This window comes from Alteromonas sp. S015 (assembly GCF_036864485.1).
In the GTDB taxonomy this organism is placed as follows: domain Bacteria; phylum Pseudomonadota; class Gammaproteobacteria; order Enterobacterales; family Alteromonadaceae; genus Alteromonas.
Map to the genome: position 1 here is coordinate 173015 of NZ_JAZETO010000008.1, position 57671 is coordinate 230685.

Genomic DNA, 57671 nt, shown 5'->3' on the forward strand with positions numbered 1-57671 from the left:
TCTTTTGCCAATAAAGATGCAATCAGCCGAACACAAGCCGAGATGGTCGCTGCTCAAGTGGCGGAAAGATTGAGAGCCGCCGCACGTCCCGCATCGGTAGGAGACGGCATGGTAGTTAACAATGCGTACTTTTCTACTGATACTTATAACTTTGCAACGTTAAGTTGTTCTGGCTCCTCGCACCCCTATCACTGCTATTGCCTTTCAAGACCCGCAGGGGTCCCAAATTGTGAAGGCCAAGCCTGTAGTGAAACACAGATAGCGCAATACGATGGGTGGGCGCTATCGTGTTCAGCAGTACAAACGAATCCTCAGACTAAAGTGTCAGTGTCATGTAATGACAACAACCCAGCAGATATTTATCGCTGTAGCGCTGGCTCTCGTGTCGAGGTGTTGTTGACCTGGCCAGTTGCTTCATCGGGAAATCGAACCTACACACTTAATACGCGATGCAACGAATCGGAAGGGGATAGTAACGCGTGTGTATTTAAGGACATCACATTATGAGTGCCCATCGCCAACACTCGCAACTCGGCTTCTCTCTTGTCGAGTTAATGATTACGTTAACGTTGGGGTTAGTAATCTCAGGCGCTATCATCCAGGTGTTTGTCAGCAGCAGCGTGACAAATCAGCTCAACCAAGCGGTAGCTCAAGTACAAGAGTCTGGTCGTTTTATTATGGCTCGTCTATCTGCAGAGCTCTATGAAGTAGGACGTTATGACCAGATTGTCGCGGATGTCGATACATCCGTTGATATCGTTACCGAAGCGGCCTACGTGGAAAACCGTCCTATTGCTGTAGCGGGGGATTTCGCTACCAACGGGACGCTTGGCAGTGTACAGACTTCCAATGGTGGCAGCGATAAACTTGTCGTGAGCCTATTAAGTGACAAAGACTGTACTGGAAACCAACACGGCTATGGAGGGCGCGAGTTTCACGTTGTTAATCACTACTTTGTAAGTGGTAATACGCTTAAGTGTACAGGATATGATGGTCGCGTACTTCGCGGCTTAAAGGGGCAAACAGTGGATCCTGTTACCGTAATACTGCTCGATAATGTTGAGAGCTTTCAAGTGCAATTCGGCGTTTCAGACAGTATTACCAACTCTCTAGGGCAAGCTGTTACGTATGTGACTGCAGATGAAATTGAAGATTTAAGGGCGCTTAATCAACAAGTTGTGTCACTGCGTTGGGCTATCATGCTCAAAAGCTATCAAAATGAAGTTAGACAGACACGCGCTCAGAAATATGCGCTTTTAAATGAAGTATCTCAAACGATGGACACCGCCCATTATTATCAAGTGTTTTCGAAAACATTGGCCCTTCGAAACATGAAAAATTTTGTCAGGAGCTCGCGATGAAACAGCAAGGCTTAGTGATGGTTTTTGCATTATTGGTGCTGCTTTCAATAACTGTGTTAGGGGTAAGTGCGGTAACCAGCAGCTTGTCTCAGTCTAAAATGGCTGTGTCTATGCAGCAAAGTGGCTTGGCTTTTGATGCTGCAGAGGCGGCGATCGCAGGCGTGTTCTTCGAATCTGAAGATGAAACGTTACTGACCGACCCGAACAAAACAGACCCGTTGTCGGAAGCCCGCCAAGGCAATGTGTTTGACCCTGAGGCAGATTCAATGAGCTGCTTTGATGAGGGCGAATGGACTGACAGATTTATGACGGAAGGAGGGCTTGGAATTGGCAACAGACATGTAGTTGATGGCACGTATCAACGCGAAGCTTCGACAAAAAGTTGGTCGCGCACCGCTTTTATAAGGGAACAGGCCTGTAGAGGATCAAGTAATGTTATTGGCGGTAGTAACGTCAATTGTCATGTATTTATTATCAGAGGTTGTGGGAGAGTCGCGGGTAAATCTTCTGTTGTGGCAAACAGTTTGGCTGCCTCTGTATTTGGCCCTGCGTCTCAATAGGTATCAATATGAAGAAACTCTCTACTTACATCGCATCAATTACGTTATTTAGCTGTATTGGCTTCTCTGCTTTTGGTGATGACCTTGATATCTACCTAGGCAACGCAAACAACGCTGTTACCTATAACCCTAATGTATTGTTTATCATGGACTCTTCAGGAAGTATGGGGTCTTACGATAACACCAGTCAAAGCCGAATGCTACGCGTACAAAATGCACTAAAAGAAGCACTGAGTTCAGCGACCAACATCAACGCAGGTTTAATGCGTTTTTCGGATTACGGTGGCCCAATTCTTTACCCTATTCGCAACATCGACGAGGCGGTAAGGCCCGAAATTATTATTTCAACCAACAATGACGATCACGATGCACATGAAATAAACGGTAATGTTACTACTGACAGCAATGATCTGATTTTAAGCAGCGGCACCCAAACGGTTACGTCTGGCTTGCGCTTCACTGAGTTAAATATACCTCAAGGCGCCACCATTGTTAGTGCGAGCATTAGATTCACATCAGAAAAATTCAATGTGGCTGGCACGTCCCTCGTTATATCAGCTGAAGCATCAGCCTCCAGTACTGTCTTTACGTCATCTACGAACAATTTGAGCGAGCGAACAAAGACAGCGGCTAATGTAGAATGGGCAACCGACAATAGTTTTCCCGCTTCAGGGGAAGTGATAACAACACCCGATATAAGTGCTGTCATTCAGGAAGTTGTTGACTTAACGGCATGGTGTGGTGGCAAGAACCTCAATATTTTAATAGAGGGGTCTAGCGCAGATTCGGCAAGTTCTCGTGAAGTAAGGGCCAGTGATGTAGGTCAAAGTGGCGCGCCACAGTTGGTGGTAACGTATGATGATTCTACCGCAACGGGTTGTGTACAGGGCGAAGCGATTTATCAAGTAGCCAGCTCAAGAGATAACTTAGAAGAAAACGTAAATGGTTACCCCAATACCGGTAGCGAACTTACCTTCCACCCGTCTTACAATGATTACATAGGCGTTCGCTTTCGCAATGTGAACATACCTCAAGGTGCTGTAGTAACTGAAGCTTATTTGGAGTTTACTGCATACAGTACTGTGACCTATGGCAATCCGAGCATGCGTATTAGAGGCGTAGCTGATGATGACGCTTCAGACTTTCATCCCGACCGCCGCAATCGTTTACGAAGCTTACCTAAAACATCGGGTATCACCTGGTCTATGCCTCGCTTTTACAATAATTATGCCTATCGTACGCCTGATTTGAGCAGTATTGTTAAGCAAATAGTTGACCGTTCTGGGTGGCAAACAGGTAACGATATGGCGTTTGTACTTGATGATTTTGTGTCGTACCGTGGGGCTCATACCTACAACAACTCGCCATCCAAAGCACCGAAACTTATAATCAAATTTAATGGTTCAGCGACGCCTAATGCGACAGCTACGGTGCGTGAACACTTAATGAGTAAAATAGATGAGTTGAGCGCAAATGGGTATACGCCTATTGTGGATACGTTACTTGAGGCCGCCAATTATTATGGAGGGCGAGACGTTGACTACGGTCGCAAACGGGGGGAAAGTGATGTTGATTCCTCAGTTAGAAGGAGTACCCGTGTAAGCCATAGGGCGTCATATATAGGTTCCGATTCTATTTTGCCTTCAGGTTGTTCGGAAGACAACCTGTCAGACAGAGATTGTATTACAGAGCAGATCCCTACGCCTGCAAGCTACATTTCCCCGGTTTCCGACCTGCAATGCCAAACGAACAACCACATTGTCTTATTGTCTGACGGCGAAGCGAACAATAACCACAGTGTTTCTAAAATTCAGACCTTGCTCGGTAAAAGCTGTACCGGAAGTGGCGGTGAAAAGTGCGGCTTGGATCTAGTGAGAAATATTAGTGAAGCGTCAACGTCAGTGATAGGACCAAGGGTTATTACTCACACGATAGGTTTTGCAGCGAACAACAATGCTAACAACTTCCTAAATCAGCTTGCCTTGCAAAGTGGCGGTGGTTTCTATCAGGCGGATAACAGCACTGATTTGCTCGAGGCGTTTAATACTATTTTGCGTTCGGTCAAAGATATTAATGCAACGTTTGTCTCGCCAGGCGTGGCCGTAAACCAACTCAACCGATTAACACATAGAGATGAATTGTACTTTGCATTATTTAAGCCGAGTGAGGGAGCTATTTGGCCGGGGAACCTTAAACGCTACCGCTTGAGTGGTGATAAAATTCTCGATAAAAACAACCTCAATGCGGTTGATAGTGTCACGGGCTTCTTTAGTGAAAATGCGCACAGCTATTGGTCAACGCTTGCCGACGGTAGCGAAGTGAGTGAAGGGGGAGCTGCCAGTCGTTTAGGCGCGAATCGCAATATATATGTGTTTAGTGACACAGGTAACATTGTAGTGAGTGCCAATGAACTGCACGAAAACAATACGAATATAACAAATGAAGACCTAGCGATTCAGGGAGAAACTGATGCGGATGAGCTCAGAGATGCCATTTTGAAATGGACGCGGGGTGTGGACGTGAAAGACAGTAACGGTGATGGGAGCACAACGGATTATCGCTCTCAAATGGGCGATCCTATTCATTCCCAGCCAATAATTGTCAATTACGGTAGTAACGACTCGGCTATTTTTGTAGCTACCAATCAGGGAATGCTGCATTCATTCGATACCTCAACAGGGGATGAAAATTTTGCAATCATGCCGAAGTCACTCCTGCAGAACCTCCATCATTTTTATAAAGATACGTCATCGCTAGAGCATAAGTACGGCTTAGATGGTGACATGATCCTAAGAACCGTGGGAGACAATAAATATCTTTATGTCGGTATGCGCAGGGGCGGGCGTAATTATTACGTCTTTGATGTGACACAAAAAACTGCGCCCAAGCTGAAATTTACCATTGAAGGTGGCGTGGGCGAGCTGGTCAAACTCGGCCAAACGTGGTCCAGACCAACGATCACTAAAGTGAACATGGGCGGACAGGTCAAAAATGTCATGATTGTAGGGGGGGGATATGACGACGTTCAAGATGATCGTTCAATAAGAGCTAATGACGTTGTGGGCAATGCCGTTTACATGTTCGATGCCGATACTGGAAGTCTTCTTTGGCATGCCAGCAACGAAAATTCTGACCTTAACTTAACTAACATGACGTACAGCATTCCAGGGCGAATTTCAGTTATCGATAGGGATAATGATGGCGAAGCCGATCATATGTATGTAGCCGATATGGGCGGTCAGTTGTTTAGATTAGATATTTATAATGGCAAATCAGGAACGGATTTTATTAAAGGAGCGCGCATTGCGGATTTTGGTGGCGACACAGCCGAAACAAATCGCCATTTCTACTACGGTCCGGATGTAACAGAGATTGCCCTAGGCGATGAGTTATACTATGGCGTTGCCCTTGGAAGCGGTTGGCGCGCCTCTCCGCTAGATACTGTAGTAGAAGACAACTTCTACATGCTTAAAGACAGTGGTGTATTCAACCGTGATGTAAATGGAAACTATACATTTATGGAAACGGTTTATGAGAGCGAAATGTATAACGCCACGAGTCACGCTTTAAACAGTAGCGATGAAAGCGAGCGCGAAGTGGCCTCACAAGATTTTGCTAACAAGGCTGGATGGTACTTGAACTTAACGACTAACGGTGAAAAAGTACTGTCTTCTCCATTAATAATTGATTACAAAGTATTTTTCACTACCTATGTGCCGGCGTCCAGTAGCACAAGTGCATGTGCCCCACCTACGGGTAACAGTCGCGCTTATTTGGTTAGTATGTTTAACGGTAATGCTGTTACAGACGTGAATAATGATGGTGAAGTCAATGCCGCGGACCGTTCTGCGGAATTAAAGCAAACAGGTATAGCACCAGAGACTAAAATTCTTATTGAAGATATTGTAAGCCCAGTAGTTTGTTTGGGCACGGAATGCGTCTCAGCGGTAATTGAAGTTGATGAAGATGGCAACGATGAGGCATGCGTTGACGCATTTGAATGCTTGGCTGAAAATATTTATGGGCGATTTGAGCGAATAAAGCGTGGCAGCTGGCATTCAGAAACGGAGAGAGATTAGTTATGAATTATAAAAATGCGGAGAACGGATTTTCGTTAATTGAATTAATGATAGTGGTCGCTATAGTGGGCATTATCGCTGCCATAGCATATCCCTCTTATCAAGGTGTTATCGCTGATGGATACCGCGGCACAGGGCAGTCTGATTTGTTAGGGCTCGCCTCTGCAATGGAGCGCCATCACAGTGGCGCCTTCAGCTACGAAGGTGCGGCAAGTGGCGGTTCAAACACAGGGGCTCCGGCTGTTTTTGCTACTTACTCTCCCTCTTCTGAGCCCCAAGCAAATCGTCGTTATAACTTAACGATACAAGCGGCTAGTACAACCGCATATGAGTTGAGAGCAACGCCAGTCAGCAGTACAGGTCAGGCATCGGATGGAACGTTATATTATTTCAGTGATGGGAGGAAAGGCTGGGATAAAAATAATAATGGGAACCTAGAGTCTGATGAATTCTGTTGGTCTTGCTAACTTGCAAATTTAGTGAATATTCATGCTCAGGTAGAAGACTAAGGTTAATATCGTCTATTAAAAATACTATTGCTTGTGACTCTATTGGGAATCAGTTACCAGCAGTGAAAGTTCACCAAATATTGCTATGTCATCCCAATGCTGGTCAATGGGGTCACTTGTTAACGCAAGTCGGGCCGAATTTAACGAGTCGTTGTGCTCAGTACTTTTATTCAACGTCATGCGTAATAGAAGACTAGAATCAATGGCTGTGGCAAGTAAGTAAGTACTGGTGCTCGTAAAAATAAGCAGTGTCAGCAATACTTCAACTAAAATACTTCCCGTAGTTTTCAGCTCACGCATCTTTATATCTCCTCTAGCTTTTTTTGCGCATCAAACTTAGTAATCTCCAACTTAATCATTGCTATGCCAAGAACCAGGGACGGGAATGATCTTTGCCAGAGCAGTATGAGCCTGAAGGGTTTTCAGCACTGTGGTGGATGGCGTTAACGAACCGTACACGTTTGCATTCAAAGGGGTATTGGAGACATAAGTACCTTCAATAGAAGCGCTAGGTGCAACATGCAAGGTGTGCGAATGCGCTGTTGTAGAAAGCATAACTATCAGGCCATGGAAGTGAGTGTCGGCGTGAAGTGAAAGGTCGCCATCCACTATCAATAGCATTAACGGGAGGCTCTCGTTTGAGTGGGCAATATCCCCATTTTCCAATTGACAATCACCTTCTATCCAGAAAATAGTGGCAGGCGTAAGATCTACGCAATCCGTTTTTACAGCGCTTTGAGGAAAGTACGCCGCGCTTAGAGCATCTATCTTTCTATTAAATAGCCATTCGGTCAGTCTATTGTCCCATGAAAATTGCTGAATTGAGGTGGGAAGCCTTAATAGTGAAGGATAACGCATAAATTTAGCGGTATAAAACGTATCTTCTTCGTCTTGGGAAATACTTACCTCAAAATATTGCAAAGGCTGTTGTTGATCACCCATCAAATCGGTTTGTTTGATTAACGTGGTCTCATCCGGCGTGCTTACCATATTCAACGTTTGCGAAGCCGAATTAATACGTAAAAATTTGGCGATTTCTTTCACTTTCTGCATGGATGTTAAATGGTTCTGCTCAGCGTCCCACTTGGCCTTTTCAATGGAATAAAATTGTTGGACCTGTTGCGATGTGCTAATAGTGACGAAGGTTATTGCACTTAACAGTATAACCACAATGCCTAACACGGCCATGCCTTGTTGATGACGTACTACGAGAGAAGGGCATGTAGATATAATACTCACGCTATCTGCCTTACATGCACGATGTTTAATCCCTGTTGGAGACCATCGCATTTCCTTTCTATTTATAGGCATTAGTAACCTCAACAATGAATTTTCTGGCGCTTACTACGGTGGGGTCAAGGTTACTATGTAACTCTATCTCTATTTCATAAGCGCTTCCCCAGCTACTGTAGTGCTCTCGAACAACAGTAAATTTGGTCGCAACGGTAGTTTGTGTATCGGTTAAGTTGAACCATCCACCTTGTTTACAGGTGTTGCCTGCCACGCGATACTCAATGGCTTTGTTGTGCAAACGATAACCAAAAAATTCGCCCTGTGCCTGCGACACTACGCCATCCTTGTTCTTGTCATAAGAAAAGGTAACACAACTGTTTTCGGGTTCATTTGGATGGTTGTCAGTGGTTATCTCAAATACAGGCTCTTCGTTAGGCGCTAGGCCCACATGTGAGAGGGAATCAACGGAATAAATAAACCCTGCTTTACTTAAATGCCGTGCAATTGTGCTTTGCAGCGCTCGTATATCGTCTTCGACGCTAGCGGCATGTTGGATTGATGAATGTGTCATATGGGATTGCGCTGCATGAGTTGCCACAGCGGTTATGACCATACTAGCCAAGCCACAGGCCACGATCACTTCTGTGAGGCTGTACCCACTATTCGACCTAATAGCGTCGCATTGCATTACACGTTTTAGCATTGCGCTATTCCTGAAATAGACTGAAAGCTACATAACTTTATTCGCCCCAGAGTATTGATAACTATCTTTGCCCTGAAACGTTGGCTTGATAGCGTCAGCGTTGTGTTACTTGAAAAATTTAGCGTACCGTTTTTATTGAACGCAACGACCTTGTCAGTATTGTTGGTTGTGGTTAGTTTTGTATTCCAACGTGAAGGGAAGGATAAGAAACTCGACTCACTAATAGTACAGCTTTGGTGCGTGGCGCAAGAGCAAGTACTTTTCGCGCTTACGAGTACACAATTGTTGTGTTCAATTTCAGTAATCAGAAAAATGTCTTTTTTGTGTAATAACGCCTGTATTCGCGCTTTTTTAGCAAGTGCAGCTAGGCTGGTAGCAGCATGTTTAAATGCATTTCGCTCATTCCATTCATCAAACGATGGAACAGCTATTAACGAAAGTAGACTGATTATTGCCAATACAACGAGCATCTCCAGGAGCGTGAAACCATCTTGCCTCCATTTGGAAGTGTGTATCTTGTAGTTCGATGTAAAAAGGTGAAAAGCCATGCGTAAGTCCAGTTACCGAGCTTTATTCATGTTGATAACCTTAATGTACTGAAAATTGAATAGAGAGATAGCTGTACTGTGGAAGAGAATTTTAAAGCGTACACTCAGCATCCCTTGCCCAAAGGGGTTACGCTTAGCGAAATACTGATTGCAACAGCGATAGCGGGCATACTATGTGTCGCTACTATGCCAGCAATAATAACTTCTAAGCAATTAAGCCACCTCAACAAGGTTAAAGCTTACCTTCTTTCAGTCCAGGCAATTCAGTCGCGAAGCTGGCTACGTACAGGTAAATACCTCACGCATGATGCGCTACCACCCATTGAAATATCGAGCGTAAGCATTGCGCAAACAATCAGTAGTACAGGGAAGTACGAAATTGTTGCTACGCTGGCGACAAGAGCGTTAACTGACCGCTGCAGAATAATAAAGATAACCGAAGACACACTGACGCCCACGGAATGCTGGTGAAAAGGTTAGTGCGTGTTAAAGAGGCTTGCGTTTAGGGACAATGGTTAGCTGCAGCTTAACTCGTTGCCTTCAAGGTCTTCTTTTTTGCCGTTGTTATTACTATCGACGGCAACTGATATTCTGCCGTAAAGGGATATCAAGAGTGCTGAGGCATAGTTTGCATCGTTGTCACCAGGGCACAGGGTAATGGTCGCGGCTTGGTTTATTCCACCTTGCTCGTTGAAGATAAGAGTGCCTGTAATACCATAAATGGTATTAGCCTCGTTGAGTGGATCGCTGGCAACGATTAGGGCCTCGTCATTATCCCGGCTGTCATTTCCATTTGCGTCAATAAATACCATTTTTGCATTTCGCCAACTCGACGTGCAGGCTGCATAGTCCTCCGTAGGGCACAGCACTACGCTGGTTTGCTCGTCTACGGCAGCGAAGCGAGCGCGTTGAATTACCGCACTTACATTGTTTAAATCAGAGGTAATTCTATTTTTGATCAAAATGGTTTGAATGCCGGGCGCAACAGAAGTGAGAAGAATGGCTACAATAGCAACAGCAACGAGCATTTCCAAAAGGGTTAGCCCTTGTTGCTTTACCATGCTAGTTGGTCGTGCTGTTGATATAGTGTTTATCATAAATGGTATTCGCTTCCACGCGTTGCTATGAAGAGAAACAGTCACGTTTACCTTATCGTAGCCTTTCTCCAATGTAATGCTTGAGCGCCTTTTTTTACGCTACTTACTCTTGATTTAGGGTAAACTAAAATTATAGTGGCAAAGGTATGTTTTACCGTGCAACCGCATATTTGGTTATACGCCTTATGTTGATTCACATGCCGTATTGCTGTGTGATAACGTCAAGTCAATAATAACGAATTGTTCAGCTCGCGAGCTATAGAAAGGCTATGCTAGGCTAGTATTTCCAATTACATGCGTGAATACCACTAACATCTGCGATCATATTGTCGTAGAATCAAGTTCCAGGACGCCCCAACAATACGTGGATATTATGATGCAAAAACAAGCAGTTATTGATGAAATGAAAGTACTGCCTGAAATTGACGTAGAGTACGAAGTCGCACGTCGAGTCTCTTTTATTAAAAAGCAGTTACTTACTTCTGGTTTAAATTCGCTGGTACTGGGTATTAGTGGCGGAATTGATTCATGCACATTGGGTCGGTTAGCTCAGTTAGCTGTAAATGAACTAAACGATGAGCACCACGAAAACTACCAATTTATTGCGGTTCGTTTACCTTATAATACACAAGCCGATGAAGACGATGCGCAAAAATCGATCGACTTTATCCAGCCCTCTCATTCTCTTACTGTAAATGTACAACCTGGTGCAGATGCTATTCACGGGTCTACTTCACAAGCACTTGCTAGTGCTAACCTTCTTCCTAATAGTGACGCAAAACAAGACTTTGTAAAAGGAAACGTTAAGGCGCGTACTCGCATGGTTATTCAGTACGAAATTGCTGGTATGGTTGATGGGCTCGTTTTAGGTACCGATCACTCGGCTGAAAATATTACAGGGTTTTACACCAAGTATGGCGATGGTGCATGTGACCTCGCGCCGTTGTTTGGTTTAAGTAAGCGCCAAGTACGTGCAGTAGCAGCCCATTTAGGTGCACCACATAATGTTATCACCAAAGCGCCTACTGCTGATTTAGAAAGCCTGTCTCCGCAAAAAGCCGATGAGCAAGCATTGGGCATGTCTTACGACCAAATTGATGACTTTTTGGAAGGGAAGCCTGTTTCTGCGGAAGTGGAAGAGAAATTGCTCTATATTTATGAGCGTACACAACACAAACGTGTACCAATTCCAACAATTTACGATGAGTTGTAGTCATGAAAAAAATTGAAGCTATCATTAAACCGTTCAAAATGGACGATGTTAGGGAAGCGCTAGCTGAAGTCGGTATCGCAGGGATGACAGTGTCGGAAGTGAAGGGGTTTGGTCGCCAAAAAGGGCATACTGAACTTTATCGCGGCGCTGAGTACCAAGTTGACTTCCTACCCAAGATCAAAATTGAGCTTGTATTGGACGATGACCGCGTTGAGCAAGCGGTTGAAGCCATTCAAACATCTGCTAAAACAGGCAAAATTGGTGACGGAAAGATCTTCGTTTACAACGTTGAGACTGCCGTGCGAATTCGTACAGGTGAGCAAAACGAAGACGCAATTTAATTAGTTAGCGTTTATCTACTATGAAAAAGGGAGCCGTTGGCTCCCTTTTCAGTCTGCTCAATTCATTTTAGTGCTTGTCTTCTGAGCATTCGCCAGTGTGTGGGTCACAACAGCTGCTCTCTGCTTGATGCACATGACCGTGCTCAAGCTCTTCTTTCGTTGCTTCACGCACGTCAACAACGGTTACATCAAACGTTAACGGAATGCCAGCAAGCGGATGGTTGCCATCAACAACCACTTCTTCGTCAGTTGTTTCAATGATAATTACCGATTGCTCACCTTGGGGTGTAGTTGCGCGGAAAGACATACCCACTTCAACATCCATGCCTTCGAACATGGAGCGTGGTACAGTTTGTACGAGTTCGTCTGCACGTTCACCGTAAGCTTTTTCAGGGTTTACTGAAACGTTGAAGCTATCTTCCTTCGATTTACCAATAAGTGCATCTTCTAGTCCTTCAATTAAGAAGCGACGGCCTAGTAGTACTACTAGTGGCGATTTCCCTTCTGAAGAGTCTAGCGTTGTGCCGTCTTCGGTAGATACGGTGTAGTGTAGCGTTACAACGCTGTCAGAAGTAATTGTCATAACAAATCCTATCTTGGCCCTCTAATAAAGGGCAATAAATGTAATGCAGTAGAAACTGCTTATCGACGTTTTTTCACAATATTGCTAGCTTTCTGCTCAATACTGTACGGCAAAGTATTAGGGTAACAGGTAATGGCGTTATTATCAGCCAATCTGTGTAAATCTTCGCTGGTGGTATCGTTGTTCAACACTGCAATAAACCAGGTTTCATCATCGAGTATGGCAACATTGAGTATTTTTCCCGCTATACGCCAATTTTCGCCCAATTGCTTTTCTAGTACATCGCCAGGTTTAATATCTACGTTACCTTCAAGCCTAAAGCTGTAGGCGGCGCGTTTGTTTTTACCCAGAAAGCGGGTTCGCGCAACCACCTCTTGCCCCATATAGCAGCCTTTATCAAAGTCGATACCGTTGAGCGCCTGCACATTAATCATCTGGGGCACGTATTCCGCCACCGCTTCACCTTGCACTAAAGCATGCACGCTTTCAATTTGAATAGCGTCGAACACGGTTTGGGAATAGCAAGGAGGCGTTTGAGTCTCTATTAGCGAATTTATTTGTTTTACGCCGCTATCATCTAAAAGAATAATGATTCCTTTACAGCTAGTATTGGCAATATAGGCGACGCCGTGTTCGCTCTCGATCTTATTAAGTAAACCATTGTCAGCAGTATCGTTCTCAAGAAGGCGTTTCACTGCTTCGTCAGAGAAAAATTGGCTTAACGCTGCCTTTACTTCGTTAGTTTTCACCGCATCAAGCGAAATAAAGTAAGCGCTGTATGTTTGTGTGTCGTCGAGAATATCAACCTTAGAGAACACACCGTACTTATTAAGCTGTGCTAATGAGTGACTACCCGCATCTTCATTGGTGACTAACAATAATTTGTTTAAGTGACGAGTTACGTACCCGGTAGACCAGGTCTTGCCCTTGTTATCACAATGTGCAAAGTGCCTGGCAGTATTTTCGTCTAGCTTAGTAATATTGACCGTAATTTGCCCCTGTAGGTAACTGTCGGCCTGTTCTCCTTCCAAGGAAATTATCATGGCATTTGAAAGCTTAACCATAAATTCATTTGGAAGGCGCTGTAATGATGCGATAGATGTCATATTCACCACTGTTTAATTCGCTGTATGTACTCAAGGTATGGTAAAACCATCAATATTCAAGGGCAATACACGGGAATCTGTGCAGATTAAGTTCTATTTAGTTTGCCAATCTGAACAAAAGAGCAGTGATCCCCACAGGGTGGGCATGGTATTATTGTCAGCGAATAAAAAACGGTATGAAAGACATATGTTTGAACCAAAAAGATTAGCCCGATTAAAGTGGGCGTGCCGCCGAGGCATGCTAGAATTAGATGTACTTTTACTTCCTTTTGTGGAAGAAGCGTTTGATTCGTTAAGTTATAACGACCAAGAGACATTTGAACGTTTGCTCACCAGTGACGACCCAGATTTGTTTGCTTGGATCATGGGGCATCAGAAATGCGAAGACCCTGAACTAGCTGCCATGGTGGCGACTATCGTCAATCGTGTCAAAGTATAGAATTTGCGTTACGCAAAATAAGTTTAGAAGGTTGTTTGGAGAAGTATGCGTTGCCGTTTGCCTTTTTTCGGCGCTGTGCAGCCTGCCTCAATACTGGTGGTCTTGGCCGAGCTTCTCAACACTATTTGCGCTTATTGGTGTGGCGACAGCGTTATTGATTTTCTGGCGTCTTTATAAAGCTTTTAGCAACCAAGTTTCTGTCGCGCAATACGTTCTCTCTTTGACTAGCGATGGTATTATTCGCATTGTCGGCGACAGTGCGGTTTTATCAAATTCACCAGTCACGTCAACGGGTCATTTGATAGACGATGTACAGACCCATGGCACATCGATGAAAATTCATCACTCTTCTCAGCTTTTTACTTGGGGCTTATGTATTACTGTGATGCGCCAAAAACGCAAGTGGTTTGAAAAAGACTATAACCATTTTGTTTGGATCTTAAAAGGTGAGTGCAGCGAGGCAGATTATCGCCGGTTAGCTAGAGCCATCATCCTGGCCCGAAAAGCAACGCCTTACAGGAATTAAAAAGATGTTTCGCGAATATACTAAAGCGTTATTTAAACGTGTTGACGCCAAGCAGCTTATGCAGTTTAAGCCGCCTACGTTGCCACAACGAATCTATACCAAAACGCTCAATGTCGACAACGTGCACTACGCTGCTTTTTGTCAAGAAGTCGACTGGCCGGCAAATGAGCATGCTCATCCACTTTATTTGCAGATGCTTTCGTTACCTCTGCAAATGCAATGCTTGCTTGACAAACAGAGCCCTTTTCCATTGCTTGGGCTTATCCACGCTGCCAACAAAGTATCAGTGCTAGCGCATTGTGACTTGAGCGAGCCGTTTGAATGTCGCGTGCGCTTTCACGAGGTAAGACCTCACAATCGAGGTTGGGAAGTGGATGTGATGTTAGAAGCGCTGCAAGCGGGGAATTTGGTTTATAGGGCTATTAGCAGTTATTTAGTGAAGGTGAAAGCGGTACACGTGTCACCACTTGGGTCCAAAAATGATGTTCATAATGATTGTAGCCTAGAGGACAGAGCACGTATTGGCGAAATAAGCGCAGCAGCTAACACCGGTCGTCGCTATGCCAAGCTTTCGGGTGACTATAATCCTATACATTTGTCTGTAACATCTGCCAAAATGTTCGGGTTTAAAAAGCCTATAGCGCACGGTATGTGGACATTGTCATGCGCGGTGTCAGCCTTCGTGAGTCATCAAGAGCACAGTCAGACCACAACCGTTACAGAGGTAAAATGCCGCTTTAAAAAGCCTGTATTTTTGCCCAACGATACTCATGTTCAACAATACTGCAAAACGGATAGCAGCGTGCTTATAGATGTTACCGACAGTAACGATAGCCTTGTACACTTATCCGCTAGCTTAACGTTTGATCAGGCGTAGTAATAAACAAGGTTACTTACGGTAGGTGCCCAAAGGACAGTGCAAAGAGAGCATGTTATAACGCTCTCTTTTTGTTTAAATATGTACGCTACTCGGCATCAGCGAAGCTGTCTTGAGTAATTAGCGAACCTACGTCAGCCCCTGATAACTGTTTTCTGGGAATGAGTATGGAAGGAACAGGGTTGTCTAATTGTCCGGGATGATCCAAGTTGAAGTGTAAACCTCTACTTTCTTTTCGCTCCATTGCGCATCGCACAATGAGTTCCGCTACGGTAACAAGATTTCGAAGCTCTAACAGGTTGTTACTCACTCTGAAGTGTGAATAATACTCAGTAATCTCTTGCTCTAAAAGCTTAATACGGCGCATCGCTCGTTCAAGGCGCTTATCTGTGCGTACAATGCCTACGTAATCCCACATAAACAGCCTAAGTTCGTGCCAGTTATGTTGAATGATGACTTCTTCATCAGAATTTGATACTTGGCTTTCATCCCAAGGTGCAATTGTCTCTTCACAATCTGCACTAGGGAGGTTCTTGATAATATCTTCTGCCGCTGCGCTGGCGAATACCACACATTCAAGCAAAGAATTAGAAGCCATACGGTTAGCGCCATGCAGTCCTGTGTAGGCTACTTCACCAATAGCATAAACATTGTTTAGATCGGTTTTAGCATTGAAGTCGGTCATTACGCCGCCACAGCTATAATGCGCTGCGGGCACGACTGGAATAGGCTCGCGCGTGATATCGATACCAAGAGATCGGCACTTACGATAAATATTAGGGAAGTGTTTAACGATAAAGTCAGCAGGCTTATGACTAATATCTAAATACATACAGTCAGCGCCTAATCGCTTCATTTCATAGTCGATTGCGCGAGCAACTACGTCGCGCGGTGCAAGGTCGCCACGCTCATCAAACTTGTGCATAAAGCGCGTTCCATCTGCATGGCAAAGATTTGCACCTTCGCCGCGCAGCGCCTCGGTTATCAAAAAATTGCGTGCTTGAGGATGGAATAAACAGGTGGGGTGAAATTGGTTAAACTCCATATTAGCCACGCGACAACCTGCACGCCACGCCATAGCAATGCCGTCACCACTCGATACATCAGGATTCGATGTATACTGGTATACCTTGCTACCACCGCCGGTTGCCAAGGCTACGAAAGGCGCTCGAATTACTTCAACATGCTCTTGTTGTCTATTCCATACATAAGCACCTACCACGCTGTTCTTCTCTTCTTTTGACGGAATAAGGTCGATGGCGTTATAGCGCTCAAACACGTGAATGTTTGGGTGAGTTGACACAGCGTCGTTTAATGTAATTTGGAGCGCTTCGCCTGTGGCGTCGGCGGCGTGAAGGATTCGTCGGTGGCTGTGTCCACCTTCGCGGGTCAGATGAAAACGCTCTTCACCAGATTCGCTTTTCTCTGTATCAAAGGGAACGCCGTAGCCAATAAGCCATTCTAAAGATGCTTTTGCCCGTTCTGCAGTAAATCTTACGGCAGGCTCCTCGCAAAGCCCACCGCCTGCTGCAAGCGTATCTTTTACGTGAGCGTCTATCGAGTCTTGTTCATCAAACACAGCGGCAATCCCGCCTTGTGCGTAACGGGTAGAGCCTTCATTGCGGTCACTTTTACTAAGTACAATAACCTGACAATGGTCGGCAAGCTTAAGCGCTAGGCTTAATCCTGCCGCACCACTCCCAATAATCAATACGTCACAACGGTGTTCTATTGCATTTGATGTGGAAGTTAGTGAAGACGATACAGATTTCATGTATTTTTATATCAATTCAAACGAGCAAAGGTTCGGCAAGTCTAAAGGATGAGTAGCAAAACACAATCATTCTTGCCCCTTGGGCTAAGCATTTTTTAAAATATTTAATGCTTTTACAGAACTTTTGTAAAAAGAACGCGTCTATACACATGCTTGTTAGAGCTATTGTGTAGTTGAAGTAGGGAGTAATGGCTCGAATGAGCGAGCAGATAACCGACCAACAACTGGTCGAAAAAGTACAGCGTGGCGATAAAAATGCGTTCAACTTATTGGTAACTCGTTATCAACACAAAGTGATGCATCTCGTTTCTCGCTATGTGAAAAATACTGGTGACGTTGCCGATGTAACGCAAGAGGCGTTTATTAAAGCATACCGTGCCTTACCTAATTTTCGTGGCGACAGTGCATTTTACACTTGGCTTTATCGCATTGCGGTGAACAGTGCAAAGAACTATCTTGTATCTCAAGGTCGCAAGCCACCAGCAAGCGATGTCGATGCTGACGAAGCAGATTTTTACGAAGGTAGTGATGCATTAAAAGAGCAATCTACACCCGAGCGAAGCCTGTTATCTGAGGAAATTGAAGAAACCCTGTTTAAGGTAGTTGAGAAGCTGCCAGACGATTTGCGTATGGCAATTACGCTTCGTGAAATTGAAGGGTTGAGCTATGAAGAAATCGCGAATGTAATGTCGTGTCCCGTAGGTACGGTGAGATCCCGTATTTTTAGGGCTCGAGAGGCGATTGATAAAGTTATTCAACCGTTGTTAGAAAATTAAAAAGAAATAAAATCAAAAAAAGATGAACTTTCTTTTTTCCACGATGACTAACAGCTGTGTTAGGGTAGTTAACGATCACTTTGATCTGGAAATGAATATATGACGCAACAGCAAGAAAAATTGTCCGCATTCATGGATGGTGAGATAGAAGGCAATGAGATCATCGATGCTATTAAGCAAGATGAAGTGCTTCAGGCCAAATGGCAACGTTACCATGTGTATCGCGGTGCAATGCGAAAAGAAGCAAGTGTTGCTCCACAGTTGGACATCACCGCAAGCGTAGCAGCTGCGCTTGAAAATGAACCAGCTATAGTCGCACCTAAACGCTCGCGTTGGCAGTCAATACCATTGATTGGCAATGTTGTTCCTTTTGCGAAGCAGTCAGGCCAATTTGCAGTAGCCGCATCAGTGGCAGTCGCCGTTATCTTTGGTGTTCAATACACTAATCAAGAAGTGCCGACAGAACCATTTATGACAGCGCCAACGATTGCTCCTCAAGGTGGGTTGTCTCCAGTAAGTTTGGAACAAACCAGAACGTTACCTCGCAACGATATGAATGAAATGCTTGAGAAAAAGCGCAAAATTAATGCGCTGATTGCTGACCATGAACAGCAAATAAAGCTTAAGCAAGCGCAAGAAGACGAGGGTGAAAGCGAAACAAGCGGAGAAGAGCGTCCGTAGTGGACCAGAATTTATTGCTAAGTTAATCAACATTAGTTGAAATGCGCTTTCGCAAGTAAATTGCGACTGATACGCATTTTGTATTTTAATCATACCAGCACATACTGCTGGTATGTTTGTTTTAAGGCGGGAAAAAATGCGCTGTAGTTCTATCCTTGCACTTTTTTTCATTTCGGGCACGGCTATTCAGTCCTCGGTTGCCCAAACTACTTCGCAGAGCGAAGAAACGAAAGCTCCCGGTACCAGTGTCAAGAATGTTAGTGATGGCGACGTTAAATTAGACGCTAATTCAGAAACACTCGCGAAGGTTGACCAAGGGGAGGATGCAGGGCCGGAAGTGGCGATTCATGAGCAAGTTGAACAAAGTCGCAACGAGCAACATGCGGCTGCTTCACACACGCGACACCTGCAGTCAGCCAACCAGTGGTTAGCGGAACTTCAAAACATCATTACCAATGCTAATTTCCAAGTGTCTTTTGTGCAAACTATTGCAGGAAAGGAAACCGTTCCTTATCTGTGGCGTCACGGCATAATGGAAGATGGCTCTGAACTTGAGCAGCTGAACCTTCAGAATGGACCTGGTCGCGAGCTCATTCGCGTAAATGACGTTGTGAGTGTGTTTGAACCTGATGTTCAACCCTATAGCTTGCGCTCTAAGCATATTAATGGGCCCATCCCTAGTGCACTACTTTATCACCCAGAGCAGCTTGTCGAAGCCTATGAATTCGTTGCAGTAGGCAGAGCGCGGGTGGCAGGACGTTCAGCGCAACAAATTCGAATAGTCAGCCGAGACAACACACGGTTTGGTTATCAATTATGGCTGGACGAGTCTTCCGGCATGTTGCTTAAGTTGAACATGCTTGATTTGCAAGGGGCACTGTTAGAGCAAATACAGGTTACGGCATTTGCGATATCGCCAGAGCCAGCTGAATATTTCTCTCGAATTAATTCAGCGTCGTTACCTGCGCCCATGGCACTGAGCAATGCGCCGAATCGTGCACATAAATGGGATGTTGCTTATTTACCGGCTGGCATGCGAGAAATAAAGCAAGATACAAGACGATTAGCCTTAACAGGGCAGATTGTAGAATATAAACTCTTTTCAGACGGATTGGTGGATGTATCTGTGTATGTTCAGCCTGCGGAAGATGCGTTAGGTGAAACGTTGGCGCTGCGCAACGAAGTCAGTACGTTTTTAACGTTAACAGACGGTAAAGCCCAAGTGACGGTAGTGGGAGAAATTCCTTTACAAACCGCAAATGCTATTGCTAATTCTTTACGTCCCGTTAGCAGTGTGAGTGAATAACAGCGCGATAGAGTAACGATGATAAAAGAAACTGCCACGGTAGTTGCCGTAGATGGTGATACGGTCACCATAGAAGCAGCGATAAAATCGACGTGTAACGCATGTCAGGCACAAAGTGATTGCGGTACCGGTGTGATTTCTCGCGCTATTGCACCGAAAACGCAGCAGTTAACGCTGCGTACCCCCATGACTGTGCGGGTCGGTCAGGAAGTGACTGTGGGTATACCCGAAGCAGGTATTTTAAGTGCCTCGGCTTGGTTGTACTTGTTGCCGCTAATTGCGTTTATTGGAGCGTATTCGGTGTCTATATCATTGCTGAAAAGTACTGGGTTTACTCACGAGTTATGGGCCATGCTGCCAAGTGCGTTAGTCACCTTCTTTACTTTTAAATTAATTGCCTACAAATTACGTCGTGTAGAACGTACAAAATATCAACCTGTCCTATTAGTTCAACAAGGCCATAGCGCAGAAGAGCGTTAATCTGTAGAAGGGCGTAATGTGGACTGATCGTTTTAGACGAAACCGTATCATACGACATCGTTGTGGTGACTCATAACTGTGGTCAAGTTTAGAGATTGAAAGCGAAAGTCACGTAAGGTTGCCACTTCTATTATTTATGTTTCTAGAGAGTAATAAAATTTCCGCTACGCCAATTCGCTTTTCGCGCCAGAAATGGGTAAAATCCGCACGCGCTGCGTATAACCCTTGAAGCAAGGCAAGCAGCATTTTTTGTTTAATGAATTTTTCTGCAGGTAATTTCCAGCATTATGCAACAATCGCACATTCGTAACTTCAGTATTATCGCCCATATTGACCACGGTAAGTCTACGCTGTCAGACCGTCTAATCCAGCATTGTGGAGGGCTAACAGACCGCGAAATGGCTGAGCAGGTTCTTGACTCAATGGACCTGGAAAAAGAGCGCGGTATTACTATCAAAGCGCAAAGCGTGACGCTGAACTACGAAGCGCGCGACGGTGAAACATATCAGCTTAACTTTATCGACACACCGGGACACGTTGATTTTACATATGAAGTATCTCGTTCTCTTGCTGCCTGTGAAGGGGCACTATTGGTTGTTGATGCAGGTCAGGGCGTAGAAGCTCAAACATTGGCAAACTGCTATACCGCTATCGAGATGGATATGGAAGTGGTGCCTGTACTAAATAAAATCGACCTGCCTCAAGCTGAGCCAGACCGCGTTGCAGAAGAAATTGAAGACATTGTTGGTATCGATGCACTGGACGCTGTGCGCTGTTCGGCGAAAACCGGTATTGGTATTGAAGACGTACTTGAAGTCATTGTGAACAAGATCCCGCCGCCGGAAGGTGACCGCGAAGCGCCACTTAAGGCGCTGATCATCGATTCTTGGTTCGACAACTACCAAGGCGTTGTTTCACTGGTACGTATTGTCGAAGGCCAGTTGACCAAGAAAGACAAAATTCAAATCATGTCAAATGGTCAAACGCATCAGGTTGACAAGATTGGGGTGTTTACGCCTAAGCCACTCGATACAGGCACATTAAGAGCCGGCGAAGTAGGTTTTATCATTGCTGGGATTAAAGATATTCAGGGTGCGCCTGTGGGCGACACCATTACGTTAGCACGTGAGCCTGCTGACGCAATGCTACCGGGGTTCAAAAAGGTTAAACCACAGGTTTATGCCGGTATTTTTCCGATAAGCTCTGATGACTACGAAGACTTCCGTGATGCCCTTGCGAAACTGAGCTTGAACGACGCTTCACTGTTCTATGAACCAGAAAGCTCAGCTGCGCTTGGTTTTGGTTTCCGTATTGGATTCCTTGGCATGCTGCATATGGAAATTATTCAAGAGCGTTTAGAGCGTGAATATGACTTGGGTCTTATCACTACTGCGCCAACGGTAATTTACGAAGTAGAAACAACCAAGGGCGAAACCCTTACTGTAGATAGCCCAGCAAAGCTGCCTCCAGTAAACGATATTGCAGAAATTAGTGAGCCTATGGTTGAAGCCAATATTCTTGTGCCGCAAGAATACTTAGGTAACGTAATTACGCTTTGTGTTGAGAAGCGCGGTATGCAGACCAACATGACATATCACGGCAAGCAAGTGGCGGTAACGTACGAACTGCCAATGGCAGAAGTGGTGCTCGATTTCTTCGACCGTTTGAAATCTACCAGCCGTGGTTTTGCATCGCTTGATTACAATTTTAAGCGTTTCCAGGCCTCAGACATGGTGCGTGTGGATATTCTTATTAACGGTGAACGTGTAGACGCGTTGGCGGTAATTACGCACAGAGAAAACTCTCAAGGTCGTGGTCGTGAGCTGGTAGAAAAGCTTCGCGAGCTTATTCCACGACAAATGTTCGATATCGCTATTCAGGCGGCTATCGGTAACCACATTGTTGCAAGAAGTACAGTGAAACAGCTACGTAAAAACGTAATCGCGAAGTGTTATGGCGGTGATGTAAGCCGTAAGAAAAAACTACTTCAAAAGCAAAAAGAAGGTAAAAAGCGAATGAAGCAAGTGGGTAATGTTGAATTGCCACAAGATGCGTTCCTTGCAGTACTTAAGGTAGGTAAATAATGGCAAATTACTTCTCCTTGATTTTGGTGGCACTCACCTTAATAACAGGATTAATCTGGCTAGTGGATAGCCTAGTGTTTGCACCAAAGCGAAAAGCACGTTTACAGGCTGCGGCAACCGCAGAAGGTGCGGGCTATGGAGAAGATCCACAACTGCCTTACCTTGTTGATACTTCGCAACAGATTTTTCCTGTTATTGCTTTCGTATTAGTATTGCGTTCGTTTTTATACGAACCATTTCAAATTCCTTCAGGCTCAATGATGCCCACCCTTTTAGTGGGTGACTTCATTTTGGTTGAAAAGTTTGCCTATGGCGTGAAAGACCCGGTTTTCAGAAGTAAGCTCATTGAAACCGGCGTTCCAGAACGTGGTGATGTGGTGGTGTTCAAATACCCTGAAGAGCCTTCAATAGACTACATTAAGCGCGTAATTGGTTTACCGGGCGATACTGTGGTCTATCAAAATAAACAGGTTTATATCAAACCAAAGTGTGAGACAAGCAACAACTGTCCTAAATTGAAAGCCGTACCGCTGACGTTTCAAGAGCGTGGTGAGTTCGTACAGGACATGGCGCAGCTTATGCGTTATACCGAAGATTTAGGCACGGTAGAGCATGACATTTTGCGCCACCCAGTGCGCGAGATTTCGCCGGTTAACTTTTATACTCAGCCTGGAACGCGCAGCAACGAGTGGATTGTGCCAGAAGGTCAGTATTTCGTGTTAGGCGATAACCGTGACAACAGTCGCGACAGCCGTTTCTGGGGGTTTGTGCCCGATGCGAATTTAGTGGGAAAAGCAGTGGCGATTTGGATTTCATTTGAATTTGAGCGCAGCCCGTCAGACATCCTTCCAACGTGGGTACCAACAGGTGTTCGATTTGAGCGAACAGGTGGCATTCATTAATGCAGGGAATTGATAAATATCGTCGTCTATACAAGGCGATAGGCTACACATTTACCAATGAAGCTCTATTGGAACAAGCACTTACGCATCGCAGTGCGGCTAAACAGCACAACGAGCGCCTAGAATTTTTAGGTGACGCTATTTTAGGCATGATTGTTGGGGAAACGCTGTTTAAACGTTTTCCAACGGTGCCAGAAGGCAAACTTACCCGAATGCGCTCTACCTTGGTTAAAGGAGACACACTGGCAGAACTTGCAAAGGAAGCCAGTGTGGGTGAACTGCTTAACTTAGGCCCAGGTGAGCTCAAAAGTGGTGGCCATCGCAGAAGTTCGATTCTAGCTGATGCCGTTGAAGCTATTTTAGGGGCTATTTACCTCGACTCCGGTATGGACGAGGTACGCGGCGTTATTGACCGTTTATGGGAAACCCGCATAAACAAACTAGACCCTAATGCACACCCTAAAGACAGCAAAACTCGTCTTCAGGAGTTTTTACAAGGTCGTAAACAGGCACTTCCAACCTATGAAGTGTTGTCTATTACAGGGAAAGATCATGCTCAGACTTTTGAAGTTAGCTGTCAGGTGGAAAGTCTACCAGAAGCGGTAGTAGCGTCTGGCAATAGCCGCCGTAAAGCAGAACAAGAAGCTGCTCGTTTAACATTGGAGAAGCTTGATGACAACGCATGATGAAACGAATTTGCCAGAAATGCCTGATATTCAAACTCGCTGTGGCCTAGTTGCCATAGTAGGGCGCCCCAATGTGGGTAAATCGACCCTACTTAATCGTTTGCTAGGGCAAAAGGTAAGTATTACTTCGCGCAAGCCACAGACCACTCGCCACCGCATTCTTGGTATAGATACCGACGGTGATTATCAAGCGATTTACGTTGATACCCCAGGGCTGCATCAAGACGAGAAGCGCGCGATTAATCGCTACATGAACCGCGCGGCATCAAGCTCTTTGGCAGAAGTTGGCCTTGTTCTTTTTGTGGTAGAAGGCGATCGATTCAACGCCGAAGATGAAATGGTATTAAGTAAGGTTAAACAAGCAAACCTTCCTTGCTATCTCATCGTAAATAAGATGGATAAGGTTGAAGATAAAGAAAACTTTATGGTTCACCTTAAAAAGCTTGGCGAAAAGCACCCGTTTGAGCACATGATCCCTATCAGTGCTAAACAGGGCCGAATGGTCGACGAAATTAGAGAGTTAGTGGCCAATTCGCTACCTAAAAGTGAGTTTTTCTTTCCGGAAGACTACATCACTGACCGTTCAAGTCGCTTTATGGCTGCCGAAATCATTCGCGAAAAGCTAATGCGCTTTACGGGCGATGAGTTGCCTTACTCTACTACGGTGGAAATTGAGCAGTTCAAAATGGCTGACAATGGTGTCTTTCGTATCAGTGGACTGATATTGGTAGAGCGTGAAACCCAAAAGCGCATGATCATCGGCAAAGGCGGTAAGCACTTAAAAACCATTGGTGAGCAAGCGCGTAAAGACATGGAAAACTTGTTCGACAACAAAGTCTTTCTGGAGCTTTGGGTTAAAGTAAAACAAGGCTGGGCGGACGATGAGCGGGCCTTGCGTTCATTGGGTTACGGAGACGACAGTAACTTTTAGTTCACGCCTTAGTTATTTTGACAACGCTAGTTATCGGCAACTGGCGTTATGTTAAAAAGTATAGCGACTCAGTATTTTTGCCAAGCGCTTTGGCCGAATGGCTTTCGGGCAGCTAGCTCAGTTAAATACGCTAATGTGAGCATTTACACGGTTGTTTACTTATTCGGTTTCAATAGCACTAGCAGGCACAACAACTTCTTTTTAGGAGCGGTATATGGCAATTTCAGATATGCGCAGGCAGTACTCAAAAGGCAGTTTGAGTGAGTCAGATATTACTTCAAATCCGTTCACCTTATTCGATAAATGGTTGAAGAACGCCATTGATGCTGGAATTCCCGATCCAACTGCCATGACGGTTGCAACCGTTGATGCTTCTGGCCAGCCCTCTCAACGTATTGTTTTGTTGAAAGATGTGAGTGATAAAGGCTTTGTATTTTTCACAAACTTAGGCAGCCGCAAGGCGCAAGAACTAGCGGGCAACCCTAAAGTATCGTGTCACTTTCCATGGTTCTTTATGGAACGCCAAGTTCGCGTATGCGGCAGCGTTGAAAAACTCTCTGTTTCTGAAAATGCGGCTTATTTCTTTTCGCGGCCTAAAGACAGTCAACTTGCAGCGTATGCGTCAAAGCAAAGCAAGCCCATTGGTAGCAGAGAACTTTTACTGACCCAGTTTAAGCAGTTAAAAGATAAGTTTGCTAACAAGCAATTGCCTGTGCCGGATTTTTGGGGCGGCTTCAGAATTGTGCCTCATCAAATTGAGTTTTGGCAGGGTGGAGAAGATAGACTTCACGATCGTTTCGAATACAATAAAACCGAAGGTGGAGACTGGGCGACGCAGCGTTTAATGCCTTAAGGTACAGCTTCATAGTCGGTTTTTTGTTTTTCGTGATTCGGCATGTATGTTCACCGACTGACATCGCTAATTGTAACTGACGGTGTAATATTGGCAGGCATGACGAGTGTGAAGCGATGTAAGAATTAGGAGGCACTTAAGCCATGATCGACAGCCACTGCCACCTCGACCTTCTTGCAGCAAAAAAAGACCTTCACATTACGTTACAAAATGCTAAACGTGCAGGTATTACGCGTATTATGGCACCGAGTATTAACCCGCGGTCTTGGCAGGCGTTACAAGCGCTCAGTGAGCAGTACGAGGGTTATCTAAGTATCGATACCGCCCTTGGTCTTCATCCTTATTTTCTGGTTGATTGCGACTATTCAGCACATTCGTGCGAGACAAATAACCAAACCCTAATTCACAACCTTGAACAGCTTGAAGCTGCTGTAGCTCATCTACATCCATCGGTAAAAGCGGTGGGAGAGACAGGCATTGATGGGCATATTAATGTGCCATTGGCGCTTCAAAAAGATGTGTTACATACCCACTTGAAACTTGCTGATAAAACATCGTTACCTGTTATTTTGCATCACAGAAAAAGCCATCACTTGTTGCTTGAAGCGTTGAAGCACGCTAAGTATCAAGGTGTGGGGATTATACATGCGTTTTCTGGCAGTATTGAAGCCGCGAAAGGATATATTGAACGAGGGTTTTACCTAGGCATTGGCGGTATAATAACTTACGAACGCGCCCAAAAGACGCGCAATACCCTTGCGTTTTTGTTAGAACATCATTTTGATAAATTGCTTCTAGAAACCGATGCCCCAGATATGCCAATGCACGGAAGACAGGGAGAGCCCAACGAGCCATGTTATTTATCGGATGTTATCGATGCTATGAGTGAAAACTATGATGTTTCGCACAAGGAAATAGTGTCCACTACTACCGCTAATTATGCTCAACTCTTCAACATAAATTGTTGACGGCTAAGTACTAGATGTAGAAATGCCTCTCTAGCGCTTTTCTGTGCCTCTTTTAGATTCAATTACCTGAATAAACCATGGGCGCGACTTGTAAAATGCCCGGGTTAGGTAAATGCCAAGCATAAGCGCCAAAAAAACAAGGATACACGCAATAAGTGCTAACTGATAACGTAACGTGAGTGGGCTCTCTAATACCGCCTGTGTGTTAATGTGAATATTCACGTAACCTAGCAAGCTTTCATCATCAGTAATAACGCCAACGTAGGTTAGCGGCGTTACGCTTTGTGATTGGCTCATCGACACCACGCTTTCAATTTGAGGTAAAGGGGCAATATATCGTCCATCTTTATCGAACACTGATAGGGCAAGGATGTGTGGCTCGTCGACCAAAATAGAGGCGACACTTTCAATATATTCCCGTTGAGATGGTGTAGTGGGCGGCACTTTGTCTGCGTCTACGCCTGTTTCCCGGTTAGAAACCTCATCAGCGATAAAGGCTGGCTGTAACAATTTTGCGTATTGCCTGGCTATGCTCTCTCCGGAGAAGCGGGTTTGCACGGTAAGCCAATCGTTTTGGTATTGTTGAAATAACAAAAGTAACACAACAATCAAAGCAAATACCGTACTCACTACGATGGTGTGGAATAACCGTTTTAACACTGTATACAACGAATGAGAGTCATTCTTTGATTGTGAAGCTGCTTTATTAAGCCAGTCTACCAATTCGCTTTACCATAAAATCACGAGGGTAGCCTAACAGTAGGATAATTCGAAATAATTTAAAAGGATATATTTTATTAGTTAGCCTAATTGGTTAGCATTAGAGCACCATTTTCCAGTCACCACAGTTTCTGTGAGCTTTATGAAAGACACTCTTCTTAACAATATCAATAGTGATGATATCCATGTAGCTTCATTTTTGTCTCATGTAGTTAGCAATAGTCACATAAACAGTACGTATTCGCATACGTTAACCGTTATTGGTCAGGCTGTAACGCCTTATCTATTGCACAGCGTTTTAAAAAAGCTCCATAACGTATTTACGCCTTTGAGCGCGGCGTTTCATCATTTGCACAAGCAAATGGGTGATGATGTGATAGAAATTAGAGGTGTGTTGAATAACGCCGAACTTGAACACGTGAAGCCGCTATTGAGCGATGTGTCTCAGGCATATAATCTTGATATAGGTTTGCAGGCCTATCGCCCTTCATTGTCTGAACCTGGATTGCTGGTTATGGATATGGACAGCACCGTCATTGCTATTGAGTGTGTTGATGAAATAGCTAAGTTGGCAGGTGTTGGGGAGCAAGTGGCAGAAGTTACCGCCAAGGCTATGCGTGGAGAAATTGCATTTAATGACAGCTTAACGCACAGGGTTGCGTGCTTAGAGGGCGTGTCAATAAGTCATCTCAATCAAATCCGTGACAGCATTCCAATCATGCCCGGTATTCAATCTTTGCTTACTTATTTGAAACAACATAACTGGAAGCTAGCGATTGCTTCTGGTGGTTTTACATTTTTCGCTGACCACCTAAAAGCAAGACTTGGGTTAGATTTTGCAATTTCTAACACACTTGCTGTGGAAAAGGGACGCTTAACTGGAAAAGTAGAAGGTGAGATTGTCAATGCAGACGTTAAAGCTCGAACAGTGAAAGCGCTGGCCGAGAAATGGGAGGTGCCAGCCAAACAAACTGTCGCTATGGGTGATGGAGCAAATGATTTGGTTATGATGGCTCAATCTGCGCTCGGTGTGGCGTGTCACGGTAAACCATTGGTTAACGAGAAAGCGGACGTGGCGATACGTGTTGGTAGCTTGCACAGTTTGCTTTACTTTCTAGACAAGTAACTGCCAACACTATGTAGCTCTATAGCTAATCTTTAGCTAATTAGTACAAACGCGCTAGTCTTCGGTAACGCGGCTAGCGCTCTATTTTATATTTAAAAGCACTTGCATTCCCAGCGTTTGCGCAGGAAATCTTTACCAATGCGATACTTTTGAATGTAATCTTAAGCGTTTGTACTTATTGCTCTGAGTAATGCTAAGAATGCGCATAAATCGTAATTAAGCTGTGCTATGCGTTGTTCGCGATGACTCTAGGTTGCGGTGCACTCTTCAGCATTCTATTTGCCGTGATGTCTTCCATAGCAAACCCGTATCTTATAAGTACTTCATCGGTGACATCGATCAAGTGTGAGCACGCAGCAATACTCCACATCGTCTTCTCTAACTCACGAGCTCTATGCATGGCATACATGGTGACATAATTGATTTCGGTTTGCAGCATGGTCATGTCTGGCTTACCGGTTGTGGTTAGCATTACATGAATAGCTACAAACTGGCCGCGCACCATAGCTTCCCTAATAAATGCTCGGCGCTGCTCATCGTTTTCGAACTTATAGGAATACCGCGGAATTATTGCCATACGAGGCTCTTTTTGTGACGCATCGAACGAGATAAATAACTCTTGTCGCAGTGGCATGTTTTCAAGTTTAACCGCCTTAATGCCACTTTGTAAAAATGGCGAGTCCTGTTTTCTGTCTCTAAAAAGGAACTCTAAATTCACCTGCCCACGTTCGGAGTACTGTGTGGACAGTGTTGTGATGCGTTCATCTTGTTTACCAATCATACACGCTTGAGGTGAGTAGCGAGCCCCTTCTCTAGACATTAAAAAAGACAGGGAGGTTGCGTTTCTCGCGTTAATACAACGAAGCGCTTGTCCCATGCCAGGTACTTCCTCTTCGTCGTTGTCTACTTTGAGATTGGCTTTATTCTTTTTAATCAATTCATCAAAGAAGTGTCGCGCACTTTTACCTTCTTCGCCCGGAACGGCTTTCAAGTGAAGAATGTTTTTGTCGACATTGTGATAGATAATGTCGTACTGCAGATGCATGACATCGAATGAAGTTGCAATTTCCTGAAGGCGAGGAAAAGCGACTTCTGCTCTGCCCTCTAAACTACCTTTATACTCTTTGCTTAGCTCTACACGAAGCCCAAGTCCATGCACCGAAATATCTTCACTGATTCCTTTATGCACCACTTGTTCATCATTGAAGCGAGCTTCAATTTGCGTTCTTAGTTGGTAGCGGCTTTCAATGCGTTGTTCTTCATATTTAAATCTAACAACCTGAACATTCGATGGCGCGCGATTACGCGGATGCCCAAAGTTACGCAAATGAGAGAGGTTTTCTCGGTTAAATTGAAATTCGTTGTAAGTCTCTTGTCCTGCTATTGACGTTACGTCAGTCACGTGGGCTAAAAATCGCAAGTTTTTCAGCTTAGACATCAATCGAGCTGATGGCGGAGTGTTTAGCTTCTTAACCTTGTTTCCCACTGAATCAGGAATAGAAAGCGGGATGTGGGCCTGTTCAGGCTCCATGTCTGTAAGGGTTACCTTAAATACACGCCAACTTGCTTTCTTAGACCCAAACCCTAAAAACACTCGGGTTAAGATGTCTTTTTGCAAGAGTTCTTCATAGGATGCTGAGTAAAAATAGACCTTCTCGTTCTGCAAATGAGTAAAACTAAATACGAAAATTTCTCTTATGCTTTCCGGTTTCTGCAATAGGCGCGATAGTCTTTCTTGGGTTAGCAAGAAGTGAAGTCGACAGTTATCGTCTTCATCTCGCCAATACTGCACGGTCTCGCGATTCACTTCGTTGACCATAGCAAACCGAGGAACTAGCGTTTTATTGATAACATCTATATAAACCGGAAGCGTGGGACTGCGTGGCGAAAAATATTGTTCACAGATTTTACTGGTAATCGCCTCAATCGTATTGCTCATGTTTACTTTATATCGACGTTTATTACCGTGAATAAAGTTTTCTAAGAACTTGTCGAATGTCGGGCTTGGCTTTTCTTTATATCGTTGCAGGGCAAGGTAGTGAGCATCGTTTTTAGTGACTATTTTAACAAGCTTGTATGCAATGCCATTCTTCTTGTCCATGGCAAATTCACTCTCTAGGCCTCTAAAGAATATAAAAAGTGTTTCACCCTTTTCGAAAAATGCGTCTTTAGAGATCTTTACCTGCAAGCCTTCAAGAGAGATATCTACACTTAATCCACGCACTGACTGGTTCGTACTATTAAACAGTTCTACTGCAACCGCAAAGTTCATACGTTCGGCGTTGCGCTGCCTGTAATCTAGTAAGTTTACGGTAGGAGCTTTAAACTGTTCTAATACCGCTGAGCGTCTTTTGAGTTCTGGGTTTTCTTTATCTACGCGCTCTTGTGCGAGTTCTTTTTGGCGCATTAAACGAAAGTTATTTTCAGTATTTTGAACCGCCTCGTACACACCATAAGTATAACGACCAAATACCCGCAATTGCTCTTCAAACTTGCTAATGGCGACGTCATCCATGTAGTGGCTACGCCCTTCGTGCACGTATTTATTGCACTTTCCGTCAACATGGCCACGCAAATCTATGGTTCGCATACAGGGTTTGGCTAAGCGCTTCACTTCCATTTTAATAAGAAAGCGTTTTTCTTTTGGCACATCAGATGCAGTTTGAAGCAATACCTGGTTAAATTCAGGCTCATTAACCATGGGCTTTAGCTGTTCAATAATATCAGCATATTGCTTTAGATCTTGACTCATGAATGCGCAACTTTGTTGTTTAGTATCATTATTTTAGTTGTTATCGGCAAATCAGCAAAACTCATTAATGTGTAAAATCCGTATACTTTCGGGTGTTTTTTAACGAAAACTGGCCGAAGGTTTGTGCTTAATTAACCATTGTTAAGTGTTAGAATACTCTTTTTAAGCAATGGATAAAACTGGAATATGGCAAAACGTAAAACTGCTTATGTGTGTTCTGACTGCGGGGCAGAATTCCCTCGTTGGCAAGGACAGTGTTCAGAGTGTAAAGCGTGGAACACGATAAGCGAGTTTGTAGTGGCCAGTGCCAAAAGTGTGGCGCGTCAAACCACTTCAGGTTATGCAGGGCAAACCGTTGCCAAAATCGAAACCTTAAACGCAATAGATTTAGAATCTCTTCCGCGCTTTTCTTCAACATTTAAAGAGTTGGACAGAGTTTTAGGTGGCGGGATCGTTCCTGGCGCAGCCATGCTTATTGGTGGGTCGCCAGGTGCTGGTAAAAGTACGTTATTACTGCAGGTAATGTGTCAGATGGCAAAAAGCGAAACCGCGCTTTATGTCACAGGAGAAGAGTCGCTTCAGCAAGTGGCCATGCGCGCTAAACGATTAAACCTTCCCGACGACAAACTAATGATGCTTGCCGAAACCAACGTGGAAACTATTTGCGATTTGGCGCTTACAAAAAAGCCCAAAATTATGGTTATCGATTCTATTCAGGTTATGCATGTGTCAGATGTCCAGTCTGCGCCCGGCAGTGTGTCGCAAGTACGTGAAAGCGCCGCGTATTTAACGCGCTTTGCTAAGCAAAATCATATCGCCATGTTTATTGTAGGCCATGTAACAAAAGACGGTAACCTAGCAGGCCCCAAGGTACTCGAACATTGTATCGACAGTTCTATGATGCTGGAAGGGGAAAGTGATGGACGCTACCGTACACTTCGAAGCCACAAAAACCGTTTTGGAGCGGTGAATGAACTTGGCGTGTTTGCCATGACAGAAAAAGGGCTTAAAGAGGTGAGTAATCCTTCAGCGATATTTTTAAGCCGTGGAGATAACGAGACGCCAGGGTCTAGCGTAATGGTCATTTGGGAAGGGACTCGCCCGTTGCTTGTGGAAATTCAGGCATTAGTCGATTACTCGCAAATGTCTAACCCAAGACGAATTGCAGTCGGTTTAGATCAAAACCGTTTGTCCATGTTGCTGGCAGTTTTGCATCGCCATGGCAATGTGCAAATGAACGACCAAGACGTCTTTGTTAATGTGGTGGGTGGGGTGCGCGTTTCCGAGACTAGTGCGGATTTGGCCTTGCTTTTAGCGATGATTTCCAGCTTTAGAAACCGCTCATTGCCACGAGATTTAATTGTGTTCGGTGAAGTAGGGCTGGCGGGTGAGATTCGCCCGGTCCCCAATGGCACAGAGCGTATTATTGAAGCGGCGAAACACGGTTTTAAGCGGGCTATTGTGCCAAAAGCGAATGCGCCAAAACAAACCATTAACGGCATGAAAGTGGTACCGGTAGCGCGTTTATCAGAAGCGTTAGACGCACTGGAATAATGCAAAGGCACAACATTCACATATAGTTTGACAACTCCAGTTAGTTTAAAAGGCCTATTAGATGGGCCTTTCCTGCGTTAAAGGAGTGAAATACGTTTTTCTGAAGTATGTTATATTTCAACGCGTTTTTAGAGTTTAATGTGGCGCCTGATAAACTGCATTGACTAACGCATTCAGGTCTTTCTCTTCAATATTGGCTTCGTCGCTGTTTAAGGTAATTAAACGGCGAAGGGCGCTGATGCTGTCTACGTCCATCTGCTCTACTTTACAGCCTAATGAAACCCGTTCTTGCCTGCTATCCGCATGGCGATAGAGTTGTGAGATAAATAGGGTAATGATGGGGCTGTCTTCATTTGCCTGGAAGGTGGCTGTGTAGGGTTCATGGCTGTCGAATGGTAAATTTGAAAGTGCAGTTTCCGTTGCCTGTAACTTAATACCTTGAAGCGATACATCGCTGACTACTACGTCAATGCTGATATCGTTATGTGCCAGTGTGCCATTTACATTCAGTGACACTCGTTGAAATTGGCGCTTGTCTGTCATTACTCATATACCTAGTGTTCCTCTACGCTGTCAGTATTGGCTAATTTGCGTTCGTTCGCAATGAAAAGCGAGCAAATAAAAAGCCGCTATCGATGATAGCGGCTCTTGGTGTCAGCTCAGAGTTATAACACTCTATATCTCAGGTTTCGTATTATTTAGACATACGCTTATATTTAAGGCGATGCGGTTCAACCACATCTTGTCCAAACTCTTGCTTCAACCAGCTTTCGTAGTCTGAGTAGTTGCCTTCAAAGAAGTTAATGTTGCCTTCATCGCGATAATCCATGATGTGCGTTGCAACACGGTCTAGGAACCAACGGTCGTGCGAGATAACCATGGCACAACCAGGGAACTCCAATAACGCGTTCTCTAGGGCTCGTAGTGTTTCTACGTCTAGGTCGTTGGTTGGTTCATCCAGTAGCAATACGTTACCGCCAGCTTTAAGCAGTTTTGCAAGGTGAACACGGTTACGCTCACCACCCGACAAGTCTTTGATGAACTTCTGCTGGTCGGTGCCTTTGAAGTTGAATCGGCTGCAGTATGCGCGGCTGTTAATTTCAAAGTTGCCAATGCGAATGATGTCTTGCTCGTCAGAAATTTCTTTCCACACGGTGTTATTTTCGTTCATGTGGTCGCGGAACTGTTCTACCGCAGCAATTTGAACGGTTTCACCTAAATCGATGCTGCCTGAGTCAGGTTGCTCAGCACCGGTAAGCATTCTGAACAAGGTCGATTTACCCGCTCCGTTAGGACCAACGATACCTACAATGGCGCCCTTTGGTACTTTAAACGTTAAATCATCGATAAGTACGCGATCGCCATAAGACTTTTTAAGATTATTTACTTCAATAACCTTATCACCTAAACGCTCTCCCGGCGGAATGAAAAGCTCGTTAGTTTCATTACGCTTTTGGTAATCGCTGGTAGATAGTTCTTCAAAACGTGCCATACGAGCTTTACTCTTAGCATGACGACCTTTCGGATTTGATCGAACCCACTCAAGTTCCTGTTTCATGCTCTTCATACGCGCCGTTTCGGTACGCTCTTCTTGCTCAAGTCGGCTTTCTTTCTGTTCCAACCAAGAAGAGTAGTTGCCCTCCCATGGAATACCTTCACCACGGTCAAGTTCTAAAATCCAACCCGCCACGTTATCAAGGAAGTATCTATCGTGGGTAATTGCTACCACAGTGCCTTCATAATCGTGAAGGAATCGCTCTAGCCACGCTACTGATTCTGCATCCAAGTGGTTGGTCGGTTCGTCAAGAAGCAACATTTCAGGCTTTTCTAAAAGTAGGCGACACAGTGCTACGCGGCGACGTTCACCACCCGATAGTTTGCTTACGTCTGCATCCCACGCTGGAAGGCGAAGGGCATCAGCGGCACGCTCTAGGGCGTTTTCTAGATTGTGGCCGTCTTTGGCTTGAATAATAGCTTCTAGCTCACCTTGCTCTTTAGCAAGCGCGTCGAAATCGGCATCTGCTTCTGCATAAGCGGCATACACTTCATCTAGGCGAGTCAGTGCGTGTTTAACGTCGGCTACGGCTTCTTCTATATTGCCGCGAACATCTTTGGTTTCATCGAGCTGAGGCTCCTGCGGAAGATAGCCAACTTTCAACCCCGGCTGAGGACGCGCCTCACCTTCAATGTCCGTATCTACACCGGCCATAATGCGAAGGAGGGTTGATTTACCCGCGCCGTTTAGACCTAGCACACCAATCTTGGCACCAGGGAAAAAGCTAAGTGAAATATTTTTTAAAATGTGTCTGTTTGGTGGGACGATTTTGCCCACGCGATGCATACTATAAACGTATTGAGCCATGCTCTATCCTCGCTGAAAAAGCGGTAAAAATAATAAAGACCTAATTGGGGCGTATTCTACTAGTAACAGGGTAGTTTATGCTAGGGGCTGTTGACCCTTGATGTACGGGTTTTGGGTCTTAATGGAAGCCTTTTAATCGCGAAACAAGCCTTTGTCACTTACGCCAGGAGTTTTCATTCTTGTTGATATTTTGAGCGCTCACACCAAAAAGATTGAATTATGCGTCGGTTGGACAGGCGATTTAAGGTAAACTTGCTTTTAATAAGCATGAGTAAACATGTGCTTTTGGGGGAGCTTGTAAGCAGCTAAAAAGCACCCAAAGCGATAGACTCAATATTATTCATATTATTGAACAGGTAATTAAGATGACCGCTATGAATAAACGTACATACAGTCTGGACGAGCTCGCCAAACACGTAGGGGGGGAAGTGCTGGGTGATGGAAATATTACTATTTCTGCAGTGGGCACGTTATCTGGTGCAGCATCGCATCAAATTTCATTTCTAACCAATCCTAAATATAAGCCGCAGCTAAAAGATACTCAGGCAGGTGCAGTAATTCTGCACGAAAGTTTAAAATCAGACAGTCCGGTTCCGGCGTTAGTTGTGGCAAACCCTCACGCAGCTTTCGCCCTTATCGCTCAGTTATTTGATACCACACCAGCAGTAGCGACAGGCATTGCTGACTCAGCCGTTATTGCGCCATCTGCCCGTATTGGCAGTGATGTATCGCTAGGTCACAACGTGATCATTGAGGAAAACGTGGTGTTAGGCGATAGAGTTACCGTTGGCGCGAACACCGTTATCCGCAGAGGCACTCACATTGGCGAAGGCTGTACTATCCATCCAAATGTGACCATTTATCACGACGTGGTTATTGGCAAGCGCGTGACTATTCATAGTCAAACGGTAATTGGTGCAGCGGGCTTTGGCTATGCAAATGATAAAGGCGTTTGGCTCCCTATTCCGCAAACCGGCTCAGTTCGCATTGGTGACGACAGTCAGATTGGTGCAAGCAGCAGCATTGACCGCGGTGCTATGGAAGATACGGTGTTAGGCACCAACGTAATTATCGACAATCAAGTACAAATTGGTCACAACTGCATCATTGGCGATCATTCATGCATTTGCGGCGCTACCGGTATTGCCGGCAGTTGTCACATTGGCAAACACGTGATTATTGGCGGTGGAGTTGGCATCAACGGCCACATTAGCATTTGCGATAATGTTCAGGTGACTGGTTATACCATGATTGTGCAAGATATCACTGAACCGGGGGTTTATTCCTCTGGTCAGCCAGCACAAACCAACCGTGACTGGCGCAAAAATACGGTTCGCCTTGCCAAAATTGGCAGTTTATTTGACCGTGTTAAAGCCCTTGAAAAACAGGTCTGATCTCGCGCTGGCGCACGTAATACGTTAAACCTGCGCCATTTATATTAATTTGGTCATAAAGCGGTATACAAGTAACCGAAAATGACTAGAATATGGCTCGAATTTGAGCAATCAGTGCGTAACGCCATATAAAAACCGCAGTTAAGGAGCCCCCATGTTTTCTCGCGAAATGAATATAGCCGACTTCGATCCTGAATTAGCCGATGCAATGTCTAAAGAGGTTGAGCGTCAAGAACATCACATTGAGCTAATTGCCTCTGAGAACTACTGTAGCCCACGTGTAATGGAAGCACAGGGTTCGCAGCTTACTAACAAATACGCTGAAGGCTACCCAGGCAAGCGTTACTATGGTGGTTGTGAGCACGTAGACGTTGTTGAGCAACTAGCTATCGACCGTGCAAAAGCGCTATTTGGTGCAGACTACGCAAACGTTCAACCGCACGCTGGTTCACAAGCTAACTCTGCCGTATTCATGGCACTACTTGACGCAGGCGATACGGTATTGGGAATGAGCCTTTCTGAAGGCGGTCACCTTACTCACGGTTCACACGTAAATTTCTCTGGTAAAACCTACAACGCTGTACAGTATGGGCTGAACAAAGAAACCGGTGAAATCGATTACGCGCAGGTTGAAGCACTTGCTAAAGAGCACAAGCCGAAAATGATTATCGGTGGTTTCTCTGCGTATTCTGGCATTGTTGACTGGGCGAAATTCCGTGAAATCGCTGATAGCGTTGGCGCGTACTTGCTTGTAGATATGGCGCACGTAGCAGGCTTAGTAGCGGCTGGCGTTTATCCAAACCCGCTTCCTCATGCTCATGTGGTAACGACGACTACCCATAAAACTCTTGCGGGTCCGCGAAGTGGTCTAATCCTTTCTTCATGTGGCGACGAAGCCATTTACAAAAAGCTTAACAGCTCAGTATTCCCAGGCAACCAAGGCGGTCCGCTTTGCCACGTAATCGCAGCTAAAGCCGTTGCATTTAAAGAAGCGCTACAGCCAGAATTTAAAGTGTATCAGCAGCAGGTTGTTGCAAATGCGAAAGCTATGGTTTCTGTAATGCAAGAGCGCGGTTATAACATCGTTTCTGGCGGTACCGACAACCACTTGTTCCTTCTTGACCTTATCGACAAGGATATTACCGGTAAAGATGCAGACGCAGCACTCGGTGCCGCAAACATCACGGTAAACAAAAACTCAGTGCCAAATGACCCACGTTCACCGTTTGTAACCAGCGGTCTTCGTATCGGTAGCCCTGCGATCACTCGCCGTGGTTTCAAAGAAGAGCAAGCTAAGCAAGTGGCAACATGGATTTGCGACATTCTAGATAACATGGGCGATGAGTCAGTTATCAAGCGTGTTCAGGACGAAGTGGTTGCACTTTGTGCACAATTCCCTGTTTATAAATAATAGGTTTGTGTTTTATTGCGTACTTTGGTACTAATGCCGGACTAACTAGTCTAGTTTAGTTTAATAACCTAAGTACGCAATAATTAAGGAATATTCATGTTTTGCCCGTTTTGTTCAGAACAAGAAACAAAAGTTATTGATTCTCGTTTGGTTGCAGAAGGGCAGCAGGTGCGTAGACGCCGTGAATGTATGGTATGTCACGAGCGCTTCACGACTTTTGAAAGTGCCGAGCTTGTAATGCCCCGCGTGATAAAGCGCGATGGTTCTCGTGAACCATTTAACGAAGACAAACTTCGTGCAGGCTTGCAACGCGCTCTCGAAAAGCGTCCTGTTAGCACTGAAAAAGTTGAACAGTGTATCCTTTCACTGAAGTCACAGTTGCGTGCAACCGGTGAACGTGAAGTGAGCAGTGAACTGCTTGGCAACCTAATAATGAAAGCCCTAAAAGAGCTCGACAAAGTTGCCTATGTCAGGTTCGCCTCTGTTTATCGTTCCTTCGAAGACATTCGTGAATTTGGAGAAGAAATTGCACGATTAGGGGATTAGGTCGCACACACCCAAAACCTTAGGCACTTAGGGCTACAACAGGAATCCAAGTGAACCACGATACGGTTAAAAACGATTATTTTTGGATGGCAAAAGCCATTCAGCTTGCCCAGCAAGGGCGCTTTACTACTTCTCCTAACCCTCGCGTAGGTTGTGTAATTGTTGACGAAAACAATCAATTGCTTGGCGAGGGGTATCACATTCAAGCTGGCACACCCCATGCCGAAGTTCATGCATTAAAACAAGCATCTAACGCACGTCCGCAAGGCGCAAGGGGCGCAACGGCTTACGTTACGCTTGAGCCCTGTAGTCACTTTGGGCGCACGCCGCCTTGTGCTGTAGCTTTGGTAGAAGCAGAGGTAGCGAGAGTGGTTATTGCTATGACCGACCCCAATCCGAACGTATGCGGAAAGGGTATTAGCATTTTGCAGGAAACCGGCATTGAAGTAGTTAGCGACGTGATGGCTGCTGAAGCCGCTGCGCTCAACCCAGGTTTTATAAAACGTATGCTCACCGGAAAGCCTTTTGTTCGCGTGAAGTTAGGCATTAGCCTGGATGGAAAAATAGCCCTTCAAAATGGCGTGAGTCAGTGGATTACTGGTGCAGAGGCGAGGCGGGATGTGCAGCGCTATCGCGCGCAAAGTTGTGTAGTATTAACGGGTTCGGGTACGGTTCAAGCTGATAATCCTAGTCTTTTAGTTCGTGAGAAAGAGGCTCAGTTTGAAAACTATCCACTAGAACATATCCGCCAGCCAGCCCGTGTGGTTGTAGATAGCAAGAGTAAACTTAGTAGAGACTATACACTTTTTAACGACGGCAATATTACGTTCACGGCGACGTCACAGGCTCACCCAGACACCGCTACTCAGCACTATCTCCAACTGGACGAAAAAGACGGTAAACTCGATTTACATGCGCTAATGTCAGCTTTGGGTGACAAGCAATACAATGAAGTCTGGGTAGAAGCAGGCCCAGGCCTTGCTGGTGCATTATTGCAAGAAGGGCTGGTGGATGAACTTATTTGCTACCAAGCACCTAAGCTTTTAGGTGCTAAGGGAGTCAGTATGGTTAATTTACCCGCGTTCAAGTCGCTAAATGAATGTATTTCGCTTTCGCTTATTGAAAATCGTCAAGTGGGTAACGATATTAAGCTTATCTTCCGTCCTGATGTTAGCAACACCCGTGGTTAACGCGATTAAAGAGGAACTTTATGTTTACTGGAATTATTCAAGCGCTCGGTACCATTAAGAAGCTTGATAACCGTGGCAACGATATTCGACTTACCGTTTCATCGCCTACGCTTGATATGTCTGATGTCGCACTCGGCGACAGTATTGCGACCAATGGTGTTTGCTTAACAGTGACTGATATGGGCCCCGATTATTATTGTGCCGATGTGTCGGCAGAGACCATCAAATTAACTGGCTTTGCACATTACAGCGTGGGCTCAACGGTGAATCTTGAAAAAGCGATGCGTCCAAGCGATCGCTTAGGCGGACATATTGTGTCAGGTCATGTAGACGGCGTGGGCGAAATTACACAAATTATTAAGCACTCAGACTACGTAGAGTTTTGGGTAAAAGCGCCAGAAGCCTTGGCTAAATATATTGCGCATAAAGGTAGCATCACCGTTGATGGTATCAGCTTAACCGTTAACGAAGTTAACGGAGCAGAATTTATGCTTTGGATCATTCCTCATACACTGCAAGAAACCATTATGGGAAGTTATAAAGTGGGCACGGCGGTGAATTTAGAGGTTGATGTTATTGCGCGTTATTTAGAGCGATTAATGCTGGGCGATAAAGCCGCCGAGCCAAAAAGCAAAGGCATCGACATGGCATTTCTTGCCGAGAACGGATTTTTAAGAAAATAACCCTACAAGAAGCACACAGCATGGCATTTAACACTACACAAGAAATAATTGAAGACATTCGCCAAGGTAAAATGGTTATCTTGATGGATGACGAAGACAGGGAAAATGAAGGCGATTTAATCATGGCGGCAGAGCATGTGACGCCCGAAGCGATTAACTTTATGGTTACCCACGCTCGCGGCTTGGTGTGTTTACCCATGACGCAAGAGCGCTGTCGCACCCTGAATCTTCCACTTATGGTGGATAAAAACGAAGCACAGTTTTCTACCAACTTCACTGTATCTATAGAAGCCGCCACTGGCGTGACCACAGGTATTTCAGCGGCAGATCGCGCAACAACGATTAAAGCGGCTGTGGCCACAGGTGCCAAAGCGACAGACATCGTGCAGCCTGGCCATATCTTCCCATTAATTGCTAAAGACGGTGGCGTGTTAAACCGCGCAGGTCACACTGAAGCCGGTGTAGATTTGCCGCGTTTAGCTGGGCTAGAGCCAGCAGGGGTTATAGTAGAAATTCTGAACGAAGACGGCACGATGGCTCGTCGCCCGGAGCTAGAAAAGTTTGCTGAAAAACATAACCTTAAAATTGGTACCATTGCTGATTTAATTGAATATCGCAATCTCAACGAAACCACCATTCAAAAGGTCGCTCAGTGCAACATGCCGACCGAATATGGCGACTTCGAGCTTCACACGTTTAAAGACAGCATAGACAATCAGCTTCATTTCGCCCTTAAAAAAGGCGAAATTAAAGAAGATGAGCCGACACTTGTACGTGTACACCTTCACAATACCTTTAGTGATCTTCTTGGTTCAACGCGCGGTATTCATCGCTCGATGACGTTAGCAGACGGCATGCGCAAAATTTCAGAAGAAGGCGGCGTGCTGGTACTGTTGGGTAAAGAAGAGCACATTGAAAGCCAGGTACGTCGCTTTGCTGCAGAAGACAGAGGCGAGCGACCAACGGGGGCAGATTGGCAGGGGTCGTCACGTACTATTGGTGTAGGTAGTCAAATTCTTGCATCAATGGGTGTACACAAAATGCGCCTTCTTAGTAAGCCAATTAAATATCACGCACTTTCAGGTTACGGCCTTGAAGTCGTGGAGTACGTGCACGACTAGTGCTTAGCTGTAGGGCGAAGCTAAAGTACTCGGTTACGAATAGTTGAAGTTAAAGAAACAATCGATTTAGTTTGGGCGCAGTTGTGGTATACTTCGCGCCGTTTTTTCTCGAGGAATGAATCCATGCAGGTAATTGAAGGTAATATCAGAGCAACCGGTAAGAAGTTTGCTATCGTCGTATCACGCTTTAATAGCTTTGTTGTAGAAAGCTTACTGGAAGGTGCGTTAGACACGCTAGAGCGTCACGGTGAAGTGAATGATGATGATATCACGGTAGTACGTGTACCTGGTGCTTACGAGTTACCTGTAATTGCTAAGAAATTAGCTGAGAAAAAGTCATTTGACGCCATCATCGCACTGGGTGCGGTTATTCGTGGCGGCACGCCACACTTTGATTTTGTAGCAGGCGAAAGCAACAAAGGTCTTGCGCAAGTATCACTAGAATACGGCGTACCTGTATCATTTGGCGTAATCACAACAGATTCAATTGAACAAGCTATCGAGCGTTCTGGAACCAAAGCGGGCAACAAAGGTGCGGAAGCTGCACTAGGCGCGCTGGAAATGGTTAACGTTATCGATGCTGTTGAAAAGCTTTAAGGTAAACATTAAGTGAAAGTTTCAGCTCGTCGCAAAGCCCGTGAACTCGCCCTACAAGGTGTGTATTCATGGCAAATGAGTCACAACGATATTCAGCAGGTTGAGCTGGCGCTAGCCACCAGTAACGACATGCAAAAAGTAGACATGGCGTATTTTCAAGCCTTGCTTCGCGGTGTTGCACACAATGCAAGTAAACTTGACGCAACTATTAAGCCTTACCTCGGTCGTTTGCCAGAAGAGTTAGACGCTATTGAAAAAGCCATCTTGCGCATTGCGACGCTGGAACTGACCGAGCGCATTGACGTACCTTACCGCGTAATTATTAATGAGGCGATTGAGCTTGCTAAAGCGTTCGGTGCTGAAGAAAGCCATAAATTCATTAATGGTGCACTGGATAAAGCAGTGCGCACATTGCGCAAAGACGAGCGCGACTAACCTTACCGTGGCGGCATGAACTGCCACTAAAAGGGTTCCAAAATTACTGTGAAAGAATTTGATCTTATCGGCCGCTACTTTTCAAACAGCGGCCACAAACGCAAAGACGTTGTTATTGGTATTGGTGATGACTGTGCTGTAACAACGGTTCCTGAAAACCAACAGCTTGCCGTTACCACTGATACCTTGGTTGCAGGTGTGCACTTTCTAAAAGACGCACCAGCTAAGTCTGTGGCGTATAAAACGGTGGCGGTAAACTTAAGCGATCTTGCCGCAATGGGGGCAGAGCCTGCTTGGATTAGCTTATCTCTATCACTGCCGGAAGTGGACGAAGCGTGGTTAGATGACTTTGTCTCAGGCCTTTACGAGCTTACTCAGTATTATTCTGTGCAGCTTATCGGTGGCGATACAGTGAAAGGCCCAATGGCGTTCACTATAACAGCCCAAGGCTTCATACCCCCAGGTTCTGAGCTAACGCGCAGCGGGGCGAAGCCGGGTGACTGGCTTTATGTTACAGGAACGCTTGGTGACGCAGGTGCAGGGTTAGACATTTTGCAAAATAAGCTTAGCGTAAGCGGTGAAGCAAAAGACGTATTGGTCAATCGACATTACTTTCCAACGCCTCGCGTTGCGGTAGGCACTGCTATCCGACGTATTGCAACGTCGTGTATTGATATTTCTGATGGTTTAATTTCAGATTTAGGGCACATTTTAAAAGCGTCTAATTGCGGTGCGAATATTCATGTAGAGCGTTTACCGCTTTCACGAGCGCTAACAAGCGCGGTTGCTCCTGAGCAAGCCATTGAGTATGCGCTATCGGCGGGCGATGACTATGAGCTTATTTTTACCGTAAGTGAAGAGCAGCGTGGAAGCCTGGAAACATCGTTGGCAAGTACGAATGTGAAAGCTACATGTATCGGGCAATTGACGGGGCACAACGGCACACTGTCGTTGCTGAAAGATAATGAAAAGTTTACCCCTACTAACCCGTCAGGTTACGAGCACGCCTTTTAGGCTAAATGTATATCCCACAAAAGCAATAAAAAGGAAGAAGCATGCAGGCTGAATTTCGCGCCAGAGTGAGTATGAAAAATCCAGTGCATTTTCTCGCACTCGGTTTTGGCAGTGGGCTTATTCCTTTTATGCCGGGAACCTTTGGTTCACTCGCTGCGTTGCCGCTTCTTATTGCGTGCAGCCAGATTTCCCTCATTTCCTTTATCGCGCTTACGCTGATATTTTCTGTTGTAGGTATTTACCTGTGCGGGAAGACTGCTGATGATATGCAGGTTCATGATCACGGTTCAATCGTGTGGGATGAGATAGCGGGCATGTTTGTGACTTTTCTATTTGTCCCTATTTCAGCGTCCTCGTTGCTTGTAGGCTTTGTTCTATTCAGGCTTTTCGATATCTTGAAGCCTTGGCCAATAGGTATTATCGATAAGCGCTTACACGGCGGTACAGGCATTATGCTGGATGACCTAATCGCGGGTGCTATGGCGTGCGGTTGTTTACATTTGCTAATGGCGTTTTGGCCTGCTGCGTTAGCACTATTTTAGACCGACGTTTTTTCAATTAAAAAGCCCGCAATAGCGGGCTTTTTAATAACAAGAGGAGATACGTTGAAGCTAGGGATTTTTAAATAGATAATTGGTTTTGTGCCTTCGAGTTTGATAACACATCGTTGGTGTGGAACGAGCAAGGTTTTAAACTAGCTCGTTTGTCCAACACTGTTTACAGCAGCAATAATACCTTCTGCATCCAAACCGTGCTCTTTGTACATTTCTTGCTGTGTGCCTTGCAGTATGAAACTATCTGGCAACCCTAACATCTTCACCGCTTTTAATACGCCATTTTGCTGCAAGTGTTCAAGCACCGCGCTGCCAGCTCCGCCCATAATACAGCCGTCTTCCAACGTAATAAGTGCACTGTGTTCACCAGCTGCTTTTAGCACAGCATCACCGTCTAAGGGCTTAATAAAACGCATATCGATAACCGTGGCGTCAATGGCTTCTGCAGCTTCAAGGGCATAGGGTAATAGACAGCCAAAGTTTAAAATGGCAATGCTTTCTGACTTATCTTTCGACGATTCACGAACCGTGCGAGATTTACCGATCTCAAGCTCAGTCATGGCTTCGTCAGGTGTGATACCCATGCCGGCACCTCGAGGGTAGCGAACAGCAGCGGGTTTTTGTAGCTTGTGACCCGTGTAGAGCATTTGGCGACATTCATTTTCATCTGAAGGGGCCATAACTACCAAATTTGGAATACAGCGAAGGAAAGCGATATCAAACGCCCCCTGGTGAGTAGGGCCATCTGCGCCTACAATACCGGCTCTATCAATGGCAAACAATACGGGTAAGTCTTGAATCGCCACATCGTGAATGAGTTGGTCGTAGGCACGCTGCAGAAACGACGAATAAATAGCAACAACGGCATTCATACCGTCTTTAGCAAGGCCTGCGCCAAACGTTACCGCATGCTGTTCGGCAATGGCAACATCGAAATACTGTTCTGGAAAACGCTGAGAAAACTCAACCATGCCTGAACCTTCGCGCATGGCTGGCGTTACTGCCATAAGTTTGGGATCTTGCGCGGCCATATCACACAGCCATTTCCCAAAGATTGCCGAGTAAGTAGGCGCTGAAGGCTTAGACTTTGGCAACGCGTTATCTGCCGGGTTGAATTTTGGAACCGCGTGAAATTTGATAGGATCTTCTTCAGCAACTGCGTAGCCTTTACCTTTCTTAGTGACTACGTGTAAAAGCTGCGGGCCGTCGAATTTGCGCATATTGCGAAGCGTATCAACTACACCATTAACGTCGTGGCCGTCGATAGGGCCAATATAGTTAAAGCCTAGTTCTTCAAATATAGTACCGGGCACCACCATGCCTTTTATATGCTCTTCAGCACGGCTGGCAAACTCTTTAATAGGAGGTACATTGCTTAGCAGTTTTTTACCGCCATCGCGTATAGAGTTGAAAAAGTTACCTGTAAGTAAGCGCGCTAGGTGGCTATTTAACGCTCCAACGTTTTCAGAAATAGACATTTCGTTGTCGTTAAGTACTACAACCATATCTTTTTTGATATCGCCGGCGTGATTAAGGGCTTCAAAGGCCATACCTGCGGTCATTGCTCCATCGCCAATAACCGCCACTACCTTGCGGTCTTTGCCTTCTTTTTCCGCCGCTACAGCCATACCTAGCGCCGCGCTTATCGACGTGGAGGAATGGCCAACGGCAAAGGTGTCGTAGTCGCTTTCAGGTGGCCAAGGGAAAGGATGTAGGCCATTCTTTTGGCGAATCGTGCTCATGCGCTCTGCGCGGCCGGTGAGGATCTTATGAGGGTAGGCTTGATGCCCTACGTCCCATAACAAGCGATCGAAAGGAGTGTTGTACACATAATGTAACGCGACAGTAAGCTCTACCGTGCCTAAGCCCGAAGCGAAGTGACCGCTAGTTTGGCTTACACTATTGAGTAAATACTCACGTAATTCATCGGCGAGCTCGCGTAATTTATCTTGGGGCAGTAGCCTCAATTTGTCAGGCGTTTGCGCAAGCGCAAGCGTTGGGTAATGTTGGAGATCTAAACTCATGTACTTATTATCTTTTTCAACATGGCGCGTGGCTAGTGGTCGCGTTTTACCAAAAGCTCGCTAAACGCAATTAAACTGTCAGTATTGTAGGGTAAACGCGCCAATGCTTGAAGTGCATTATTGTGAAGCATTTCTAATTCTTGTTTAGCGCCTGACATACCAAGTTTGGCTGGAAACGTATTTTTCCCTAACGCTTCGTCTGAACCCGCGGGTTTTCCTAGCTTTTCGCTGCTGCCTTCAACGTCCAGAATATCATCTTGAACTTGAAAAGCTAACCCAATATCTGCGGCATAGGCCATTAAGTCAATCTTAGTTTGTGAAAGTAAGCCTTCACTAACAATTGCAACCATTTCAACACAGGCTTTCAATAAAGCGCCGGTTTTCAATCTATGAAGTTGCTTTAACGCTTCTAGCGAAATGGTTTCACCTGTACTGGCTAGGTCGATAGCCTGGCCGCCACACATACCTACATAGCCGGCACTTTTTGCTAGGACCGATAATAGTTGACCACGCTTAGTTTCGGCGTACGTACTCAATGGCGCATCCGCTAATACCGTAAACGCAAGCGCTTGCAGCGCGTCGCCAGCTAAAATAGCCGTCGCCTCATCAAAGGCGATATGACAAGTTGGCATACCGCGACGCAAGTCGTCGTCGTCCATGGCAGGCAAATCGTCGTGTACTAATGAGTAAGCGTGCACACATTCAATAGCCATGCTAATAGCCATCTGGTCTTTTTTAGGGACGTCTAAGGTATTGCCCACAACTTGTACCAGCAGGGGACGCATACGTTTGCCGCCAGCAAGCAACGCATGGCGCATGGCGTCTTTCAAGCGTGGCGCGTAGTCGGGTAAATCATCAATTAAAGTAAGAAGAGATGCATCAGTTTGCTGTTTAACTTGCTGATGCAAAGCAGAAAAATTCATAGATTGCCTGTTAGTTAAAAATGAACGATTTACGGTTGTTCACTTTCAGGGAGAGGGTGAAGTGTTTCTTCGCCTTGTTCACTAAGCAGTATTTTTACTTTTTGCTCAGCGTTCTCAAGCGATTGTTGGCCTTGACGGGAAAGTGCAATACCGCGCTCAAATTTCTCTAGTGCTTTATTAAGAGGCAGGTCACCGTTTTCCATTTCGTTAACGATAGCTTCTAGTTCTGATAAAGTTTCTTCAAAAGACGCTGATGCATTTTCTTTCGTCATAAAAACACTCAATATAGTGGCCAAAATACGTATACCGCGCACATTAACCGAGGGTTGAACAAGGGTCAAATGGTTTGTCCGTATATCGCCTATATCACAGTGACATAGCTTTTTTTTCATTCAGTCTCAAAGGCAACATACGAGTAAATTATGCTATATTCGATAAAAGCGCCATTATTCTTATAGAATTGACAATATTATTTACTAAACATAAGGCAAAAGTGACAGGTTCACAGGACGCTAGATGTTTTTATTTTGCAAAAGCCGACAAAGCAGCGCTTTTACATTGAACCTACTTCATAATAAACAAATAAATGTGATATTTTTCAATAATGTCGTTTTAGTATTTCTATCTTTTGCCGATAGGATGTTTGTACACTAACAGCACTGACTGCGCATAAATGGGGAAGAGTGAGTGGATTTAGCAACCGTCATAGGTATGTTGGGCGCCATTGGTTTCATAGTTATGGCTATGATTCTGGGCGGCAGCTTGGGCATGTTCATCGACGTGCAATCAATACTTATTGTATTCGGGGGAACACTATTTGTTGTCTTATCTCAGTTTACTTTGGGGCAATTCTTCAGCGCGGGTAAAGTTGCTGGTAAAGCATTCATGTTCAAAATCGAAACGCCCGAAGAGCTAATTGAAAAAATCGTTGAAATGGCAGATGCTGCACGAAAGGGCGGTTTTTTAGCACTTGAAGAAGCAGAAATTTCCAATGAATTCATGCAAAAGGGTGTAGATATGTTGGTTGACGGTCACGACATTGAAGTGGTTAGGGAAACGTTAGCTAAAGATATCTCGATGACGACCGAAAGGCATGAATTCGGTGCCTCTATATTCAAAGGAATGGGCGACGTGGCACCCGCAATGGGAATGATTGGTACTTTGATTGGCCTGGTTGCCATGCTGTCTAACATGGACGACCCTAAAGCTATCGGTCCTGCTATGGCGGTAGCCCTTCTAACCACACTGTACGGCGCATTCTTTGCCAACGTGGTGTGTTTGCCGATTGCATTTAAGCTAGCGGTAAGAGCTGGCGAAGAAAAGTTAAACCAGAGTCTTGTTCTTGACGGTATTGTGGGGATCGCTGACGGCCAGAACCCACGTGTTATCGAAGGGGTGTTAAAGAACTACCTTGCGGCGAGTAAACGCGGAAGTGCAGAGGAAGAGTAATGGCCGAAGAAGAATGCCCAAAATGTCCCCCCGAGGGGCTTCCAGCCTGGATGGGAACCTTCGCAGACTTGATGTCCTTGCTAATGTGCTTTTTTGTACTTCTTCTTTCTTTTTCGGAAATGGACGTACTGAAGTTTAAGCAAATTGCTGGCTCTATGAAGTTTGCTTTCGGTGTGCAAAATAAAATTGAAGTAAAAGATATTCCAAAGGGCACCAGTGTTATTGCTATGGAATTTCGTCCCGGCAAGCCCGACCCTACGCCTATTGAATCCCTTCAGCAGCAAACCACCGAAATGACTCAGCAAATGCTTGAATTTCAGGCCGGTAATGAAGATTCTGCTGGCGGTAGGCAAAAACAACGTGGAGAGCAGCGGGGCGGTCAATCTCAACAAACTGTTACCGAGTCTTCCTCGTCGGCTGAACAAAGCACAGATCAGTCTCAAATGGCTGAATTAATGAAAAAAGTAGCTCAGCAGTTAGAAAAGCAAATTCTAGATGGCTCGGTGGAAATGGAGTCTTTGGGGCAGCAGTTAACCATTCGTATCCGTGAAAATGGTTCATTTTCAGCAGGCTCAGCCTTTTTGCAGCCTCAGTTCCAGCCGGTATTAAGAAAAATTGGTGCGCTGTTGGCAGATGTTCCTGGAGAAATCGAGATCTCAGGGCATAGTGACGGACAGCACATTGCCAACGAACTATATCGTTCCAATTGGGACCTGTCTGCACAGCGCGCCGTGGCAGTTGCCGAAGCTATGCGTACAGCGCCAGGTTTTGACGAAAGTCGCATGTCAGTAGTGGGTAAGGCAGATACTGCCCCTATTGTAGAAAATGCCACTACACCCGCAGATAGGGCTCAAAATCGCCGTGTTGAGATTAATATTAATCAAGGCAAGCCAATGATATCCAAGCCTATATCAGTTGTAGACGAATAGTGCTTTGACCTACTATCGGCTTCAACATGAAAGCGGCGCTCTAAAAGCGCCGTTTTCATGTTCTGTATGTATCGATAATTAGAATTGTTAAACTCGCGCCACGTCATCTCTGTAATGAGGCTTTGATATAACAAGTTGAACGGTGCTGATCGTTCTTTCCAAAAAACCACCTTCGCAATACTTCAGGTAATAGGTCCACATCCGCATAAAGCGCTCGTCATAGCCATCGTTTAACAGTTCATCCTTTGCAGAAATAAATGCTTCATACCAATGGTTCAGCGTTTTCGCATAATCAATACCAATGTCGTGCAAGTCACGAATCATCATATTGGTATACTTTTTCAGGTGAGCGTTAAGCTGGTGCTGTGACGGTAAGAATCCTCCGGGAAAGATATACTTCTGTATAAAATCGACGCTGTTTGAATAGCTATCGTAACGTCTGTCATCTATGGTTATCGACTGAAGCAACATAAGGCCGTGGTCTTTCAAGAGTGATGAACATTTTTCAAAGAAATTACCTAAAAATTGTTTACCTACCGCTTCAATCATCTCGATAGACACGAGCTTGTCATATTTGCCTTCGAGCAGACGATAGTCCTTTTTAAGTAAAGTGACGTTGTTCTCAAGACCTTCTCGGGCAATCCATTCTTTGGCCCATGCATGCTGCTCTTCAGATATCGTTGTGGTAGTCACACGGCAGCCGTAGTGCTTGGCTGCATAGACAGCTAATCCGCCCCAGCCTGTACCTATCTCCAGGAGATGGTCATGCTCAGTAAGCTGTAATTTGTCGCAGATAGCTTTGAGCTTATAGTTCTGTGCTTCGTTTAGCGTAGCATTTGGGTCTGGGTAGATGGCAGAAGAATACATCATTGTTGGGTCAAGAAAGCGGGTATAAAGCTTGTTGCCTAAATCATAATGCGCCTCAATATTTTTTTTCGCCTGACCTTGCGTATTTCGACGGGCGAAATGTTGGAGTTTATTGAAGGGCATGGTGACCCATTTAAACTTATTTTCCCATTCGTCAAGGGTGGGTAAATTCCTCGCAAACACCCTTACCACCGCAGTGACATCATCACTGTCCCACAATCCATCCATGTATGCTTCACCCGCGCCTACGCTTCCGCCTAGCAATAAACGTCGATAGGCTTGCAAATCTTTAATATTAACAGTTGCGTGTAAATCGCTATCTTCGGTGCCGAAACGCGCAATGACATCGCTGTTTTCTTGAATGGTTAAACTGCCGAAGGGCAGCTGTTTTAAGCACTGTAAGAATAGCGTTCTACAAGCTTTATCTACAAGGGAGACCTCTGAGGTGGTCAGTAGTACAGATTCACCAAAAGACATTGTTATTGTTCCTGACTTTTTTCTGGGTGTGTATACATTGGCGTTCGTTTAAGCAATAGTTTAAGCGCGTGCCAATAAATTCCAGACACAGTTTTTATTGTCATACTGGGTATACGTTTAAGTGCCGCAGTTAGATTCGCATTATCTAAAGTAAATTTAGTTAAATTAATCCCAGCACTGAACTCTTTGTCATCTCTTACACAATCCATCGCAAGTGAAAGTTTAGACGAAGGTTGTGATATCGACCATTTATAGGTCATATCCATGGGATTAAAAGGCGATACATGGAAAGCCTTCGGCGTATCGTCTTGTGTATCTAAGTTAACAAGATAGTGATGGCGCTCATTCCATGGTGTATTACTCACTTCGGCAAGCATATGTGTGTATTCACCATTGACGTTACGAAGGTAATAGAAATTAACCGGACTAAAGTAAAGCCCCCACATCCGCAGTTGACCCAGCATAAAAACGTCGCCGCTTAGCGCTTTACCGTCATTCAATTCGATCATCCTTTGCAATACGGCTTGTTTCAAAGAAATAGAAGCGTCGCCTAAATAGTCTTCTCGCTTGAATCGCACTCTTGCTTTGTTATGCGCGCTAAAATGCTTCAGCGTGTCCGATAGCGCGTTCAGTTCATCACTGTCTAGCTTTAACCAAAACAGATAAATGTCGTAGTCAAACTTGTGTTGGGTAGGCTTGAAACGTTGATGATATACCTTGCCTTTATATATCGCGCTTTCTATCACAGGGCTTCACCAAAACGAGAACAAACGTCTAGTGCACTGGTAACGCCGTCTTCATGAAAACCGTTGTACCAGTATGCGCCACAGAAATGTAGGTTATCGACGCCGCAAATCTCACTTCTTCGTGACTGCGCTTTAACCATGTTGGCACTGTATTGTGGATGAGCGTATTGATAGCTTCGCAAAATACTGTCTTCGTCGATTTCAGGTGTATTATTCAGCGTAACACAATAGGTATTCTCTGCTTCTAATCGTTGGAGAATGTTCATATTGTAGGTGACAGAAGCGGGGCGAGCCTCCTCGCTTGCATCTTCTTTTAAGCTGTAGTTCCAACTTGCCCACGCCAACTTCCTCTTAGGCAATTGGCCTGTGTCTTTATGCATAACCACATCATTTTCTGCATATGGAATATTGCCAAGAATATCTTTGTGCAGTGATGTAGGGGAATGAATCATTTTTAACGCTTGGTCGCTGTGACAGGCAAAAATTACATGGTCGTACGTTGCCACGTCGCCTAACGCATCAGTAACTCGCCATTTTTCTTCGTTTTTAGCTACTGAAACAACCGCCGAAGAGAGTTTTATTTTAGACTTAAATGGCGCGATTAATGGAGGTATGTACTGGCTAGAGCCTCCTTTGATGGTGTACCACTGAGGACGGTCAGTAATGTTAAGCAAGCCATGGTTGTTGAAAAACTGCAAGAAGAACGTTAGCGGAAACTTTCTGGTTTGTTCTAAGCTGCTAGACCAAATTGCAGCGCACATGGGTAAAATATAGTAACGTGCAAAGTCATCGCTTAATTTTAATTCTTTAATAACGTCTTCTAATGTAAGTGAAGAGGTGTCACGGTTTTCAGCGACCATAGCCTTACACGCTTTATTGAACGTTAATATATCTTTCACTATGCGCCAAAACTTGGGCCTCAGGATATTGCGTCGCTGGGCGAACAAGCTGTTTACGTTGTTACCGTTGTACTCAAGGTTTGCCTTTTTACTCATTACAGAGAAGCTCATCTCTGTTGGTTGATAGTCAACGTTTAACTGGCTAATGAGCTTTATAAAATTAGGGTAGGTCCAATCATTAAAAACGATAAAACCGGTATCGATATGGTGAGTTTCGCCATTGTCATCGATTTTCTTTGTTGCAGTATGACCACCTATATAATCATTTGCCTCGTATACTGTGATGTCGTGCTGCCTATTTAGAAGGTGCGCGCAGGTCAATCCAGAAATACCTGTGCCAATAATGGCAATCTTATTATTCATTCTTCTTCTCTTATTGTTTTTCTCTCATTGCCAGCGATAAATGTTTTTGCAGTGACGTTGGCAATATGTGCATAAAGCGCAGAATAAAACCAAAGAACTTGGGGAAGAAAACAGTGTGCTTGTTACTTTCTATTCCTTTAAGCATAGCCGCAGCGGCTTCTTCAGCGCTAATCTTCATTGGCATTTCAAAATCATTTTTATCGGTGAGCGGTGTTTCAACAAAGCCTGGTGAAACGGCCTGCACTTTTACCCCCTTATGGTGAAGGTCGACTTCTAGCGATTTAGTAAAATAGTGGAGGGCAGCTTTGCTTGACCCGTAGGCTTGAGTGCGAGTGAAAGGGAGCAAGCGAGCCATACTGTCTACAATCACCAGCTTGTTGCCACGCTTAAGCGAAGGCAGAAGGGCGTCTACGCAATGCGCTACACCAAAAAAATTAGGTTCAAAAACACGGCGAAACATTTCTGGCTCAAAATCATCAATATCGACATACTCGCAGGTTCCAGCGTTGAGTACAGCAATATCAAACTTAGCCGTTGCTAGCGCCTGTCGAGTTTCATCAAGTTTGGTGACATCGAACTGACATGCGCTTATATTATTGTGCTTACTGAGCTCATCTAGCGAGCCTTTATTTCGACCACACGCAATAACCTGATAACCGTTATTCGCAGCAGTTATTGCTAATGCTTTTCCAATACCCGAGGTCGCGCCAGTAATTAGCATACTTTTCACTTTGCTAGCTTCCCTTTAATTTTTTTAATTACAAAACCTAAGATGGGTACGTGTTCATAGACCATTTCGCCCAAGTCATAATAATCCTTGTGATAAACGATACTGTCATCGCTAACACCAAGTTGCGTCGTGCCATCTAGCGTAATTTGCTTAGCACCATTTTTGAGCGTTAGCGTCATCGTCCAATTTGCGATATGAGTAACGTTGGAGCGACTTGTTGGATACGTTTCTATGCCATTGGCTGAGCATGCAAATATGTCTGCTATGTCAAACTTACAGCTTTCGGCTTGCGTCAATAAGTTGGAAAAATAACGTTTTACTTCATCAATGCCACAGTGAGTAGTGATAGGGTCGACAAATAGTACGTCGTTGGCATATATATGTTCTAGGTCGTCTGGAGAAATTTGACATATATCTGCGTAAACTTTACAAAAGCGACCAATGACGTCCATAGCCTTTCCTTAACTCAAAATTCAAAATCAGATACATATGAGGGCAACGCCAAAACTTGCACATTAAGTCGTTATTTTTAAATTTTTATCGCAAGTCTCTGATCTGAAGTTTGTTAATGTTTTATTTAAGAAATAAATTACATCAATCCTCGCCCTAAAGATCATGTTTCTTCTTTAATATGTGAAAAATTTTCCCATTCGATCCTATTTGTTCTCACTTGCGTAATGATTTTCGTGTTTACGGAAGTGTTGAGTATGAGTGTAGAACGTTTTCCTTTATTTCCTTTATCTGCCCATCTTCTGCCAGAGGGTAGAATGGCGTTGCGTATTTTTGAGCCGCGATATGTGCGCATGGTTAAGCAGGCATGCGCCGAAAATAAAGGCTTTGTCATGTGCATGCTAAATGCTAATGGCAGCAAAGAATTGAATGATCACATTCACAAAATAGGGACGTACGCGCAGGTTGTTGACTTCGATTTGCTTGACGATGGGTTGCTTGGCATAAAGGTTGCTGGTTCTCATTTAGTTGAGGTAAGTAGCATTGAAGTTGAAAAAGATGGTCTTCGTACCGGCAGTTGTAAGGTGTTAGAGCCTTGGCAGTGCGATTTGGCCCCTCAACAAATAGCGCCTATGGACGAGCGACTTAAAGAAATATTTGGAAATTACGACGAACTGGCTTCGCTGTACGAATCACCAAAATTTGATTGCCCTCATTGGGTGTTAAATAGGTGGTTAGAATTACTGCCAGTTGATGGTTCACAAAAACAGCACTTCTTAGCACAAAGAGAATGTACGGGGTTACTTAATTATCTCTCCGCTCTCATTGCCTAAGTGCTGAGGACAGAATCGTTAGATTACAAATTCGTAATCCAATATTCGCGAATTTCGCAAACGTTTTAAGTCAGAACGCCGTAGAATGATACAACCAAAACGGAAAAGCGGACGAATCTTATGTTAGTTGGAATTCCTTTGGAACAAAGTAACAGCACAATCAAACCTAAAGAATGTGCTACCGAAATGTCTGATTACCTTGTCGCGGTTGCTGATGCCCGTTGCAAACGTTCTTTTGCTCGTGTGTTTAACTATTTCGCGCCTCGTTTACGCTCTTATGCATTGAAACAGATGGGGAATGAGGCACTTGCCATGGAGTTGGTACAAGACACTATGTCGAATGTGTGGCAAAAAGCACATTTGTTTAATGCAGAGAAGGGCTCTCCCTCAACGTGGATTTTCACCATTGCACGTAATATCCGCTTTGATATGTTGCGAAAACTGCAAAACCGAAAAGAAGACGTGTGTTCTGATGATCTGTGGCCGGTTTTATGCGAACAAACTGCTGATGCTAATGAAGCGCCTCTTGACGAGCAAGTGACGTTAGAGCAGATTGGTCATTTATTCGAATCACTTCCAGTGAAACAAAAAGCAGTGGTTGAAGCTATTTATATTGATGGCAAATCACAACAAGAAGTTGCTGATGAGCTATCTATACCACTAGGTACAGTAAAGTCGCGGACGCGCTTGGCGCTTCAACGATTAAGGGTCATGTTAAACGATAATGATTAGGTTCCACCCAAGTGCCCAGCAGCTGAAAGACTTCGTTGAGGGCACATTGTCACCTGCTATATCACTGATGGTCTCTGCACATTGTGATATGTGTGAGAAGTGTCAGCGCTTTGTTGAAATTGAGACAGAAAGTCTTGCTGCTCAGATGGTTTCGAATGCCAACGCTATGGCAAGAGATAATACTGAAATGTCGCTTCAGTTCGGCGACATGCTTTCTCAGATAACAGAGCTCCCGTCATCAAAACAAAACAATTCCACGATGGAACAGTCTATCGAGTATCGCGAACCCCTAAAGAAGCGGACTTCATTTCAGACGCTGGCGGGCGTTAATACTATCGAGTTAGATGGGAGAGTATTTACGTTGCCCAGGACGCTTCATCGGTACATCGACAAAACAGGTAATTGGTCAAGTTTGGTTGGAAAGCTCTGGCAGGCGCCAGTTGATCTTGGAAACCAAGGGGTTGCTAACTTCATCTTTATGGGAAGCGGCGGCAGTGTACCAGAGCATACGCACCGCGGAACGGAATATACATTGGTTATTGATGGCGAATTCAGCGATGGGCTAAATCGTTATGATACGGGTGACTTTATTTTTATGGATGGAGAAAAAACCCATACGCCACAATCTGAAGGTAAAGAGGGCTGCCTGGTATTTAGTATTGTTGATCAACCACTGCATTTCACATCGGGTCTTGCAAGACTGTTAAATCCCTTTAGCCACTTATTTTTCCGCTAGTAATATTGTAAGTATACGTAGCCGAAACGTCGCATCCAGATAAAAAACGCACCATTGTGCGTTTTTTATTGACAGCCTTACGCTGCAGTAAAACAGAATAGCCAGATCTAACTGATAAATTCGCTGTCAGGATAGTTGAGCTTTAGAGTCTTCATTGCATTGTTGCGCAATTCATCTAGGCCAAGTTGTTCATAACTAGAAACCATGATTTCAAGAGCTTGCTGCACCTGAGTAGTATTTGGAAAGTGCTCAATGACATAGCGGCCACGGTTTGCAGCGGCTACATAAGCTTGGCGTCGCATGTAAAAGCGTGCGATAGCAATTTCATAACGCGCTAAACGGTCCTTAATATGAACCATACGCTGCTTCGCGTCTGCGGCGTACTTACTGTCAGGATATTGCTGAATCAGCCTGCGGAAGTCTTCAAATGCAGCTCGTGACTTCGACGGATCTCTATCCGTACGGTCAATGTTCATTAACTCTTGGAAAAGATTACTATCTGACTCCATGTTGGTTAATCCACGCATGTAATATGCGTAATCAACATCCGAGTGATTTGGATTCAGACGGATAAACCTATCGATAGTGGCAAGCGTTTCTTCGTTTTTACCCGACTTATAATAGCTATAAATAAGGTCTAGCTGTACCTGGTGCGATAAAGGGCCAAAAGGATAGCGTGAATCCAGTGCGCTTAATGTTTGAGCAGCAGCGCTGAAATTACCTACTTCCATGCTCTGCTTCGCTCTGTCATAGAGTTGCTGTGCACCCATGTTAGCTAATACGGCTTTTTCTTCATTGTCTGAAGAGCTACACCCTGCGACAGATACCATAGCACCCAATAAAACGGGGGCCAGTAGACGAAATGATTTCATAATAATTCTTTTTTCCTGCTAAACAGTTTTAATACTTCGCTGTCTAAGCTCATGTGTTAAACAACAACACTTTAATTGCATTCTAACGCACTAACGATAAGAAAAACCATACAAAAACGTAAACAAGGCAGTGTACAGCGTGAATACTTGTTATAATACCCTTTTTTAGACGCAATCAATGGTGTTATGACACAGTCGCCGAACACAATACAATTAGAAGCTTCAACGGAAGCTGCGCATTTTGGCTTACGGTTAGATCAGGTTTTGGCTGATTTGTTCCCTGAATATTCCCGTTCTAAGTTAAAAACTTGGATTCAAGAGGGGAATGTCTCTGTAAACGGTGACGTAATCACCGTGCCTCGCCACAAAATGCAAATGGATGAACTCGTTACTGTACAGGCCGAAATGGACGTACAGGTTACAAGCGAAGCACAAGACATCGCGCTAAATATTGTTTATGAAGATGAGCATATTTTAGTCATAAACAAACCTGCTGATTTGGTCGTGCATCCGGGGGCCGGGAACCCAAGCGGTACGGTATTGAATGCGTTACTTAATCATTGCCC

The 57671-nt window shown here is 44.8% G+C and carries 60 protein-coding genes (2 of these 60 running past the window's edge); 39 read left to right on the forward strand and 21 right to left on the reverse strand.

Annotated elements, in window-relative coordinates:
- The 5 genes in view from pilV to V7R42_RS15935 are tightly spaced (at most 8 nt apart) and all read left to right on the forward strand, a layout consistent with a single transcriptional unit that may run on beyond the window.
- On the forward strand, window positions 1–507 hold the 3' portion of the coding sequence (gene pilV / locus V7R42_RS15915; RefSeq protein ID WP_334021262.1) for a type IV pilus modification protein PilV. It extends 144 nt beyond the left edge of the window; 507 of the gene's 651 nt are visible here — the last part of the coding sequence; its start codon lies beyond the left edge, outside the window; it ends in the stop codon at window positions 505–507.
- Complete coding sequence (locus V7R42_RS15920; RefSeq protein ID WP_334021205.1) at window positions 504–1361, forward strand: PilW family protein; 858 nt, start codon at window positions 504–506, stop codon at window positions 1359–1361. The genes pilV and V7R42_RS15920 overlap by 4 nt, the downstream gene beginning before the upstream one ends.
- Window positions 1358–1921 (forward strand): PilX N-terminal domain-containing pilus assembly protein, encoded by a 564-nt coding sequence (locus tag V7R42_RS15925; protein WP_334021206.1) that lies wholly within the window; start codon window positions 1358–1360, stop codon window positions 1919–1921. The genes V7R42_RS15920 and V7R42_RS15925 overlap by 4 nt, the downstream gene beginning before the upstream one ends.
- 8 nt (window positions 1922–1929) lie before the next feature.
- Window positions 1930–6000 (forward strand): PilC/PilY family type IV pilus protein, encoded by a 4071-nt coding sequence (locus V7R42_RS15930; RefSeq protein WP_334021207.1) that lies wholly within the window; start codon window positions 1930–1932, stop codon window positions 5998–6000.
- A 2-nt stretch (window positions 6001–6002) separates the two neighbouring features.
- Window positions 6003–6467 (forward strand): type IV pilin protein, encoded by a 465-nt coding sequence (locus tag V7R42_RS15935; RefSeq protein ID WP_334021208.1) that lies wholly within the window; start codon window positions 6003–6005, stop codon window positions 6465–6467.
- Between the two features lie 81 nt (window positions 6468–6548).
- On the opposite strand, the gene V7R42_RS15940 is transcribed toward V7R42_RS15935, so the two are convergent.
- From V7R42_RS15940 to V7R42_RS15955, 4 genes are read right to left on the reverse strand one after another with little or no spacing between them, the layout of a single operon-like run.
- Window positions 6549–6809 (reverse strand): hypothetical protein, encoded by a 261-nt coding sequence (locus V7R42_RS15940; protein ID WP_334021209.1) that lies wholly within the window; start codon window positions 6807–6809, stop codon window positions 6549–6551.
- 51 nt (window positions 6810–6860) lie between these two features.
- Window positions 6861–7748: a hypothetical protein gene (locus V7R42_RS15945; protein WP_334021210.1), complete on the reverse strand. Its 888-nt coding sequence runs from the start codon at window positions 7746–7748 to the stop codon at window positions 6861–6863.
- Window positions 7749–7806: 58 nt separating this feature from the next.
- Window positions 7807–8445, reverse strand: a complete 639-nt coding sequence (locus tag V7R42_RS15950) for a potassium:proton antiporter (protein WP_334021211.1) — start codon at window positions 8443–8445, stop codon at window positions 7807–7809.
- A complete protein-coding gene (locus tag V7R42_RS15955) occupies window positions 8439–8993 on the reverse strand; it encodes a GspH/FimT family pseudopilin (RefSeq protein WP_334021212.1) in 555 nt (184 codons plus the stop codon). Before V7R42_RS15955 ends, V7R42_RS15950 begins: the two co-directional genes overlap by 7 nt.
- Before the next feature lie 78 nt (window positions 8994–9071).
- Here V7R42_RS15955 and V7R42_RS15960 point away from each other — a divergent pair, with 78 nt between their 5' ends.
- Complete coding sequence (locus V7R42_RS15960) at window positions 9072–9464, forward strand: type II secretion system protein (protein WP_334021213.1); 393 nt, start codon at window positions 9072–9074, stop codon at window positions 9462–9464.
- A gap of 44 nt (window positions 9465–9508) precedes the next feature.
- On the opposite strand, the gene V7R42_RS15965 is transcribed toward V7R42_RS15960, so the two are convergent.
- Entirely contained in the window at window positions 9509–10090 is a 582-nt protein-coding gene (locus V7R42_RS15965; protein WP_334021214.1) for a GspH/FimT family pseudopilin, read from the reverse strand.
- Window positions 10091–10466: 376 nt separating this feature from the next.
- Between V7R42_RS15965 and nadE the strand changes: the two genes are divergently transcribed.
- On the forward strand, window positions 10467–11303 hold the full coding sequence (gene nadE / locus V7R42_RS15970; RefSeq protein ID WP_334021264.1) for an ammonia-dependent NAD(+) synthetase: 837 nt from the start codon (window positions 10467–10469) through the stop codon (window positions 11301–11303).
- A 2-nt stretch (window positions 11304–11305) separates the two neighbouring features.
- Window positions 11306–11644 carry a P-II family nitrogen regulator gene (locus V7R42_RS15975; RefSeq protein WP_014950115.1) on the forward strand — a complete coding sequence of 113 codons (339 nt, stop codon included), beginning with the start codon at window positions 11306–11308 and terminating at the stop codon, window positions 11642–11644.
- Window positions 11645–11711: 67 nt separating this feature from the next.
- On the opposite strand, the gene V7R42_RS15980 is transcribed toward V7R42_RS15975, so the two are convergent.
- Complete coding sequence (locus tag V7R42_RS15980; RefSeq protein ID WP_334021215.1) at window positions 11712–12227, reverse strand: FKBP-type peptidyl-prolyl cis-trans isomerase; 516 nt, start codon at window positions 12225–12227, stop codon at window positions 11712–11714.
- 59 nt (window positions 12228–12286) lie between these two features.
- Complete coding sequence (ygfZ, locus tag V7R42_RS15985) at window positions 12287–13333, reverse strand: CAF17-like 4Fe-4S cluster assembly/insertion protein YgfZ (RefSeq protein ID WP_334021216.1); 1047 nt, start codon at window positions 13331–13333, stop codon at window positions 12287–12289.
- A gap of 187 nt (window positions 13334–13520) precedes the next feature.
- On the opposite strand from ygfZ, the gene V7R42_RS15990 reads away from it, so the two are divergent.
- From V7R42_RS15990 to V7R42_RS16000, 3 genes are read left to right on the forward strand one after another with little or no spacing between them, the layout of a single operon-like run.
- Complete coding sequence (locus V7R42_RS15990; protein WP_334021217.1) at window positions 13521–13772, forward strand: FAD assembly factor SdhE; 252 nt, start codon at window positions 13521–13523, stop codon at window positions 13770–13772.
- The gene (locus tag V7R42_RS15995) at window positions 13759–14298 is read left to right on the forward strand and encodes a hypothetical protein (protein ID WP_334021218.1); all 540 of its coding nucleotides are present in this window, start codon (window positions 13759–13761) and stop codon (window positions 14296–14298) included. The genes V7R42_RS15990 and V7R42_RS15995 overlap by 14 nt, the downstream gene beginning before the upstream one ends.
- 4 nt (window positions 14299–14302) lie before the next feature.
- Window positions 14303–15175 (forward strand): MaoC family dehydratase, encoded by an 873-nt coding sequence (locus tag V7R42_RS16000; RefSeq protein WP_334021219.1) that lies wholly within the window; start codon window positions 14303–14305, stop codon window positions 15173–15175.
- Window positions 15176–15263: 88 nt separating this feature from the next.
- Here V7R42_RS16000 and nadB read toward each other — a convergent pair whose 3' ends face one another.
- The gene (nadB, locus tag V7R42_RS16005) at window positions 15264–16949 is read right to left on the reverse strand and encodes an L-aspartate oxidase (RefSeq protein WP_334021220.1); all 1686 of its coding nucleotides are present in this window, start codon (window positions 16947–16949) and stop codon (window positions 15264–15266) included.
- A gap of 197 nt (window positions 16950–17146) precedes the next feature.
- On the opposite strand from nadB, the gene rpoE reads away from it, so the two are divergent.
- The 10 genes from rpoE to V7R42_RS16055 all read left to right on the forward strand — a co-directional run bounded on the left by rpoE (window position 17147) and on the right by V7R42_RS16055 (window position 26616).
- Window positions 17147–17725 carry an RNA polymerase sigma factor RpoE gene (gene rpoE, locus V7R42_RS16010; protein ID WP_012518957.1) on the forward strand — a complete coding sequence of 193 codons (579 nt, stop codon included), beginning with the start codon at window positions 17147–17149 and terminating at the stop codon, window positions 17723–17725.
- Between the two features lie 99 nt (window positions 17726–17824).
- Window positions 17825–18406 carry a sigma-E factor negative regulatory protein gene (locus V7R42_RS16015; protein WP_334021221.1) on the forward strand — a complete coding sequence of 194 codons (582 nt, stop codon included), beginning with the start codon at window positions 17825–17827 and terminating at the stop codon, window positions 18404–18406.
- A gap of 136 nt (window positions 18407–18542) precedes the next feature.
- Window positions 18543–19712 (forward strand): MucB/RseB C-terminal domain-containing protein, encoded by a 1170-nt coding sequence (locus tag V7R42_RS16020; RefSeq protein ID WP_334021222.1) that lies wholly within the window; start codon window positions 18543–18545, stop codon window positions 19710–19712.
- Between the two features lie 18 nt (window positions 19713–19730).
- Window positions 19731–20192 carry a SoxR reducing system RseC family protein gene (locus V7R42_RS16025; RefSeq protein WP_334021223.1) on the forward strand — a complete coding sequence of 154 codons (462 nt, stop codon included), beginning with the start codon at window positions 19731–19733 and terminating at the stop codon, window positions 20190–20192.
- Window positions 20193–20479: 287 nt separating this feature from the next.
- The gene (gene lepA / locus V7R42_RS16030; RefSeq protein WP_334021224.1) at window positions 20480–22276 is read left to right on the forward strand and encodes a translation elongation factor 4; all 1797 of its coding nucleotides are present in this window, start codon (window positions 20480–20482) and stop codon (window positions 22274–22276) included.
- Window positions 22276–23178, forward strand: coding sequence for a signal peptidase I (gene lepB, locus V7R42_RS16035; protein ID WP_334021225.1), 903 nt, complete (start codon window positions 22276–22278; stop codon window positions 23176–23178). Before lepA ends, lepB begins: the two co-directional genes overlap by 1 nt.
- Window positions 23178–23864 (forward strand): ribonuclease III, encoded by a 687-nt coding sequence (rnc, locus tag V7R42_RS16040; protein ID WP_334021226.1) that lies wholly within the window; start codon window positions 23178–23180, stop codon window positions 23862–23864. The genes lepB and rnc overlap by 1 nt, the downstream gene beginning before the upstream one ends.
- Window positions 23865–23883: 19 nt before the next feature.
- Window positions 23884–24795 carry a GTPase Era gene (gene era / locus V7R42_RS16045; protein ID WP_334021266.1) on the forward strand — a complete coding sequence of 304 codons (912 nt, stop codon included), beginning with the start codon at window positions 23884–23886 and terminating at the stop codon, window positions 24793–24795.
- 214 nt (window positions 24796–25009) lie between these two features.
- Window positions 25010–25648: a pyridoxamine 5'-phosphate oxidase gene (pdxH, locus tag V7R42_RS16050; protein ID WP_334021227.1), complete on the forward strand. Its 639-nt coding sequence runs from the start codon at window positions 25010–25012 to the stop codon at window positions 25646–25648.
- Window positions 25649–25791: 143 nt separating this feature from the next.
- Complete coding sequence (locus tag V7R42_RS16055; protein ID WP_334021228.1) at window positions 25792–26616, forward strand: TatD family hydrolase; 825 nt, start codon at window positions 25792–25794, stop codon at window positions 26614–26616.
- A 30-nt stretch (window positions 26617–26646) separates the two neighbouring features.
- Here the strand turns inward: V7R42_RS16055 and V7R42_RS16060 are convergent, their stop codons facing one another.
- On the reverse strand, window positions 26647–27339 hold the full coding sequence (locus V7R42_RS16060) for a hypothetical protein (RefSeq protein WP_438823662.1): 693 nt from the start codon (window positions 27337–27339) through the stop codon (window positions 26647–26649).
- A gap of 139 nt (window positions 27340–27478) precedes the next feature.
- Between V7R42_RS16060 and serB the strand changes: the two genes are divergently transcribed.
- Entirely contained in the window at window positions 27479–28462 is a 984-nt protein-coding gene (gene serB, locus V7R42_RS16065) for a phosphoserine phosphatase SerB (protein WP_334021230.1), read from the forward strand.
- A 226-nt stretch (window positions 28463–28688) separates the two neighbouring features.
- On the opposite strand, the gene V7R42_RS16070 is transcribed toward serB, so the two are convergent.
- Entirely contained in the window at window positions 28689–31214 is a 2526-nt protein-coding gene (locus V7R42_RS16070; RefSeq protein ID WP_334021231.1) for a PilZ domain-containing protein, read from the reverse strand.
- A 186-nt stretch (window positions 31215–31400) separates the two neighbouring features.
- Between V7R42_RS16070 and radA the strand changes: the two genes are divergently transcribed.
- Window positions 31401–32768, forward strand: coding sequence for a DNA repair protein RadA (gene radA, locus V7R42_RS16075; protein ID WP_334021232.1), 1368 nt, complete (start codon window positions 31401–31403; stop codon window positions 32766–32768).
- 135 nt (window positions 32769–32903) lie between these two features.
- Here radA and V7R42_RS16080 read toward each other — a convergent pair whose 3' ends face one another.
- Entirely contained in the window at window positions 32904–33311 is a 408-nt protein-coding gene (locus V7R42_RS16080) for a PilZ domain-containing protein (RefSeq protein WP_334021233.1), read from the reverse strand.
- 151 nt (window positions 33312–33462) lie between these two features.
- The gene (ettA, locus tag V7R42_RS16085) at window positions 33463–35130 is read right to left on the reverse strand and encodes an energy-dependent translational throttle protein EttA (RefSeq protein ID WP_334021234.1); all 1668 of its coding nucleotides are present in this window, start codon (window positions 35128–35130) and stop codon (window positions 33463–33465) included.
- A 365-nt stretch (window positions 35131–35495) separates the two neighbouring features.
- On the opposite strand from ettA, the gene lpxD reads away from it, so the two are divergent.
- From lpxD to V7R42_RS16135, 10 genes are all read left to right on the forward strand, one after another.
- On the forward strand, window positions 35496–36524 hold the full coding sequence (gene lpxD, locus V7R42_RS16090; RefSeq protein WP_334021235.1) for a UDP-3-O-(3-hydroxymyristoyl)glucosamine N-acyltransferase: 1029 nt from the start codon (window positions 35496–35498) through the stop codon (window positions 36522–36524).
- Window positions 36525–36678: 154 nt separating this feature from the next.
- Window positions 36679–37935, forward strand: coding sequence for a serine hydroxymethyltransferase (gene glyA / locus V7R42_RS16095; RefSeq protein ID WP_014950092.1), 1257 nt, complete (start codon window positions 36679–36681; stop codon window positions 37933–37935).
- Window positions 37936–38031: 96 nt separating this feature from the next.
- Window positions 38032–38481 (forward strand): transcriptional regulator NrdR, encoded by a 450-nt coding sequence (gene nrdR / locus V7R42_RS16100; RefSeq protein ID WP_012517538.1) that lies wholly within the window; start codon window positions 38032–38034, stop codon window positions 38479–38481.
- Between the two features lie 50 nt (window positions 38482–38531).
- Entirely contained in the window at window positions 38532–39671 is a 1140-nt protein-coding gene (gene ribD, locus V7R42_RS16105; RefSeq protein ID WP_334021236.1) for a bifunctional diaminohydroxyphosphoribosylaminopyrimidine deaminase/5-amino-6-(5-phosphoribosylamino)uracil reductase RibD, read from the forward strand.
- A gap of 20 nt (window positions 39672–39691) precedes the next feature.
- The gene (locus V7R42_RS16110) at window positions 39692–40354 is read left to right on the forward strand and encodes a riboflavin synthase (RefSeq protein ID WP_334021237.1); all 663 of its coding nucleotides are present in this window, start codon (window positions 39692–39694) and stop codon (window positions 40352–40354) included.
- 20 nt (window positions 40355–40374) lie between these two features.
- The gene (gene ribBA, locus V7R42_RS16115; protein WP_334021238.1) at window positions 40375–41475 is read left to right on the forward strand and encodes a bifunctional 3,4-dihydroxy-2-butanone-4-phosphate synthase/GTP cyclohydrolase II; all 1101 of its coding nucleotides are present in this window, start codon (window positions 40375–40377) and stop codon (window positions 41473–41475) included.
- A 123-nt stretch (window positions 41476–41598) separates the two neighbouring features.
- Window positions 41599–42072, forward strand: coding sequence for a 6,7-dimethyl-8-ribityllumazine synthase (gene ribH / locus V7R42_RS16120; protein ID WP_334021239.1), 474 nt, complete (start codon window positions 41599–41601; stop codon window positions 42070–42072).
- A 12-nt stretch (window positions 42073–42084) separates the two neighbouring features.
- Window positions 42085–42507, forward strand: a complete 423-nt coding sequence (gene nusB, locus V7R42_RS16125; protein ID WP_012518940.1) for a transcription antitermination factor NusB — start codon at window positions 42085–42087, stop codon at window positions 42505–42507.
- Window positions 42508–42555: 48 nt separating this feature from the next.
- A complete protein-coding gene (gene thiL / locus V7R42_RS16130; protein ID WP_334021240.1) occupies window positions 42556–43521 on the forward strand; it encodes a thiamine-phosphate kinase in 966 nt (321 codons plus the stop codon).
- 41 nt (window positions 43522–43562) lie between these two features.
- Window positions 43563–44063, forward strand: coding sequence for a phosphatidylglycerophosphatase A family protein (locus V7R42_RS16135; protein WP_049586604.1), 501 nt, complete (start codon window positions 43563–43565; stop codon window positions 44061–44063).
- Window positions 44064–44215: 152 nt separating this feature from the next.
- Here V7R42_RS16135 and dxs read toward each other — a convergent pair whose 3' ends face one another.
- From dxs to xseB, 3 genes are read right to left on the reverse strand one after another with little or no spacing between them, the layout of a single operon-like run.
- Window positions 44216–46099 (reverse strand): 1-deoxy-D-xylulose-5-phosphate synthase, encoded by a 1884-nt coding sequence (gene dxs, locus V7R42_RS16140; RefSeq protein ID WP_334021241.1) that lies wholly within the window; start codon window positions 46097–46099, stop codon window positions 44216–44218.
- Window positions 46100–46131: 32 nt separating this feature from the next.
- Window positions 46132–47022, reverse strand: coding sequence for a farnesyl diphosphate synthase (locus V7R42_RS16145; protein WP_334021242.1), 891 nt, complete (start codon window positions 47020–47022; stop codon window positions 46132–46134).
- Between the two features lie 29 nt (window positions 47023–47051).
- Window positions 47052–47414 (reverse strand): exodeoxyribonuclease VII small subunit, encoded by a 363-nt coding sequence (gene xseB, locus V7R42_RS16150; protein WP_438823663.1) that lies wholly within the window; start codon window positions 47412–47414, stop codon window positions 47052–47054.
- Between the two features lie 295 nt (window positions 47415–47709).
- On the opposite strand from xseB, the gene pomA reads away from it, so the two are divergent.
- On the forward strand, window positions 47710–48471 hold the full coding sequence (gene pomA / locus V7R42_RS16155) for a flagellar motor protein PomA (protein ID WP_014950082.1): 762 nt from the start codon (window positions 47710–47712) through the stop codon (window positions 48469–48471).
- Complete coding sequence (locus tag V7R42_RS16160) at window positions 48471–49400, forward strand: flagellar motor protein MotB (protein ID WP_334021243.1); 930 nt, start codon at window positions 48471–48473, stop codon at window positions 49398–49400. The genes pomA and V7R42_RS16160 overlap by 1 nt, the downstream gene beginning before the upstream one ends.
- Window positions 49401–49487: 87 nt before the next feature.
- Here the strand turns inward: V7R42_RS16160 and V7R42_RS16165 are convergent, their stop codons facing one another.
- From V7R42_RS16165 to V7R42_RS16185, 5 genes are read right to left on the reverse strand one after another with little or no spacing between them, the layout of a single operon-like run.
- Entirely contained in the window at window positions 49488–50744 is a 1257-nt protein-coding gene (locus tag V7R42_RS16165; protein WP_334021244.1) for a cyclopropane-fatty-acyl-phospholipid synthase family protein, read from the reverse strand.
- A gap of 2 nt (window positions 50745–50746) precedes the next feature.
- Window positions 50747–51490: a DUF1365 domain-containing protein gene (locus tag V7R42_RS16170; RefSeq protein WP_334021245.1), complete on the reverse strand. Its 744-nt coding sequence runs from the start codon at window positions 51488–51490 to the stop codon at window positions 50747–50749.
- On the reverse strand, window positions 51487–52752 hold the full coding sequence (locus tag V7R42_RS16175; RefSeq protein WP_334021246.1) for an NAD(P)/FAD-dependent oxidoreductase: 1266 nt from the start codon (window positions 52750–52752) through the stop codon (window positions 51487–51489). Before V7R42_RS16175 ends, V7R42_RS16170 begins: the two co-directional genes overlap by 4 nt.
- A 10-nt stretch (window positions 52753–52762) precedes the next feature.
- On the reverse strand, window positions 52763–53482 hold the full coding sequence (locus tag V7R42_RS16180) for an SDR family NAD(P)-dependent oxidoreductase (RefSeq protein WP_334021247.1): 720 nt from the start codon (window positions 53480–53482) through the stop codon (window positions 52763–52765).
- Window positions 53479–53934 (reverse strand): nuclear transport factor 2 family protein, encoded by a 456-nt coding sequence (locus tag V7R42_RS16185; RefSeq protein WP_334021248.1) that lies wholly within the window; start codon window positions 53932–53934, stop codon window positions 53479–53481. The genes V7R42_RS16180 and V7R42_RS16185 overlap by 4 nt, the downstream gene beginning before the upstream one ends.
- A gap of 255 nt (window positions 53935–54189) precedes the next feature.
- On the opposite strand from V7R42_RS16185, the gene V7R42_RS16190 reads away from it, so the two are divergent.
- The 3 genes from V7R42_RS16190 to V7R42_RS16200 all read left to right on the forward strand — a co-directional run bounded on the left by V7R42_RS16190 (window position 54190) and on the right by V7R42_RS16200 (window position 56233).
- Window positions 54190–54765 carry an LON peptidase substrate-binding domain-containing protein gene (locus V7R42_RS16190; RefSeq protein WP_334021249.1) on the forward strand — a complete coding sequence of 192 codons (576 nt, stop codon included), beginning with the start codon at window positions 54190–54192 and terminating at the stop codon, window positions 54763–54765.
- A gap of 120 nt (window positions 54766–54885) precedes the next feature.
- On the forward strand, window positions 54886–55497 hold the full coding sequence (locus V7R42_RS16195) for a sigma-70 family RNA polymerase sigma factor (RefSeq protein WP_334021250.1): 612 nt from the start codon (window positions 54886–54888) through the stop codon (window positions 55495–55497).
- A complete protein-coding gene (locus V7R42_RS16200) occupies window positions 55490–56233 on the forward strand; it encodes a ChrR family anti-sigma-E factor (protein ID WP_334021251.1) in 744 nt (247 codons plus the stop codon). Before V7R42_RS16195 ends, V7R42_RS16200 begins: the two co-directional genes overlap by 8 nt.
- Window positions 56234–56340: 107 nt before the next feature.
- On the opposite strand, the gene V7R42_RS16205 is transcribed toward V7R42_RS16200, so the two are convergent.
- Window positions 56341–57105, reverse strand: a complete 765-nt coding sequence (locus V7R42_RS16205) for an outer membrane protein assembly factor BamD (RefSeq protein ID WP_014950072.1) — start codon at window positions 57103–57105, stop codon at window positions 56341–56343.
- 186 nt (window positions 57106–57291) lie between these two features.
- Between V7R42_RS16205 and rluD the strand changes: the two genes are divergently transcribed.
- Window positions 57292–57671: the start of a 23S rRNA pseudouridine(1911/1915/1917) synthase RluD gene (gene rluD / locus V7R42_RS16210; RefSeq protein ID WP_334021252.1), read on the forward strand. The gene runs 604 nt beyond the window's last position; only the first 380 of its 984 coding nucleotides appear in the window; it begins with the start codon at window positions 57292–57294; the stop codon falls past the right edge of the window.

Bases quoted from the DNA above. Each gene is read 5' to 3' on its own strand.
- V7R42_RS15920 (WP_334021205.1), top strand. From the start codon at position 504: ATGAGTGCCCATCGCCAACACTCGCAACTCGGCTTCTCTCTTGTCGAG.
- V7R42_RS15925 (WP_334021206.1), top strand. From the start codon at position 1,358: ATGAAACAGCAAGGCTTAGTGATGGTTTTTGCATTATTGGTGCTGCTT.
- V7R42_RS15930 (WP_334021207.1), top strand. From the start codon at position 1,930: ATGAAGAAACTCTCTACTTACATCGCATCAATTACGTTATTTAGCTGT.
- V7R42_RS15935 (WP_334021208.1), top strand. From the start codon at position 6,003: ATGAATTATAAAAATGCGGAGAACGGATTTTCGTTAATTGAATTAATG.
- V7R42_RS15940 (WP_334021209.1), bottom strand. From the start codon at position 6,809: ATGCGTGAGCTGAAAACTACGGGAAGTATTTTAGTTGAAGTATTGCTG.
- V7R42_RS15950 (WP_334021211.1), bottom strand. From the start codon at position 8,445: ATGCTAAAACGTGTAATGCAATGCGACGCTATTAGGTCGAATAGTGGG.
- V7R42_RS15955 (WP_334021212.1), bottom strand. From the start codon at position 8,993: ATGGCTTTTCACCTTTTTACATCGAACTACAAGATACACACTTCCAAA.
- V7R42_RS15965 (WP_334021214.1), bottom strand. From the start codon at position 10,090: ATGATAAACACTATATCAACAGCACGACCAACTAGCATGGTAAAGCAA.
- nadE (WP_334021264.1), top strand. From the start codon at position 10,467: ATGCAAAAACAAGCAGTTATTGATGAAATGAAAGTACTGCCTGAAATT.
- V7R42_RS15975 (WP_014950115.1), top strand. From the start codon at position 11,306: ATGAAAAAAATTGAAGCTATCATTAAACCGTTCAAAATGGACGATGTT.
- V7R42_RS15980 (WP_334021215.1), bottom strand. From the start codon at position 12,227: ATGACAATTACTTCTGACAGCGTTGTAACGCTACACTACACCGTATCT.
- ygfZ (WP_334021216.1), bottom strand. From the start codon at position 13,333: ATGACATCTATCGCATCATTACAGCGCCTTCCAAATGAATTTATGGTT.
- V7R42_RS15990 (WP_334021217.1), top strand. From the start codon at position 13,521: ATGTTTGAACCAAAAAGATTAGCCCGATTAAAGTGGGCGTGCCGCCGA.
- V7R42_RS16000 (WP_334021219.1), top strand. From the start codon at position 14,303: ATGTTTCGCGAATATACTAAAGCGTTATTTAAACGTGTTGACGCCAAG.
- nadB (WP_334021220.1), bottom strand. From the start codon at position 16,949: ATGAAATCTGTATCGTCTTCACTAACTTCCACATCAAATGCAATAGAA.
- rpoE (WP_012518957.1), top strand. From the start codon at position 17,147: ATGAGCGAGCAGATAACCGACCAACAACTGGTCGAAAAAGTACAGCGT.
- V7R42_RS16015 (WP_334021221.1), top strand. From the start codon at position 17,825: ATGACGCAACAGCAAGAAAAATTGTCCGCATTCATGGATGGTGAGATA.
- V7R42_RS16020 (WP_334021222.1), top strand. From the start codon at position 18,543: ATGCGCTGTAGTTCTATCCTTGCACTTTTTTTCATTTCGGGCACGGCT.
- V7R42_RS16025 (WP_334021223.1), top strand. From the start codon at position 19,731: ATGATAAAAGAAACTGCCACGGTAGTTGCCGTAGATGGTGATACGGTC.
- lepA (WP_334021224.1), top strand. From the start codon at position 20,480: ATGCAACAATCGCACATTCGTAACTTCAGTATTATCGCCCATATTGAC.
- lepB (WP_334021225.1), top strand. From the start codon at position 22,276: ATGGCAAATTACTTCTCCTTGATTTTGGTGGCACTCACCTTAATAACA.
- rnc (WP_334021226.1), top strand. From the start codon at position 23,178: ATGCAGGGAATTGATAAATATCGTCGTCTATACAAGGCGATAGGCTAC.
- era (WP_334021266.1), top strand. From the start codon at position 23,884: ATGCCTGATATTCAAACTCGCTGTGGCCTAGTTGCCATAGTAGGGCGC.
- pdxH (WP_334021227.1), top strand. From the start codon at position 25,010: ATGGCAATTTCAGATATGCGCAGGCAGTACTCAAAAGGCAGTTTGAGT.
- V7R42_RS16055 (WP_334021228.1), top strand. From the start codon at position 25,792: ATGATCGACAGCCACTGCCACCTCGACCTTCTTGCAGCAAAAAAAGAC.
- serB (WP_334021230.1), top strand. From the start codon at position 27,479: ATGAAAGACACTCTTCTTAACAATATCAATAGTGATGATATCCATGTA.
- V7R42_RS16070 (WP_334021231.1), bottom strand. From the start codon at position 31,214: ATGAGTCAAGATCTAAAGCAATATGCTGATATTATTGAACAGCTAAAG.
- radA (WP_334021232.1), top strand. From the start codon at position 31,401: ATGGCAAAACGTAAAACTGCTTATGTGTGTTCTGACTGCGGGGCAGAA.
- V7R42_RS16080 (WP_334021233.1), bottom strand. From the start codon at position 33,311: ATGACAGACAAGCGCCAATTTCAACGAGTGTCACTGAATGTAAATGGC.
- ettA (WP_334021234.1), bottom strand. From the start codon at position 35,130: ATGGCTCAATACGTTTATAGTATGCATCGCGTGGGCAAAATCGTCCCA.
- lpxD (WP_334021235.1), top strand. From the start codon at position 35,496: ATGACCGCTATGAATAAACGTACATACAGTCTGGACGAGCTCGCCAAA.
- glyA (WP_014950092.1), top strand. From the start codon at position 36,679: ATGTTTTCTCGCGAAATGAATATAGCCGACTTCGATCCTGAATTAGCC.
- nrdR (WP_012517538.1), top strand. From the start codon at position 38,032: ATGTTTTGCCCGTTTTGTTCAGAACAAGAAACAAAAGTTATTGATTCT.
- V7R42_RS16110 (WP_334021237.1), top strand. From the start codon at position 39,692: ATGTTTACTGGAATTATTCAAGCGCTCGGTACCATTAAGAAGCTTGAT.
- ribBA (WP_334021238.1), top strand. From the start codon at position 40,375: ATGGCATTTAACACTACACAAGAAATAATTGAAGACATTCGCCAAGGT.
- ribH (WP_334021239.1), top strand. From the start codon at position 41,599: ATGCAGGTAATTGAAGGTAATATCAGAGCAACCGGTAAGAAGTTTGCT.
- V7R42_RS16135 (WP_049586604.1), top strand. From the start codon at position 43,563: ATGCAGGCTGAATTTCGCGCCAGAGTGAGTATGAAAAATCCAGTGCAT.
- dxs (WP_334021241.1), bottom strand. From the start codon at position 46,099: ATGAGTTTAGATCTCCAACATTACCCAACGCTTGCGCTTGCGCAAACG.
- V7R42_RS16145 (WP_334021242.1), bottom strand. From the start codon at position 47,022: ATGAATTTTTCTGCTTTGCATCAGCAAGTTAAACAGCAAACTGATGCA.
- xseB (WP_438823663.1), bottom strand. From the start codon at position 47,414: ATGAAAAAAAAGCTATGTCACTGTGATATAGGCGATATACGGACAAAC.
- V7R42_RS16160 (WP_334021243.1), top strand. From the start codon at position 48,471: ATGGCCGAAGAAGAATGCCCAAAATGTCCCCCCGAGGGGCTTCCAGCC.
- V7R42_RS16165 (WP_334021244.1), bottom strand. From the start codon at position 50,744: ATGTCTTTTGGTGAATCTGTACTACTGACCACCTCAGAGGTCTCCCTT.
- V7R42_RS16175 (WP_334021246.1), bottom strand. From the start codon at position 52,752: ATGAATAATAAGATTGCCATTATTGGCACAGGTATTTCTGGATTGACC.
- V7R42_RS16185 (WP_334021248.1), bottom strand. From the start codon at position 53,934: ATGGACGTCATTGGTCGCTTTTGTAAAGTTTACGCAGATATATGTCAA.
- V7R42_RS16190 (WP_334021249.1), top strand. From the start codon at position 54,190: ATGAGTGTAGAACGTTTTCCTTTATTTCCTTTATCTGCCCATCTTCTG.
- V7R42_RS16195 (WP_334021250.1), top strand. From the start codon at position 54,886: ATGTTAGTTGGAATTCCTTTGGAACAAAGTAACAGCACAATCAAACCT.
- V7R42_RS16200 (WP_334021251.1), top strand. From the start codon at position 55,490: ATGATTAGGTTCCACCCAAGTGCCCAGCAGCTGAAAGACTTCGTTGAG.
- V7R42_RS16205 (WP_014950072.1), bottom strand. From the start codon at position 57,105: ATGAAATCATTTCGTCTACTGGCCCCCGTTTTATTGGGTGCTATGGTA.